Here is a 56,670-nt window from a genome sequence, read left to right as displayed (position 1 = left end):
ACGGCAGCAAGAAGGGCACGCCCACCATGGGCGGCATCTCCTTCATCCTGGCCACGATCATCGCCTACGTCGTGACCAAGCTGATCACCTCCAGCGACCCCACCTTCTCCGGTGTGCTGGTGCTGTTCCTGATGGCGGGCATGGGCCTGGTCGGGTTCCTCGACGACTACATCAAGATCGTCAAGCAGCGCTCGCTGGGCCTGCGGGCCAAGGCCAAGATGGCCGGCCAGCTGATCGTCGGCATCGCCTTCGCGGTGCTCTCGCTGCAATTCGCCGACCTGCGCGGACAGACCCCGGCCTCGGACCGGCTGTCCTTCACCCAGGACTTCGGCTGGCAGATCGGCCCGGTGATCTTCGTGATCTGGGCGCTGTTCATGATCCTGGCGATGTCCAACGGCGTGAACCTCACCGACGGCCTCGACGGCCTGGCCACCGGCGCCTCGGTGATGGTCTTCGGCGCGTACACCTTCATCGGCATCTGGCAGCACCAGGAGTCCTGCGCCAACCAGATCACCGCGGGGCCCGGCTGTTACGAGGTCCGCGACCCACTCGACCTCGCGGTCGTCGCCTCGGCCCTGATGGGTGCCTGCTTCGGCTTCCTGTGGTGGAACACCTCACCCGCCAAGATCTTCATGGGGGACACCGGCTCGCTGGCCCTGGGCGGCGCGCTCGCCGGTCTGGCCATCTGCTCCCGTACCGAGCTGCTGCTGGCCATCCTCGGCGGCCTCTTCGTCCTGATCACCATGTCCGTGGTCATCCAGGTCGGCTCGTTCCGGCTGACCGGTAAGCGGGTCTTCCGGATGGCGCCACTCCAGCACCACTTCGAGCTCAAGGGGTGGTCGGAAGTGCTGGTGGTGGTCAGATTCTGGATTATTCAGGGCATGTGCGTCATCGTCGGACTCGGCATCTTCTACGGCGGTTGGCAGGCAGCGAAGTGACCACCCACGGTCCGACCGGCGCTCCCGCGGGATTCGACGGTCAGCACATCACCGTGGCCGGCCTGGGCGTGAGCGGCATCAGTGCCGCCCGCGCGCTGGCCGGCCTCGGCGCCCACGTCACCGTCGTGGACGGCGGCGACGGGGACACCCAGCGGGCGGCGGCGCGGGAGCTGGAGGCGGCAGGTATGACCGTCCGCCTCGGTGACGGTGAGACCTTCCCCGAGGGCACCGACCTCGTCGTGACCTCGCCCGGCTGGAAGCCGGACAGCCCGCTGTTCACGGCGGCCGCCGCGGCCGGGGTGGACGTGGTCGGCGACGTGGAGATCGCCTGGCGGCTGCGCGAGACCGTCGCGGGGCAGCCGCCCGCCGCCTGGCTCGCGGTCACCGGCACCAACGGCAAGACCACCACCGTACGGATGCTGGCCTCGATCCTGGCCGCCGAGGGCCTGCACACCACGGCCGTCGGCAACATCGGCACCCCGATCATCGATGTCGTCCTCGGCCAGGGCAAGGACGGTGCGCGCCCCTACGACGTGCTCGCCGTGGAGCTCTCCAGCTACCAGCTGCACTGGGCGCCGTCGCTGCGCGCGCACTCCGCCGTGGTCCTCAACCTCGCCCCCGACCACCTCGACTGGCACGGCTCCATGGAGGCCTACGCCGCCGACAAGGGCCGGATCTACGAGGGCAACACCGTCGCCTGCGTGTACAACGCGGCCGACAAGGCGACCGAGGACCTGGTGCGCGAGGCCGATGTCGAGGAGGGCTGCCGGGCCATCGGCTTCACCCTCGGCACCCCCGGCCCCTCCCAACTCGGCGTCGTCGAGGGCCTCCTCGTCGACCGCGCCTTCGTGGAGAACCGGCAACAGCAGGCCCAGGAGCTCGCCGAGGTCTCCGACATCGCGCCCGGTTCCGGCACCCCCGCCCCGCACAACATCGCCAACGCCCTCGCGGCGGCGGCGCTGGCCCGTGCCTTCGGCGTCCGGCCCGCCGCGGTACGCGACGGACTGCGCGCCTTCCACCCGGAGGCACACCGCATCCAGCACGTCGCGGAGTTCGACGGCGTCACCTACATCGACGACTCCAAGGCCACCAACACCCACGCCACCGAGGCGTCGTTGGCGGCGTACGAGCACATCGTGTGGATCGCCGGCGGCCTCGCCAAGGGCGCGACCTTCGACGAGCTGGTGCAGAAGTCCGCGGCCCGGCTGCGCGGCGTGGTGCTGATCGGCGCCGATCGGGCGCTGATTCGCGAAGCCCTGGTGCGACACGCCCCCGATGTCCCGGTGGTCGACCTCGACCGGACAGACACTGGGGCGATGTCCGAGGCGGTCCGGGAAGCGACCCGTCTGGCCGAGCCGGGCGATACCGTCCTGCTGGCTCCGGCCTGTGCCTCGATGGACATGTTCGTCAATTACAACAAGCGGGGCGAGGCCTTCGCCGACGCGGTCGGCGAGCTGACCGCACGGGATCACTAGACCGTTTCTCCCCGCCGCCACCGGGACCGGTCGGCGCGCGCACCTGTGGAGGGGACGAGGATGACGGCCCGATCGCCGAAGGCGGCCCCTCCGCGTCCGCCGCGCCGGCCCGCCATGGTGCGGGGGCCGCGCGGCGGCCGCGTCCCCGGTGGCCCCCGGGGCTTCCTGGTCAGGGTGCGGCGTGCCTGGGACCGTCCGCTGACCGCGTACTACCTGATCCTCGGCGGCAGCCTGCTGATCACCGTGCTGGGCCTGGTGATGGTCTACTCGGCGTCCCAGATCAAGGCGCTGCAGTCCGGCCTGGCCCCGGCGTACTTCTTCCGCAAGCAGCTGCTCGCCGCGGTCCTCGGCGGCGGGTTGCTGCTGGCCGCGTCCCGGATGCCGGTGCGGCTGCACCGCGGGCTGGCCTATCCGCTGCTGGCCGGCTCGGTGTTCCTGATGTGCCTGGTGCAGATCCCCGGGATAGGGGTCGCGGTCAACGGCAACCAGAACTGGATCAACCTCGGCGGCCCGTTCCAGATGCAGCCGAGCGAGTTCGGCAAGCTCGCGCTGGTGCTGTGGGGCGCCGATCTGCTGGCCCGCAAACAGGACAAGAAGCTGCTGGTGCAGTGGAAGCACCTGCTGGTGCCGCTGATCCCGGTCGCCTTTCTGCTGCTCGGGCTGATCATGCTCGGCGGCGACATGGGCACCGCGATCATTCTCACGGCGATCCTCTTCGGGCTGCTGTGGCTGGCCGGTGCGCCGACCAGGCTGTTCGTGGGGGTGCTGGGTGCCGCCACGTTGATCGGGGCGTTGCTGATCAAGACCAGCGCCAACCGGATGTCCCGGCTGGCCTGCATCGGAGCGACCGATCCGGGGCCCGGGGACCAGTGCTGGCAGGCCGTGCACGGCATCTACGCCCTGGCGTCCGGCGGATTCTTCGGTTCCGGCCTCGGCGCGAGTATGGAAAAATGGGGAGAACTCCCTGAACCGCACACCGACTTCATCTTCGCCATCACCGGGGAGGAACTGGGTCTGGCGGGGACGCTGTCGGTGCTCGCCCTCTTCGCGGCTCTAGGCTATGCGGGTATCCGCGTGGCCGGACGCACGGAGGACCCCTTCGTACGGTACGCCGCGGGAGGTGTGACCACCTGGATCACGGCCCAGGCCGTGATCAACATCGGTGCGGTGCTCGGCCTGCTGCCGATCGCCGGTGTCCCGCTCCCGCTGTTCTCCTACGGAGGCTCCGCCCTGCTGCCGACGATGTTCGCCATCGGGCTGCTGATCGCCTTCGCGCGGGACGAGCCCGCTGCACGGGTGGCGTTGACGGCCCGGTCGAAGCGGAAGCCGGTCTTCGGCAGAAGACCGGCTGGGGTGAGATGGAAGACGATGAGACGGCGCGTCAAGAAGCGGCCGTCCGGAGAGCGGTGAATTTCGGTGCATGTCGTACTCGCCGGTGGGGGGACCGCCGGCCACATCGAGCCCGCGCTCGCCCTCGCGGACGCACTGCGGAGGCAGGACCCCACCGTGGGGATCACGGCACTCGGCACGGAGAAGGGCCTGGAGACCCGGCTCGTCCCGGAACGCGGCTATGAGCTGGGGCTGATCCCCGCGGTACCCCTCCCGCGCAAGCCCACGCCGGAACTGATCACCGTCCCCGGGCGGCTGCGCGGCACGATCAAGGCCGCCGAGCAGATCCTGGAGCGCACCAAGGCCGACTGCGTCGTCGGCTTCGGCGGCTATGTGGCGCTGCCCGGATACCTGGCCGCCAAGCGGCTCGGGGTGCCGATCATCGTCCACGAGGCGAACGCCCGGCCCGGTCTGGCCAACAAGATCGGCTCGCGGTACGCCAAGTTCGTCGCCGTCAGCACCCCCGACAGCAAGCTGCGCGGGGCCCGCTACGTCGGCATCCCGCTGCGCCGCACCATCGCGACCCTGGACCGTGCCGCGGTCCGCCCCGAGGCGCGGGCCGCCTTCGGCCTGGACCCCAACCTCCCGACGCTGCTGGTCTCCGGCGGTTCCCAGGGCGCCCGCCGGCTCAACGAGGTCATCCAGGCCACCGTGCCGGCCCTGCAGCGCGCCGGCATCCAGGTCCTGCACGCGGTCGGCCCGAAGAACGAACTGCCGCGTGCGGACAACATGCCCGGGATGCCCCCCTATGTCCCGGTACCGTACGTGGACCGGATGGATCTCGCGTACGCCGCGGCCGACATGATGCTCTGCCGCGCGGGCGCGATGACCGTCGCCGAGTTGTCCGCCGTCGGGCTCCCGGCCGCGTTCGTCCCGCTGCCCATCGGCAACGGCGAGCAGCGGCTCAACGCCCAGCCGCTGGTCAACGCCGGCGGAGGTCTGCTGGTCGACGACGCCCAGCTGACCTCGGACTGGGTGCAGAGCCAGGTGCTCCCGGTCCTGGCCGATCCGCACCGGCTGTACGAGATGTCGCGCGCGGCCTCCGAATTCGGCCGCCGGGACGCCGACGAGCTGTTGGTCGGCATGGTGTACGAGGCGATTGCGCAGCACAACAAGTAGCGCACGAGAGAAGGCAGGGGAGCGTGGCCGGACCGGCAACCGCCCGTCGGGGCGAGCAGAAGTCACCGTCCGGCCCGCCCTCCGCCGAGGCGCCCCCGGGGCGAAGATTCGGGTGGGTGCGCCTTCCCGTTCGCGCGCCGGGCCGCCGTAGTCTGATCATCATCCTGGTCGGCGTGCTGCTGCTCGGCGCGTTCGGCGCCTGGGTGCTCTTCGCCTCGAACTGGCTGCGGGTGGAACGCGTCAGGGTCACCGGCACCGAGGTACTGACGCCGCATGAGGTCGTCGCCGCGGCGCATGCCCCGATGAACGCCCCGCTGGCCTCCGTGGACACCGAGGCGCTGGCCCGCCGGCTGCGCGACCGGCTGCCGCGCATCAAGACCGTGGACGTCGAGCGGTCCTGGCCGAACACAATCGGTCTGAATGTGACCGAAAGAATGCCGGAACTGCTGATGCGAGCGGGCGGAAAGTTTGCCGAAGTGGACGCCGAGGGTGTCCGGTTCGCCACCGTGGAGGCGGCCCCCCAGGGTGTTCCGCTTCTGGAAATGAACGTATCCGACTCTCCGAGTCTGCATCAGTTCGGAACCGACCGTTTGCGACGCTCCGCTGTTGAGGTCGCCCAGGATCTGCCCACGGCGCTGCGCAAGGGCCTCCGGAAGGTCCGGGTCCGGTCCTACGACGCCATCACCCTCGAACTGGCGGGCGGCCGCACCGTCGCCTGGGGTAGCCACGAACAGGGCGCCGAAAAGGCAAAGGTGCTGGCCGCGCTGGTGAAAGCCGCGCGTGACGCGCGCCACTTCGATGTGTCGGTGCCCAGCGCCCCTGCCGTATCCGGGAGTTGACGTCCGTAGCCGCAGGCCAGCACCCTGGATGGCTACGACTATGGGTGATCACATAGGGTGAAAAGAAAAACGGGAGGTTCGGCGTGTTCGTTGAACGTGCGCGCCTTGTCGACTTAGTGTCTCGTTCCAAAGGGACTATGGAACCAAGGAACACAGGCACAGGTAACCCTAAACTTCAACGTTAGGGTTCGGGTCGGCACTACGAACCGTCCCATCGGCATCAGTCGGCGTCCACACGCAGTGCGGCGACGACACGTAACTCGAGGCGAGAGGCCTTCGACGTGGCAGCACCGCAGAACTACCTCGCAGTCATCAAGGTCGTCGGCATCGGCGGCGGTGGCGTGAACGCCATCAACCGGATGATCGAGGTCGGGCTCAAGGGCGTCGAGTTCATCGCGATCAACACCGATGCGCAGGCGCTGCTGATGAGCGACGCCGACGTCAAGCTCGACGTCGGCCGCGAAATGACGCGCGGGCTCGGCGCCGGCGCCAACCCGGATGTGGGTCGCAAGGCGGCCGAGGACCACCGCGAGGAGATCGAGGAGGTCCTCAAGGGGGCCGACATGGTCTTCGTGACCGCGGGAGAGGGCGGCGGCACCGGCACCGGCGGCGCACCCGTCGTCGCCAACATCGCGCGCTCGCTGGGCGCCCTGACGATCGGTGTGGTCACCCGCCCGTTCACCTTCGAGGGCCGCCGTCGCGCCAACCAGGCCGAGGACGGCATCGCCCAGCTGCGCGAAGAGGTCGACACCCTCATCGTGATCCCCAATGACCGGCTGCTGTCCATCTCGGACCGTCAGGTGAGCGTGCTCGACGCGTTCAAGTCGGCGGACCAGGTGCTGCTGTCGGGTGTGCAGGGCATCACCGATCTGATCACCACCCCGGGCCTGATCAACCTCGACTTCGCCGACGTCAAGTCCGTGATGTCGGAGGCCGGGTCCGCCCTCATGGGCATCGGCTCGGCGCGCGGCGACGACCGCGCGGTGGCCGCCGCGGAGATGGCGATCTCCTCGCCGCTCCTGGAGGCGTCCATCGACGGCGCCCGCGGCGTGCTGCTCTCCATCTCCGGCGGCTCCGACCTCGGTCTCTTCGAGATCAACGAGGCCGCGCAGCTGGTCAGCGAGGCGGCACACCCCGAAGCCAACATCATCTTCGGTGCGGTCATCGACGACGCGCTGGGTGACGAGGTCCGGGTCACGGTCATCGCCGCGGGCTTCGACGGCGGTCAGCCGCCGGCCCGCCGCGACGCACAGTCCGCCGCGTCCACCCCGAAGCGCGAGGAGCCCGCCCCGGCCCCGAGCCGTCCGGTCGCTCCGCCCGAGCCGCGGTCGTCGTCCTTCGGCGGACTGGGTTCGGTGCCCGTACGCGACGAGGAGCCGGCCCCGGCCGAGTCCTCCTCGCTGGGTGAGGTGTCCTCGCCTCCGGCGAGCGCCCCGCAGGTTCCCCCGGCCCGTCCGTACTCGGACTCCGCGGCCGAGGAACTCGACGTCCCCGACTTCCTGAAGTGACGTAAAGCAGCGAAGTGATAGGGAAACAGCATCACGAGAGCGGCGCGCACTTCGCCTTCACCGACCGGTGGGGCGGGGTGAGCGCCGCTCCGTATGAGCAGCTCAATCTGGGCGGCGCGGTCGGCGACGACCCGCAGGCCGTCCGCACCAACCGTGCCCGCGCCGCCGCGGAACTCGGCCTCGACCCGGCCGCGGTGGTCTGGATGAACCAGGTCCACGGCCGGGACGTCGCCGTGGTCGACGGACCGTGGCGAGACGAGGACGTCCCCGCTGTCGACGCGGTGGTGACGGATCGCCGGGGTCTTGCGCTCGCCGTTCTGACGGCCGACTGCACCCCGGTCCTGCTCGCCGACCCGGTCGCCGGGGTCGCGGGGGCCGCGCACGCCGGCCGGCCCGGGCTGGTCGCCGGGGTCGTCCCGGCGGTCGTCGAGGCGATGGTGCAACAGGGCGCGGAGCCGGCCCGGATCATCGCGTACACCGGACCCGCGATCTGCGGGCGGTGTTACGAGGTGCCCGAGGCGATGCGCGACGAGGTCGCCGCCGTGGTGCCCGAGTCCCGGGCGACGACCGGCTGGGGCACACCCGCGGTGGACGTCACCGCCGGCGTACGGGCCCAACTCGCCGCGGCGGGCGTGCCGTTGCGTGAGGATTCCCACATCTGCACCCGCGAGTCCGCGGACCACTTTTCTTACCGGCGCGACCGTACGACGGGGCGGCTCGCGAGCTATGTGTGGCTCGGGGCGCCCCCGGCCCGGGGCTGGGGGAGGCCGAGCCGTGACGGACGACCGTAGAACGCAGCTGGCACAGAACCTGGCGCAGGTGGAGGAACGTATCTCCGCTGCCTGCGCCAAGGCTGGCCGGCCGCGTGCCGACGTGACCCTGATCGTGGTCACCAAGACCTACCCCGCGAGCGATGTGCGGCTGCTCGCGGAGCTGGGGGTGCGGCAGGTCGCGGAGAACCGTGATCAGGAGGCCGCTCCCAAGGCCGCTGAATGCGGAGATTTGCCGCTTAATTGGCACTTCGTTGGTCAATTGCAGACGAACAAGGTGCGGTCCGTGGCCGGATATGCCGGAGTTGTTCAGTCGGTCGACCGGGCCAGGCTCGCCACCGCCCTCTCCAGGGAGGCGGTGCGCGCCGAGCGCGAACTGGGGTGCCTGATCCAGGTGGCGCTCGACGCGGAGTCGGGGGAGCGGGGGGACCGGGGCGGGGTGGCGCCGGACGGAGTCGAGGCACTTGCCGAGACGATCGCCGGGGCCCAAGGGCTGCGCCTGGACGGTGTGATGACCGTCGCACCGCTGGCCGGGCCGTATGCCGGCCGTGAACTCGCCGCTTTCGAACGGCTCATGGAAATCTCATCCGACCTGCGCGGGCTGCATCCTGCTGCCAACATGGTGTCAGCAGGCATGAGCGCGGACCTTGAGGATGCCGTGGCGGCCGGGGCGACACATGTGCGCGTCGGCACTGCGGTACTCGGAGTCCGACCACGGCTCCGGTAACGTCGCCAAGCAAGTCGGACCACAGCACAAAATATGGTCATTCCCGCACAAGCGGGCAGGCCACGTGGATCCAAGGCCCCTGCTGACGGAGCCGATCCACCACAGAGCGGAGGACGCAGAGAATGGCCGGCGCGATGCGCAAGATGGCGGTCTACCTCGGCCTCGTGGAGGACGATGGGTACGACGGCCGGGGGTTCGACCCCGACGACGAGTTCGAGCCCGAGCTTGACCCGGAACCCGATCGGGGGCGGCGTCAACAGCACCAGGCTCAGCCCGAAATCCCCCCGGAAAGGGAGGAACCCGTCCGTGCTGTGACACCTCCGGCGCAACGTGAACCGGCCCCGCTCACCGTGGAAAGCGGACGACCCGCGCGAATCGCCCCCGTGTCATCCATCACACCCGAACGTCCAAATCTGGAGAAGAACGCACCGGTGATCATGCCCAAGGTTGTGTCCGAGCGGGAGCCCTACCGCATCACCACACTCCACCCCCGGACCTACAACGAAGCCCGTACCATCGGGGAACACTTCCGTGAGGGCACTCCGGTGATCATGAATCTGACGGAGATGGATGACACCGATGCGAAGCGACTTGTCGACTTTGCGGCCGGTTTGGTGTTTGGTCTTCACGGCAGTATCGAGCGGGTGACGCAGAAGGTGTTCCTGTTGTCTCCTGCTAACGTCGATGTCACGGCGGAGGACAAGGCCCGTATCGCAGAGGGCGGGTTCTTCAACCAGAGCTGAGACGCAACACCGGGCACACCGGGGCCGTAAGGTCTGCACAGGAGCAAGGGGAGAGGGACAGCGCGAGATGAGTGTCTTTGGTCAGGTGATCTACATCGCGCTGTACTGCTTCCTGATCGTGTTGATCTTCCGGCTGGTGATGGACTATGTGTTCCAATTCGCCCGTTCATGGCAACCCGGCAAGGCGATGGTGGTCATTCTTGAGGCCGCCTACACTGTCACTGATCCGCCACTCAAGCTTCTGCGGCGGGTAATTCCGCCGCTGCGTCTCGGGGGCGTGGCGCTCGACCTGTCCTTCTTCGTATTGATGATCATCGTGTACATCCTGATCACCGTCGTGAGGTCGGTGTTGTTGGTGTGAACGATACGGTCTTGCCGATTGCCGACGACTACGTTGAGGTGAAGTAGAGATGCCGTTGACCCCCGAGGACGTGCGGAACAAGCAGTTCACGACCGTCCGCCTCCGAGAAGGCTATGACGAGGACGAGGTCGATGCCTTCCTCGATGAGGTCGAAGCCGAACTGACCCGGCTCCTGCGGGAGAACGAGGACCTCCGCGCCAAGCTTGCGGCTGCCACCCGCGCCGCCGCGCAGAACCAGCAGCAGCAGGGTCTGCGCAAGGGACCGGACCAGCAGCAGGAGCAGCAGCAGAGGCCCGGGGCCCCTGTGCCCGCCGCCATATCCGGTCCGCAGCCGGTGCCGCCGCAGCAGCAGGGGATGGGTGGACCTCCCCAACTGCCCGGTGGAGCACCGCAGCTGCCTCCTGGTCCCGGTGGCCACGGCCCGCAGGGCCCGCACGGCCCCGGTCCGATGGGTCCCGGCGGTCCCATGGGCGGCCCGATGGGCGGCCCCGGTGGACCCCAGCTGCCCGGCCCCGGCGGCCAGCAGGGCGGCCCGGGCGGTGACAGCGCGGCACGCGTGCTGTCGCTGGCACAGCAGACCGCCGACCAGGCGATCGCGGAGGCCCGTTCCGAGGCCAACAAGATCGTCGGCGAGGCGCGCAGCCGTGCCGAGGGCCTGGAGCGGGACGCCCGCGCCAAGGCCGACGCGCTGGAGCGGGACGCGCAGGAGAAGCACCGCGTGGCGATGGGCTCGCTGGAGTCGGCCCGCGCGACGCTGGAGCGCAAGGTCGAGGACCTGCGCGGCTTCGAGCGCGAGTACCGCACGCGGCTGAAGTCCTACCTGGAGAGCCAGCTGCGTCAGCTGGAGAACCAGGCCGACGACTCGCTGGCCCCGCCGCGGACCCCGGCGACCGCTTCGCTGCCGCCGTCCCCGTCGATGGCGTCGGCCGGTGCGGGTGCCATGGGCGGTAACCACACCATGGGTGGCGGTCAGTCCATGGGTGGTGGCAACCACTCCATGGCCGGTCAGTCCAGCGGTGGTCCGTCCTACGGCGGTCAGCAGCAGATGTCGCCGGCGATGACCCAGCCGATGGCTCCGGTGCGGCCGCAGAGCCCGCAGCCGATGCAGCAGACGCCGTCGCCGATGCGGGGCTTCCTCATCGACGAGGACGACAACTGACGCCCGCGTAGCGCGCACGGTCGGCAATCAGGGCCGGGCCCCGAAGGAAGAACATTCCTTCGGGGCCCGGCCCTTTTGTGTGGACTTGTCCGTGCGGCCGGGGGCGGGTGCGGGGACGGCGAAGCCCCCCGGCGCGAGCGGCGCCGGGGGGCTTCGTGCGGGCGGGCCCGGGGTTACGCCTTGCGGAGGCGGAAGGTGAGGGCCAGGGCCTCGTCGGTGAACTCGGGGCCGTAGGCACCGTCCACCTCGTCGGCGGTGTGCTGCTCGTTCACGAACTCCGTGGCGAGCACCTCGTCGGAGATCAGGCCGGTGTGGTCGGTCAGTGCCGTGCGCACCTCTTCGTCGGTGGACTGCCAGCGCAGCGCGATCCGGTCGGCGACGTCCAGACCGCTGTTCTTACGGGCCTCCTGGATCAGCCGGATCGCGTCCCGGGCCAGGCCCGCGCGGCGCAGCTCGGGAGTGATCTCCAGGTCGAGGGCGACCGTCGCCCCCGCGTCGGAGGCCACCGACCAGCCCTCGCGCGGGGTTTCGGTGATGATCACCTCGTCGGGGGCGAGGGAGACGGTCTCGCCGTCGACCTCGACGCTCGCCGTGCCCTCGCGCAGGGCGAGCGAGAGGGCCGCGGCGTCCGCGGCGGCGACGGCCTTGGCGACCGCCTGGACGCCCTTGCCGAACCGCTTGCCGAGGGCACGGAAGTTCGCCTTGGCGGTGGTGTCGACGAGGGAGCCCCCGACCTCGGAGAGGGAGGCCAGCGAGCTGACGTTGAGCTCCTCGGTGATCTGGGTGCGCAGGTCCTCGGGCAGGGCCGCGAAGCCGTGGGCCGCGACCAGCGCGCGGGACAGCGGCTGGCGGGTCTTGACGCCGGACTCGGCGCGGGTGGCACGGCCCAGTTCGACCAGCCGGCGAACCAGCAGCATCTGGGCGGACAGCGTCGGGTCGATGGCGGCCTTGTCGGCGACCGGCCAACTGGCGAGGTGGACCGAATCCGGGGCGTCCGGGGTCACCGGGACGACCAGGTCCTGCCAGACCCGCTCGGTCAGGAACGGGGTGAGGGGCGCCATGAGACGGGTGACGGTCTCGATGACCTCGTGGAGGGTGCGCAGCGCGGCCGCGTCGCCCTGCCAGAAGCGGCGGCGGGAGCGGCGGACGTACCAGTTGGAGAGGTCGTCGACGAAGGAGGAGAGCAGCTTGCCGGCCCGCTGGGTGTCGAAGCCCTCCAGGGACTCGGTGACCTGCTCGACCAGGGTGTTCAGCTCGCCGAGCAGCCAGCGGTCCAGCAGCGGGCGGTCGGCGGGCGCCGGGTCGGCGGCGGACGGCGCCCAGTTCGAGGTACGGGCGTACAGCGCCTGGAAGGCGACGGTGTTCCAGTACGTCAGCAGCGTCTTGCGGACGACTTCCTGGATGGTGCCGTGGCCCACCCGGCGGGCGGCCCACGGGGAGCCGCCGGCGGCCATGAACCAGCGGACCGCGTCGGCGCCGTGCTGGTCCATGAGCGGGATCGGCTGGAGGGTGTTGCCCAGGTGCTTGGACATCTTCCGGCCGTCCTCGGCCAGGATGTGGCCCAGGCAGACCACGTTCTCGTACGACGACTTGTCGAAGACGAGGGTGCCGACCGCCATCAGCGTGTAGAACCAGCCGCGGGTCTGGTCGATGGCCTCGGAGATGAACTGCGCCGGGTAGCGCTTCTCGAACAGCTCCTTGTTGCGGTACGGGTAGCCCCACTGCGCGAACGGCATCGAGCCCGAGTCGTACCAGGCGTCGATGACCTCCGGGACGCGGGTCGCGGTTCCCCGGCAGGTGGGGCAGGCGAAGGTGATCTCGTCGATGAACGGGCGGTGCGGGTCCAGGTCCGACTGGTCGGTGCCGGTCAGCTCGGTCAGCTCGGCCAGCGAGCCGACGCAGGTGAGGTGGTTCTCCGCGCAGCGCCAGATGGGCAGCGGGGTGCCCCAGTAGCGGTTGCGGGACAGCGCCCAGTCGATGTTGTTGTTCAGCCAGTCGCCGAAGCGGCCGTGCTTGACCGACTCCGGGAACCAGTTGGTGTGCTCGTTCTCCCGCAGCAGAGCGTCCTTGACGGCGGTCGTGCGGATGTACCACGAGGGCTGCGCGTAGTAGAGCAGTGCGGTGTGGCAGCGCCAGCAGTGCGGATAGCTGTGCTCGTAGGCGAGGTGCCGGAAGAGCAGACCGCGGGCGCCGAGGTCGGCGACCAGCGCCTCGTCGGCCTTCTTGAAGAACTGGCCGCCGATCAGGTCCAGCTGCTCCTCGAAGGTGCCGTCCGGGCGGACCGGATTGATCACCGGCAGGCCGTACGCCCGGCAGGTCTTGAGGTCGTCCTCACCGAAGGCCGGGGCCTGGTGGACGAGGCCGGTGCCGTCGTCGGTGGTGACGTACTCGGCGTTGACGACGATGTTGGCGCCCTCCAGCTCGACGAGGTCGAAGGGGCGCTCGTAGGACCACCGCTCCATCTCGCGGCCGGTGAACGACTCGCCGGTGGCGCTCCAGCCCTCGCCGAGCGCCTTCTCCAGCAGCGGCTCGGCGACGACCAGCTGCTCGCTGCCGTCGGTGGCCACGACATAGGTGACGTCGGGGTGGGCGGCGACGGCTGTGTTGGAGACCAGGGTCCAGGGGGTGGTCGTCCAGATGAGGAGCTTGGCCCGGCCGGCCAGCGGACCGGAGGTCAGCGGGAGGCGGACGAAGACCGAGGGGTCGACGACCGTCTCGTAGCCCTGCGCGAGCTCGTGGTCCGACAGGCCGGTGCCGCAGCGCGGGCACCAGGGGGCGACGCGGTGGTCCTGGACCAGCAGGCCCTTGGTGAAGATCTCCTTCAGCGACCACCACACCGACTCGATGTAGTCGGGGTCCATCGTGCGGTACGGGGCATCCAGGTCGGTCCAGTAGCCCATACGGGTCGTGAGCTCGGCGAAGGCGTCGGTGTGGCGGGTCACCGACTCGCGGCACTTGGCGTTGAACTCGGCGATGCCGTACGCCTCGATGTCCTTCTTGCCGCTGAAGCCCAGCTCCTTCTCCACGGCCAGCTCGACCGGGAGGCCGTGGCAGTCCCAGCCGGCCTTGCGGTCGACGTGGTAGCCCTGCATCGTGCGGAACCGGGGGAAGACGTCCTTGAAGACGCGGGCCTCGATGTGGTGCGCGCCGGGCATGCCGTTGGCGGTCGGGGGGCCCTCGTAGAAGACCCACTCGGGCCGCCCCTCGGACTGCTGGAGGGTACGGGCGAAGACCTTCTGCTCCCGCCAGAACTCGAGCACGGCGTGCTCAAGGGCGGGGAGGTCTACCTGGGCGGGTACCTGGCGGTACTGGGGCTGCGGACTCATCGGGGGCTTCCTCCGGCGGACACCTGCTGCGTTCTCCGTCCGGAGGGACGAGAGCCTGGGCTCCCGCGGTACCACCCTCCTTGGCGGTGCCGTCGCACCGCCCCCTCATTGGGGTCGCGCTGCCGGTTCTACTCGCCCTGGATCTGCGGCCCGTGGGCGGAGCCCACAGTTCAGAGCTTTCTTCCGGCGGCTCCGGGGTGATCTTCACGTCGTGCACGCCCCCGGGCTTCCACCGTCCCCGGGTCGCTGCTGGCTGCGTACGGCGCTACTCGTCCCGTCAATGCCTCTCGCTGGTCCCCCGAACTCTCGACTCCGCTCGAGCAGGGGGCACCCCCACAGTGTACGGGGCCGCGCCGACCGCGGCCGACCGGTTTTCCGACGGCGTGCGGGCGGGGCCGGGCACCGGCGCAGCACGGGGGCGTGCCGGCTCCGCGCCGTGACCCGAATGGCGAGCAGTCGGGTGCCGGCCCGCCCGGCGGATTACCGGGCGGACGGCGGGGCACAACCGAGACAGACCGGACGTCCGGGCCGGTGGGCAGGCCTGAGGGGCGGTGCGTCCCGTTGCCGCGTGACGCGTGGCGATTTATCGTTCCCGTCACGATTCGCGAACAATGTCACATATGTGAAGGGGTCGCGGCCATGGTGGCGAAAAAGACCGCCGCGGAGAAGAGCACGACGCCTGCCGACGAGGCCGTCGCGAAGCAGCCTGCAGCGAAGAAGACCGCGCCGAAGAAGGCCGCGGCCAAGAAGACGACGGCGAAGAAGACGGCGGCGAAGAAGACGGCGAAGACGGCGGACGGCGCGGCCCGCCCGGCGAAGACCACGGCCAAGAGGGCCGCGCCGGCGAAGACGACCACGAAGAAGACCGCCGCGAAGAAGACGGCGACGACGCCGGCGAAGAAGGCAGCGGCCAAGAAGGCCGCGAAGAAGACCGCGAAAAAGGCTCCGGCCAAGACGGCCGCGGTGCCCGCTAAGAAGACGGGAGCCAAAACGGTGGTGGCGAAGAAGACTGCGGCCGCAACGGCCGGGAGAGCCGGCAAGAACTCCGCGGCACCGACGGTCAAGGTGGCCGCGGCGCCCGGCGAGCTCGCCGTACGGCCCGGTGAGAAGCCCTGGACGCCGGCCGAGGTCGCCGCGGCCCGGACCGAGCTGATGGACGAGTCGGCGCGGCTGCGGCTGGAGATCGTCTCGGCCGAGAACGCCATCGCCGGGCTGATGCGTGACGGCGACGGCGCGGGCGACGACGAGGCCGACACCGGCACCAAGAACATCACCCGCGAACACGAGCTGGCGCTCGCCTCCAACGCCCGCGAGATGCTGCACCAGACCGAACGGGCCCTCGGCCGGCTGGACGCGGGCACCTACGGGCTGTGCGAGAACTGCGGCAACGCCATCGGCAAGGCACGGATGCAGGCCTTCCCGCGCGCGACGCTGTGCGTGGAGTGCAAGCAGAAGCAGGAGCGCCGCTGAGGCGGCCGGAGGTCGTCGCGGGACGGCACCCGGAGCGCCCGCGTCCGTGGAGGCGTGCCGTACTCTCGTGGTTCAGCCGGGCGGGGCCCGGCCGTGGACACGACGGGCTGAGGGACTCACACGTGGCAGAGGCGGAACGCATCACCGGCACGCCGGAACCCGAGCCGGGTACCGGAGCGGATCCCACGACGGGGGCCGAAGGGGACCGGCCGGCGCAGTCCGGGCCGGACGCCGGCCGCGGCAGGCGGCGGATCCTCGCCCTGCTGCTGGTCGCGCTGCTGGTCTACCTGCTCGACCTGAGCAGCAAGCTCCTCGTCGTCGCGAAGCTGGAGCACCACGCGCCGATCGAGGTCATCGGGACGCTGTTGCAGTTCACGGTGATCCGTAACCGCGGGGCCGCCTTCGGGATGGGCGAGGCCCTGACGATCTTCCTCACCTTCATCGCGGCCGCCGTGATCGTGGTGATCGCCCGGATCGCCCGCAAGCTCTACAGCCTGCCCTGGGCGATCGCGCTCGGGCTGCTGCTCGGCGGCGCCTTCGGCAACCTCACCGACCGGATCTTCCGCACGCCGGGGGTCTTCGAGGGCGCGGTCGTCGACTTCATCGCCCCCGCGCACTTCGCGGTCTTCAACCTCGCCGACTCCGCGATCGTCTGCGGCGGCATCCTGATCGTGATCCTCTCCTTCCGGGGCCTCGACCCCGACGGGACCGTCCACAACGACTGACGGGCACGGCGGCGGGCGGTGTCCCGCGGGCCGGCCGCCCCGACCGCCGGCCAGGGCACCATGGCGTAACTGCCATACTCGTGGGGTGAGCACCATTCCCGAGATCCGCACCCTGCCCGTACCGGACGGCCTGGAGGGCGAGCGCGTCGACGCCGCGCTGGCCCGGATGTTCGGCTTCTCCCGTACGAAGGCGGCCGAACTCGCGGCCACCGGGAAGGTCCGGGTCGACGGCTCCGAGGTGATCAAGTCGGAGCGGGTGCACGGCGGAGCCTGGCTGGAGGTCGAGATGCCGCAGGCCGCGCCGCCCGTCGAGATCGTCGCCGAGCCCGTCGAGGGCATGGAGATCGTGCATGACGACGACGACATCGTCGTGATCGTCAAGCCGGTCGGAGTGGCCGCGCACCCCAGTCCCGGCTGGACCGGCACGACCGTCATCGGCGGACTGGCCGCGGCCGGCTACCGCATCTCGACCTCCGGTGCCGCCGAGCGCCAGGGCATCGTGCACCGTCTCGACGTCGGCACCTCGGGCCTGATGGTGGTCGCCAAGTCCGAGCGCGCCTACACCCTGCTCAAGCAGCAGTTCCGCGAGCGTACGGTCGACAAGCGCTACCACGCCCTGGTCCAGGGCCACCCGGACCCGATGAGCGGCACCATCGACGCCCCCATCGGCCGGCATCCGCAGCACGACTACAAGTGGGCGGTCACCGCCGAGGGCAAGCCGTCGGTCACGCACTACGACCTGATCGAGGCGTTCCGCGCGGCCAGCCTGCTCGACATCAAGCTGGAGACCGGCCGCACCCACCAGATCCGGGTGCACATGGCCGCCCACCGTCACCCCTGTGTCGGTGACCTGACCTATGGCGCGGACCCGACCCTCGCCCAGCGGCTGAGCGTCGGCCGGCAGTGGCTGCACGCGGTCCGGCTGAGCTTCGAGCACCCCTCCGACGGCCGCTGGGTGGAGTTCGAGAGCACGTACCCGGACGATCTGCAGCGCGCGCTGGACACCGTGCGGGACGAGAGCAGCTGACGCCGCCGGGGCGCGCGGCGGCACACTGACACACGGCGGCGAACTGCCCCACCACGGGCACCGTACGGCGGGTCCTGGTCAGGGCCATGGCAGGCTGGGGCGAAAGTGATCGAATCCGACCACCCCGGAGCGTAGCCACCGTGGACCAGCTGGCTCTGATGTTCGTCCTTCTGCTCGGAGCCGTGGTCATGGTTCCGGTCGGCGACCGGCTGGGGCTCCCGTCACCGGTACTGATGACGCTGGCCGGTGCCGTGCTGGCGCTGCTGCCGTTCGTGCCCAACGTCGAGGTGCCGCCCGAATTCATCCTGCCGGTGGTGCTGCCGCCGCTGCTCTACGCGGCCGTGCAGCGCACCTCCTGGCGGCAGTTCACCGCCAACCTCCGGCCGATCTTCCTGCTGGCCGTGGCGCTGGTCTTCGCCACCACCGCCGCGGTCGCCGCCGTCGCCCAGGCGGTGGTGCCCGGTCTGCCGGTGGCCGCCGCGGTGGTGCTCGGTGCGCTGGTCGCACCGCCCGACCCGGTCGCCGCGACCGCCGTCGCCGGCAAGCTGGGGCTGCCCCGCCGGATGGTCTCCATCCTGGAGGGCGAGGGGCTGTTCAACGACGTCACCGCCATCGTGCTCTACCACGTCGCGCTCGCCGCCGCGGTCAGCGGCACCTTCTCGGTGCCCGCCGCGCTCGGCTCGCTGGTGCTGTCCGCGGTGGTCGCCATAGCGGTCGGGCTGGCGCTCGGCTGGCTCACCAACAAGCTGATGGGGCTGCTCGGTGACCCGACGCTGCAGATCGGGCTGACGCTGCTGGTGCCGTTCGTCTCCTACGTGCTGGCCGAGGAGTTCCGGGGATCGGGCGTGCTGGCGGTGCTGACCTGCGCGCTCTTCCTCGCCGAGCACGCGGTCGACGCGGACGACGTGCGGGGCCGGCTGGCGGGCTACACCTTCTGGGAGGTCGTCGACACCCTCGTCACCGGTGTCGCCTTCGGGCTGATCGGCCTGGAGCTGCACAACATCTTCGGGGCCGCCTCGCACCGCTGGGGCCAGCTGCTCGGCGCCGGCGCCGCCGTCGTCGGGGTGGTCGTCGGCGTCCGGCTGCTGTGGCTGCTGCCCGCCGCCTGGCTGGCCAAGCGGATGCACAAGCGCCGCGACTACGACGAGGACATCCCGATGAGCTGGCGGGAGACGCTCATCATGTGGTGGGCGGGGATGCGCGGGGTGGCCTCGGTGGCGCTGGCACTGGCCATTCCGTACGCCATCGACGGCGGCAACGAGTTCCCGGCCCGCGACGACATCCTCTTCATCGCCTTCGCGGTGGTGCTCTCCACCCTGATCATCCAGGGCCTCACGCTGCCCTGGCTGGTGCGCCGGCTGCGGGTGCGGGCCGACACCGACGCGGTCGACGCGCTGGAGCGGGAGCTGGCGCTGCGGGTGATCAAGGCGTCCAAGCGCCGGCTGAAGGAGATCCTGGAGGTCGAGGAGCTGTCCGACGAGATCAGCGAGCAGCTGGCCCGCCGGGCGCACGACATCGGCGCCCGGATCGCGCCGGAGATCGTCGACGACGAGCGGCGCGAGCTCTTCGAGAAGCGCATCGCCCGGATGAAGAAGGTGCAGCGCATCCAGGGCGAGATGCTCTCCGCCGCCCGGCACGAGGTGCTGGCGGCCCGCAGCGAACCGGGCGCGGACCCGGAGGTCGTCGACCGGGTACTGCGCCATCTGGACGTGCGCAGCCTGCGGGGTTTGCCCTGACGCCGTCGCGGGACGGCCGGCACCCGACGGCTGTACGGGGCCGGCCCGCGCTTCAGCCCTGCGGCGGCTCGCCGGCGGCGTCCGCGCCGGCCTGGTCACCTCGGCGGGCCTGGGGCAGCTCCGGCTGCGCCGGTGCGGTCGTGATCCGCGGCAGCGCGTAGGAGTGCTCGGCCTGCAGCCACTCCAGCAGCCGCTCGCGGACCACACAGCGCACCGTCCATATGGTATCCGCGTCCCGGGCGGTGACCAGGGCCCGGACCACGATCGTGGACGGTGTGGTGTCGGTCACCACCAGGCTCCAGGACCGGCCGTCCCACTCCGGGCACTCCTGGAGGATCTCCAGCAGCCGCTGCCGCATCTTCTCCACCGGCGCGCTGTGGTCGAGGTGGAGCAGGACCGTGCCGGTCATCTGCGCACCGCCGCGCGACCAGTTCTCGAACGGCTTGCCGGTGAAGTACGACACCGGCATCGTGATCCGGCGCTCGTCCCAGGTCCGGACGGTCAGGAAGGTCAGGGTGATCTCCTCGACGGTGCCCCACTCGCCGTCCACGACGACCGTGTCGCCTATCCGCACCATGTCGCCGAAGGCGATCTGCAGCCCGGCGAAGAGATTGCCGAGGGTGGACTGGGCGGCGATACCGGCGACGATGCCCACCAGCCCGGCGGACGCCAGCATGGACGTGCCCACCGCCCGCATCGCCGGGAACGTCAGCAGCATCGAGGCGGCCGCGACGACTATCACCACGGCCGTGACCACCCGCTGGATCAGCGTCACCTGGGTCCGCACCCGGCGCACCCGCGCCGCGTCCCGGGCGCCGGCCGCGTAGCGCGAGTACGACGACTCGACGATGGCCGCCGCGGCCCGGACCACCAGCCAGGCGGTGGCCGCTATCAGCACCAGGGTCAGTGCCTGGCCGATGCCCTGCTCATGGACGTCGATGAGCTTGACCGCGGTCGCGTCGTACGAGCCGAGCAACAGCGCAGCGCACAGCGCCACTTGCAGCGGTATCCGGCAGCGCCGCAGCAGTCCCCACAGGGGGGTCTCGGGGTGTGCGGCATCGATCCGGCGCAGGGCCCGGTCGGCGAGCCAGACCAGGATGAGCGTGAGCAGGACCGAGCCGCCGATGACGACGACCGGACGCAGTACGTCCTCCAGTGGCACGGGGCTCCTCCTCCGTGGGGTGCGGGGTGCTGTGGTGTGCTGGTACCCGGTGACTGCGACGGTAACTGGCACGATGGTCACAGATCGGTCCAACCCAGGGAAGTGATGTCAGTGCCGGCCTCCGCCGAGTCCCCGACCAGCGGGCTTTCGACGATTGTGCTCTTTCATTCGGTGTGCGGGCTACGCCCCGCGGTGCACGCCGCGGCCGACCGGCTGCGCGCCGCGGGACACGAGGTGATCGTCCCCGATCTGTTCGACGGCCGGACCGCGGAGTCGGTCCCGGACGGCATTCTGATCAAGGACGAGATCGGCAAGGAGGAGCTGCTCAAGCGGGCCATCACGGCCGTGGCACCGTACTCCGACCGCGGTCTGGTCTACGCCGGCTTCTCCTTCGGCGGCTCGGTCGCCCAGACCCTCGCGCTGGGGGACGAGAAGACCCGCGGTCTCCTGCTGCTCCACGGCACCTCGGACATCGCGGAGGACGCCGTCGCCGACGATCTGCCGGTGCAGCTGCACGTCGCCGACCCCGACCCGTACGAGCCGCACGACTGGCTGAATGCCTGGTACCTGCAGATGCGCCGGGCCGGCGCGGACGTAGAGGTGTACCGCTACGCCGGCGCCGGCCATCTGTTCACCGATCCCGACCTGCCCGACTACGACGCGGAGGCGGCTGAGCGCACCTGGAAGGTGGCGGAGGGCTTCCTCGGCGGGCTGTGAGCCGGGCCGGTGTGCCGGTGGGCGGGGCGCGTCTCAAGCCACCGGCTGGTCCGTCCGCTCCACCTGCTGGGTGCCGGAGCGGGTGCGGTACGAGCGCAGCAGCGTGCTGGTGGCCTGGGGATCGGTCTTGTCGGAGATGCCGAAGTAGTCCATCTGCGTCCGCTCGGCGGTGACGTCCAGGACCCCGTAGCCGTGCGAGTCCATGTCGAGCCACTTCACATGACGGTTCGCGGCCCGGATGGCGGCGACCCCGGCCAGGGAGAGCGTGTGCGGCGCGACGTGCAGGACGTCGTCCAGGTTGTCGGAGGTCACGGACGTGACCACGAACTCCGTCGCCACCGGTCTGGTCGCCGGGTACGTCGCTGCCTCGATCGGCACGTCGTTGGCCCAGGCCATGTGGATGTCGCCGGTCAGGAAGACGGTGTTGTCGATCCCGCGGTCGCTGAGGTGGGTCAGCAGCTCGTGCCGGTCGTCGGTGTAGCCGTCCCACTGGTCGGTGTTGATCGCCAGGCCCTCCTTGGGCACCCCGAGTATCTCGGCGAGCGGGCCGAGCAGCTTCGCGGGTATGGCCCCGAACGCGACCTGCGAGATCATCACCGAGGTGCCGACCAGCCGCCAGGCGCTGTCCGAGCGCGCCAGCCCCTGCTTGAGCCAGTCCAGTTGGGCCCGCCCGGTGATCGTCCGGCTGGGGTCGTCGACCGCGCCGCTGCCCGGCTTGGCCTGCTGGTCGCGGAACGAGCGCAGATCCAGCAGATGCAGATCGGCGAGGGTGCCGAAGCGCAGCCTGCGGTAGGTGGTGCCGGCGATCGAGGGCCGCACCGGCATCCACTCGAAGTACGCCTGCTTCGCCGCGGCCATCCGCGTGGACCAGTCGCCCTCGGCGCCCGGGGTGTGGTTCACCGCGCCGCCCTTCCAGGCGTTGTCGGCGAATTCGTGGTCGTCCCAGATGGCGATGACCGGGTGCGTGGCGTGCATGGCCAGCGCGTCCGGGTCGGTCTTGTGCACGCCGTGCCGGATGCGGTAGTCGGCGAGGGTGAGCAGTTCGTGGGCGGGGGAGTGCGGGCGGACGACGTACTTGAACTCCGGGTATTCGCCGGACTTGTACTCGTAGAGGTAGTCGCCGAGGTGCAGCACCGCGTCCAGGTCGGTGCGGGCGGCCAGGTGGCGGTAGGGGGAGAAGTAGCCGGACTCCCAGTTGGCGCAGGAGACCACGCCGAAGCGGACGTTGCCCGCCGAGGTGCCCTCGGCGGGGGCGGTGCGGGTGCGGCCGACGGGGGAGTGCCCTCCGCCGGCGGTGAAGCGGTAGTAGTAGTGGGTGGCCGGGCGCAGGCCGCGGACGTCCGCCTTGACGGTGTGGTCGATGGCCGCCGAGGTGGTGAGGCTCCCCCGGGCGACGACGGTCCCGAAGTCCTGGTCGCTCGCCACCTCCCAGCTCACCTTGGTGGCCGGCCCCCGGCCGGAGCCGGGGGTGGCCTCCGCGGTCGGCGTGAGGCGGGTCCACAGCAGGATGCCGTCGGGGAGCGGGTCCCCGGAGGCGACGCCGTGCTGGAAGAACCCGCCCTGGCCCGGGGCCTCTTGGGCGTGGGCCGTGGCGGCGCCGGCGAACGGCAGGAGGGCTGCGGTGGCGGCTACGGCCGTAACGGCTGTGCGGCGCGAGATCTGGTCATGATCGGTCACGGCCGCTCACCTTACTGGCCGGTAAGCCGCGCCGGGAGGGCGATTTCCGGGATTCCTGGAATTCGCCCGCCCGTTGTCCGAAAGCCGTTCAGCGGCCGCCCGTGGGATCCTTTTCGCCCTCGCGGATACCCTTCGCGCCGCCTTCTCCCGTGCTGCCGCCCTTGCCCGCACCGCCGCCCGCGGTGCCCTTCGCCGGGCCGAACTCCCGGTCGATCATCTTGTTGAAGTTGGCCTGGGCGAGCTGGTTGTACTGCGCCTGCGTCATCTGCCGCTGCGGGATCTGGTCCATCACCAGCTTCTTGTCGCCGTGCATGAAGGTGGGCGTGCCCTTGACGCCCTTGCGGCCGAACAGCGCGGTCATCTCCATCGCCCAGCGGTCGTAGGTGCCCTTGGTGACGGCCGTCTCGAACGCCTTGTTGTGCCGCAGCTCGGGTACGTCGGCGGCGACCTTGAGCAGCTCGGAGTCCTTGGCGTAGAGGTCCTCGCGCTCATCGGGGTGGTACTTGACGGAGTACAGCGCCGACTTGTACTTCAAGAAGGCCTCCGGGCTGACGTTCAGCGCCGCGCCGAGCGCGCTCAGCGCGTTCTTCGAGCCCTGGCCGCCGCCCTGGGCGTCGTCGATGAAGGTGTACATCGTGTAGCGGGCCCGGAAGCGGCCGTCCTCGATGTCCTTGATCAGGGCCTTGCCGCTGCTCTGCTCGAAGGCCGCGCACGCCGGACAGCGGACGTCCTCGAAGATCTCCAGGGTCTGCTTGGCGTTCTTGTCGCCTATCAGGATCTCGGTGCCGTTCTTGCCCTGGGTGTGGGCGGGCGTGACGAGCTTGGCCTCCTTGGCGGCCTCCCAGCCCGTCGGCTCGTTGGCCTTCAGCACGGCGTAGCCGACGCCGCCGGCCACTGCCAGCACGCCGACCACCACGCCGACCGCGGTGAGTTGGCGGCGCAGCCGCTCCTTCTTCTTCTGGCGCTCGCGCTCGGCCCGGATGCGTTCACGGGCCGCGGCCTTGCCGGCCTGGCTGTTGCGGTTGCTCATGGGGGGTCCCCTCAAGGGTGTGAAGAACTCGTGCGTACCTGTATGGACGTGTCAGGCGGCGGCCCGGAAGGGCGGGCCGCGGCGCCGTACGCAGTGTCCGAGGAGGGGGAGCGGGTAGGCCGGCGGCAGCGGATGCGGCGGGCGGATCCGCCGCCGGAGCGGGGCGCCGGCCGCGGTGGCCACCGCGGCCGCGGTCAGCAGCGGACGGAACGCGCCGGCCGCGGCGGCGCGCAGCAGCGCGTCCAGGGCGGCATCGCCGCGGTGCAGCCAGGCGGCGGCGAGCAGACCGGCCGTGACGTGGACGGCGAGCAGCAGCCAGGGCGCGGCCGCGGGGACGGCCGGCGGCAGCGCCGCGCCCGGAGGGGAGGCGACCCGCGCCAGGGGGGTGCCCAACTCGCCGCCCCGGCACAGCAGATCGACGCCGACCGAGTGCAGCGGGCCGGTGACCGGGCCGCCGGCCCGGCCGTAACACGTGTGCTGGCCGGCGGTGAAGACGGTGTCGGCGGCCAGCTCCAGCGGCACCAGCAGGGCGGCGAACGCGCCGTAGCCACGCTCCCGGCCGGCCGACAGATAAGACGCGGCGAAGACGGCGGCGGCGATCGCGAGGACCGGCACGGGCGGCAACGGGGCGCGGGAGAGCAGCACATGGGAGGCCGCGGACAGGGTGACGCACAGCGCCGTGAACAGCGCCGCCCGCACCGCCCTGAGTTGATTCCCCGGCACGGCCGCCGGCCGGGCCCCGGGGTGCACTCCCGTCGCCTGCATGGGCGGGAGTCTGCCATGTGCACGGCCAAGGACCGGGTCAAGATTTGGCATCGGCCGGCGTGCGGGGCGCACGCCGGCCGGGGGTGGGAAGCGGCCCGGCTCAGCGCCGGGCCGTCGCCTGCGTCAGCGCTTCAGCGCCTTGTCGACCATGGAGTTGAAGGCGGCCACGCTGGACGGTGCCACCTTGCCCTGCGGGCTGTCCGTGCCCAGCACCGTGTCATTGAGCTTGATCGTCGGGGTGCTGGTGACGTCCTTGTCCGAGTTGAAGGCCTTGGACATCTCCATCGCCCAGCGGTTGTACGTGCCGGACGTGACGTTCTTCCGGAAGGCGGCGTTGCCCTTCAGGGCCGGAATGGTGTCGGCGACCTTGAGCAGGTAGGTGTCGTCGGCGAACTTGTCCGGACCGGTCTCGTCCGGGTGGTACTGCTTCGAGTACAGCGCGAACTTGTACTTCAGGAAGGCGTCCGGGCTGACGTTCAGGGCCGCGCCCAGTGCGCTCAGCGCGTTCTTGGAGCCGGTGCCCCTGAGGTTGGCGTCGAGGAACGTGCCCAGGTGGTAGGAGGCCTTGTACTTGCCGTCCTTGATGTCCTTCTCGACGGTTTCCCCGACCTTCTGCTCGAAGTTGGCGCAGCCGGGGCAGCGCGGGTCCTCGAAGAGGTTCAGGGTGTTCTTGGCGTCGGGCTTGCCGATGACGACCGTGGTGCCGTTGGCGCCGCTGCTGTTGGCGGGCTTGACCAGCTTGGCCTTCTCCGCCTTACCCCACTCGTCGCCGCTCGCGACGCTGCTGCCGGAGTCGCCGCCCATGGTGGCGAACGCCACGCCGATGCCGCCGGCTATCGCCAGCACGCCGACGATCGCCCCGCCGACGACCAGCTGCCGGCGGACCTTCTCCTTCTTCGCCTGCCGTGCACGCTCGGCGCGCAGCCGCTCGCGGGCTGCCTGCTTGTTGGCCTGGTTGTTGCGGTTGCTCATGACTGTTCCTGCTCCGTGGAATCCGTGGGACGGGGGTGCATGCGGTCGGCGGCGTGCCCGTACCTCACGGGGACGCCGGCCGCGCGGGCGCGGGGCTCACGCGGCGAGCGCGCAGGGCGGCCCACGTCGTACCACGCAGTGCACCAGCAGGGGGTCGGCGCGGGGGAGGTGCCCGGACCGGACGGGGGCGGGCACCGGGCGGCGCGGGGCGGCGGTGGCGCCGACCACCGCGACGGCGATCAGCAGCGGGCGGAAGGCGAAGCCGGCCACCGCGCCCAGCAACTGGTGCAGCGCGGCCTCGCCGCGGCGCAGCCAGCCGGCCGCCAGCAGCCCGACGAGCAGATGCGCCACGAGCAGGACGCACCAGGTCGCCACGGGCGAGGGGCTCTGGCCGGGCGAGGCCGCCAGGGGCGTGCCGACCGGAACGCCGCCGCACAGCAGATCCAGCGAGCGCAGCGGGCCGGCGACCGGGCCGCCGGCCTCCCCGTAACAGGCGTGCTGGCCGAGGCTGAAGACCAGGTCGGCGGCGAGTTCCAAGGGGACCAGCAGGGCCGCGATCCGCCAGTAGCCGCGCTCCGGGCCGGCCAGTACGTAGGCGATCACGAACACGGCGACGCACAGCGCGGCGACGGTCGCCGGCGGCAGCGGCATCCGGGACAGCAGCACATGGGAGGCCGCGGACAGCGTGACGCACAGCGCCGTGAAGAGCGCCGCGCGCAGTGCCCGCAGGTGTGCCGCCGAGGTGTCCATTGCAGCCGAGTGTGCCATGGGCCGGGATAAGCGGCGGCTAAGGGGGTCCTTAGCCGTACGCACCCGGAAATACGGTGCGTACGGCACATCTCACCCGTGCCTGCGGTCGTCTCGCGTGGCTAGAGGCCGGGGATCCGGCCGTTGCGGAAGAGGTCCACGAAGATCTGGTGGTCGGCGCGGGCGCGGGCGCCGTAGGAGTGCGCGAAGTCCACCAGCAGCGCCGCGAAGCCCTCCTCGTCGGCCGCGATGGCCGCGTCGATCGCCCGCTCCGTCGAGAACGGCACCAGCGAGTGGCCGCTCTCGTCGTCCGCGGCGGCGTGCATGGTCGCGGTGGCCCGCCCCAGGTCGGCCACCACCGCCGCGATCTCCTCCGGGTCATCGATGTCCGACCAGTCCAGGTCGACCGCGTACGGCGAGATCTCGGCGACCAGCTGGCCGGCGCCGTCCAGCTCGGTCCAGCCCAGCCACGGGTCGGCGTGGTCCTGCAGGGCGCGCTGCGAGATGACCGTGCGGTGGCCCTCGTGCTGGAAGTAGCCGCGGACAGCGGGGTCGGTGAGGTGCCGGGAGACCGCCGGGGTCTGCGCCTGCTTCATGTAGATCACGACGTCGTTCTCCAGGGCGTCGCTGTTGCCCTCCAGGAGGATGTTGTACGACGGCAGCCCGGCCGAACCGATGCCGATGCCGCGCCGGCCCACCACGTCCTTGACGCGGTAGGAGTCCGGGCGGCCCAGGCTCGACTCGGGCAGCGTCTCCAGATAGCCGTCGAAGGCGGCGAGCACCTTGTAGCGGGTGGCCGCGTCCAGCTCGACGCTGCCGCCGCCCGGCGCGAAGCGGCGCTCGAAGTCGCGGATCTCCGTCATCGAGTCCAGCAGGCCGAACCGCGTCATCCCGCGGGCGTCGCGCAGCGCGTCCAGCAGCGGGCCCTCGGCGGTCTCCAGCATGAAGGGCGGCAGCTCGTCCCGGTCGGCACCGGTCCCCCCGGAGGCCAGGGCGTGGATGCGCTCCCGGTAGGCGGCGGCGTAGGTGCGCACCAGGTCGGTGATCTGCTTGTCGCTGAGCGCCTTGGCGTAGCCGATCAGTGCGACCGAGGCGGCGAACCGCTTGAGGTCCCAGGTGAACGGGCCGACATAGGCCTCGTCGAAGTCGTTGACGTTGAAGATCAGCCGGCCCGTGGCGTCCATGTAGGTGCCGAAGTTCTCGGCGTGCAGATCGCCGTGGATCCACACCCGGCTGGTCCGCTCGTCCAGATACGGGCCGCTGTCCTTGCCGTCACCCTGGGCGGCACCGGCCTCCAGGTCCCGGTAGAACAGACACGCCGTCCCCCGGTAGAAGGCGAAGGCGGACGCGGCCATCTTCCGGAATTTCACGCGGAAGGCCGCGGGGTCGGCGGCGAGCAGTTCCCCGAAGGCGGTGTCGAAAACGGCGAGGATCTCCTCGCCGCGCTGCTCGGCGTCCTGCGCCGGGGCGTGCTGGGACGGCATCGCTGGGTGCCTCCTGAGGTGCGGAAAATGGTTCGGAGCGCCGTGACGTACCGGGTCGCGGTCTGCCACTGACAACGGGTGAGGCTACTCGCGCGTGCCCGGCGATTGTCAGTCAGGAGTCGTAGACTTCGAGACCATCCACCGGCCCCCGGCTCGCGCCGGGAGTGCCCCGCCGACCGCTCTCCGGAGGTCCCCCGCTGTGGCTGCCGCGTCCCAGGCCCCGTTCACGCACCTGCACGTCCACACCCAGTACTCCCTGCTGGACGGTGCGGCGCGGCTGTCGGACATGTTCAAGGCGGCCAACGAGATGGGCATGACGCACATCGCGATGTCCGACCACGGCAATCTGCACGGCGCGTACGACTTCTTCCACTCCGCGCAGAAGGCCGGCGTGACGCCGATCATCGGCATCGAGGCGTACGTCGCCCCCGAGTCGCGGCGCAACAAGCGCAAGATCCAGTGGGGCCAGCCGCACCAGAAGCGCGATGACGTCTCCGGTTCCGGTGGTTATACGCACAAGACCATCTGGGCGGCGGACAAGACCGGTCTGCACAACCTCTTCCGGCTGTCCTCGGACGCGTACGCCGAGGGCTGGCTGCAGAAGTGGCCGCGGATGGACAAGGAGACCATCTCCCAGTGGTCCGAGGGCCTGATCGCCTCCACCGGCTGCCCCTCCGGTGAGCTCCAGACCCGGCTGCGCCTGGGCCAGTACGAGGAGGCGCGCAAGGCCGCCGGGGAGTATCAGGACATCTTCGGCAAGGACCGGTATTTCCTGGAGCTGATGGACCACGGCATCGAGATCGAGCGCCGGGTCCGCGACGACCTGCTGAAGATCGGCAAGGAGCTCGGCATCCCGCCGCTGGTCACCAACGACTCGCACTACACCTATGCGCACGAGTCCACCGCGCACGACGCGCTGCTGTGCATCCAGACCGGCAAGAACCTCTCCGATCCGGACCGCTTCCGCTTCGACGGCACGGGCTACTACCTCAAGTCCACGGAGGAGATGTACGCCATCGACTCCTCGGACGCCTGGCAGCAGGGCTGCGCCAACACCCGCCTGGTCGCCGACCAGATCGACATCACCGGGATGTTCGAGAAGCGCGACCTGATGCCGAAGTTCGACATCCCGGAGGGCTTCACCGAGGTCACCTGGTTCCAGGAGGAGGTCCGGGTCGGCATGAAGCGCCGCTTCCCGGGCGGCGTCCCCGAGGACCGCCAGAAGCAGGCCGAGTACGAGATGGACGTCATCATCCAGATGGGGTTCCCCGGCTACTTCCTCGTGGTCGCCGACTTCATCATGTGGGCCAAGAACAACGGCATCGCGGTCGGCCCCGGCCGTGGCTCCGCGGCCGGTTCGATCGTGGCGTACGCCATGGGCATCACCGACCTCGACCCGATCGAGCACGGGCTGATCTTCGAGCGGTTCCTCAACCCCGAGCGTGTCTCCATGCCCGATGTCGACATCGACTTCGACGAGCGCAGGCGCGTCGAAGTGATCCGGTATGTGACGGAGAAGTACGGCGCCGACAAGGTCGCCATGATCGGCACCTACGGCAAGATCAAGGCCAAGAACGCCATCAAGGACTCCGCGCGCGTCCTGGGCTACCCCTACGCGATGGGCGACCGCCTCACCAAAGCCATGCCCGCCGACGTCCTCGGCAAGGGCATCGACCTCAGCGGCATCACCGACCCCAAACACCCGCGCTACAGCGAGGCGGGCGAGATCCGGGGGATGTACGAGAGCGAGCCGGACGTCAAGAAGGTCATCGACACCGCCAAGGGCGTCGAGGGCCTGGTCCGGCAGATGGGTGTGCACGCGGCCGGCGTGATCATGTCCAGCGAGCCGATCGTCGACCACGCCCCGCTCTGGACGCGGCACACCGACGGCGTGACCATCACGCAGTGGGACTACCCCCAGTGCGAGTCGCTCGGCCTGCTCAAGATGGACTTCCTGGGCCTGCGCAACCTCACCATCATGGACGACGCCGTCAAGATGGTGCAGAAGAACAAGGGCGTCGACCTGGAGCTGCTCTCCGTTCCGCTGGACGACCCCAAGACCTACGAGATGCTCTGCCGCGGTGACACCCTCGGCGTCTTCCAGTTCGACGGCGGCCCGATGCGCTCGCTGCTGCGGCTGATGAAGCCCGACAACTTCGAGGACATTTCCGCCGTCTCGGCCCTGTACCGCCCCGGCCCGATGGGCATGGACTCGCACACCAACTACGCGCTGCGCAAGAACGGCCTCCAGGAGATCACCCCGATCCACCCGGAGCTGGAGGAGCCCCTCAAGGAGGTCCTGGGCCTCACCTACGGCCTGATCGTCTATCAGGAGCAGGTGCAGAAGGCCGCCCAGATCATCGCCGGGTACTCCCTCGGTGAGGCCGACATCCTCCGCCGCGTCATGGGCAAGAAGAAGCCCGAGGAACTCGCGAAGAACTTCGTGCTCTTCCAGGAGGGCGCGCGGAAGAACGGCTTCTCCGACCAGGCCATCCAGGCGCTGTGGGACGTCCTGGTCCCGTTCGCCGGCTACGCCTTCAACAAGGCGCACTCCTCCGCGTACGGCCTGGTCACCTACTGGACCGCCTACCTCAAGGCCAACTACCCGGCCGAGTACATGTCCGCGCTGCTGACGTCCGTGCGCGACGACAAGGACAAGTCGGCGGTCTACCTCAACGAGTGCCGGCGCATGGGCATCAAGGTGCTGCCGCCGAACGTCAACGAGTCGGAGGCGAACTTCGCCGCCCAGGGCGACGACGTGATCCTCTTCGGCCTCACCGCGGTCCGCAACGTCGGCCAGAACGTCGTCGACTCGATCATCCGCTGCCGCAAGGCCAAGGGGAAGTACTCCTCCTTCCCCGACTACCTCGACAAGGTCGACGCGGTCGTCTGCAACAAGCGCACCACCGAGTCCCTCATCAAGGCCGGCGGCTTCGACGAGCTGGGCCACACCCGCAAGGGCCTGATGGCGCACTACGAGCCGATGATCGACAACGTCGTCCAGGTCAAGCGCAAGGAGGCCGAGGGGCAGTTCGACCTCTTCGGCGGCATGGCCGGCGAGGGCGGCGACACCTCCGAGGGCCCCGGCTTCGGTCTGGACATCGAGTTCTCGGACGTCGAATGGGACAAGACCTACCTCCTCGCCCAGGAGCGCGAGATGCTCGGTCTCTACGTCTCCGACCATCCGCTCTTCGGCCTGGAACACGTGCTGTCCGACAAGGCGGACGCCGCCATCGCCCAGCTGACCGGCGGCGACTATTCGGACGGCTCGATCGTCACCATCGGCGGCATCATCTCCGGTCTCCAGCGCAAGATGACCAAGCAGGGCAACGCCTGGGCGATCGCCACCGTCGAGGACCTGGCCGGCTCCATCGACTGCATGTTCTTCCCGGCGACCTACCAACTGGTGTCGACCCAACTCGTCGAGGACACCGTGGTCTTCGTCAAGGGCCGCCTCGACAAGCGGGAGGACATCCCGCGGCTGGTCGCGATGGAGATGATGGTCCCCGACCTCTCCGAGGCCGGCACCAACGCCCCCGTGACGATCACCATTCCGACGGTCAAGGTCACCCCGCCGATGGTCGAGAAGCTCGGTGAGGTGCTCAGCAGCCACCGCGGCTCCACCGAGGTGCGGATCAAGCTGCTCGGGGCGCGCAAGACGACGGTGCTCCGGCTGGACCGGCACCGGGTCACGCCCGACCCCTCACTGTTCGGCGATCTGAAGGTGCTGCTCGGTCCGTCCTGCCTGGCGGGCTGACCGGCCGACGCTGACCGGCACACCGGTTCAGGGCCTGCCCGGCGGATCCTCGCCGGGCCCCCTACCCCGAGGGGCGCGCCCGAAGTGGGCGCGCCCCTCAACTCCCGTGCGGAGGAGGTCAGTTGTGACCGAAGCGCCGCTGGTGCTTACGTGCAACATCTGCCGGGCTGCCCTGAGCCTGGGACCGCGCCTGGGTCTGCGCCTCCACGCTCGCGCGCTGGGCCTCCTGCTGACCGCGCTCGGCCGCGGATGCCGTCTTCTGCTGCCGGCTGCGGTCCTGCTTCTTGTCCTTGGCCATGACCTTGCCTCCTGAGGGGGAATTCGGGATCTGGGCCGGAACCAGACTTACACGCCGGACAGATGCCTGCATTTCGGGCAATTACCGTGCGTAATACGGCCGATCACGCGCTGTGCACGAATTCCCGGCCGAATCCGCCACGCCGATGATCGAGTTCGGGCTGATAACGCCCGTACGGTCGGGCAGACTCGAAGGAAAGCCGAAGAAACTCGTGCCATGGGCCGAGCCGGGGGGCGACCGGACTTTCAGCACCTCAGGGAAGAGGGTGGAACGTGGATCGCTGCGTCGTCCTGGTGGACGCCGGGTATTTGCTCGGTGCCGCCGCGAGCCTGCTCGCCGGAGAGCCCGCACGGTCCCGGATCACCGTTGACCACGCCGCCCTCATCCAGGGCCTGCGCCAGCGTGCCGAAGCGGATACCGAACGCCCGCTGCTGCGGATCTACTGGTTCGACGGCGCCCCCGACCGCGTCCCGCAGCCCGAGCACCGCCGACTGCGGGTGATGCCCCGGGTCACCGTCCGGCTGGGCGCCCTGACCCGCAGCGACGGGCGCTGGGCACAGAAGGGCGTGGACGCCGCCATGCACGCCGAGCTGACCGAACTCGCCCGTAACCGCGCCTGCTCCGACATCGTGCTGGTCACCGGCGACGGTGATCTGCTGCCCGGCCTGATGTCGGCGAAGGAGCACGGCGTCGCCGTCCACCTGTGGGCCGTCCAGGCCGCCGACGGCGACTACAACCAGTCCGAGGACCTGGTCGCCGAGGCCGATGAGCGGCGGGTGCTGGACCGCACCTGGATCACCCGCGCGGTGCGCGCCAAGGAACTCGGCGGCCCCTGCGCCCCGCCGCCCGTGCCCCGCCCCGAGATCGCCGCGATCCTCTCCGCCCCGCTGCCCGAGTCCGCGGCCGCCGCGGCCGCGGCCGGCCCGGAATCCGCCGAGCACACCCATGAGCGCGGCGGCGCCAACGGGGTCGCCCGCCCGCGGGCCGGCGCCGAGAGCGCCGCGGCTGCCGACGGCGAGCCCGGCGCCGCCGGTACCAAGGTCGTGCCCACCCCCAAGGACTTGGCCGGGCTCGGCCGGGCGCACGCCGCCGGCCAGGGACCGGCCGCGGCCCCGAGCACCGACCGGCCCGGTGCCGCGGCCGGCGCCACCCTGCGCTGGTCGTCCGACAAGGGCTGGGTCGAGCGCGGCGGCCCGGTCGGCGAACCGGAGGCGACCGCGGGCCTGCCCACGCTCGCCCAGCTCACCAGCGCCGAGCAGCGCTGGGCCGACCGTGAGGAGGACATCACCGCCGTCAGCGGCGACCCCTTCGAGGTCGGCCAGGTCTTCGCCCGTCGCTGGACCGACCGGCTCTCCGACACCGCACATCTGACGCAACTGTCGACGGAGTACCCGCGCATCCCGCACCGCATCGACGGTGAACTGCTGCGCTACGCCGCCCGTTTCGGACTCCTCGCCCACAAGGACGACCAGATCGACGAGCACGACCGCTATGCCATCCGGGCCGGTTTCTGGCGCGAGGTCGATCTGCGCACGGCCGCCGAGCACGCCCCGGCGGCGGACTGACCCCCCGGGCCCGGCTCGCCCGCCGGTGCCCCGCGGGCCGGAGGCGGTCCGGGGACGCGTACCCTCATAGCTCGTGAGGACGGGCGCAAAACAGGTGGAGCGCGGTGTACCGGTGTGCGCCGTGCGGGACCTGGTCAAGACGTACCCCGCGACGCGCGGGCGCCGCGGGGCGGCACAGGCGCCCGCCGTACGGGCCAACGACGGCATCACCCTGGACGTGCGCCGCGGCGAGATCTTCGGGCTGCTCGGCCCCAACGGTGCCGGCAAGTCCACCCTGGTGCGCCAGCTGACCGGACTGCTGCGCCCGGACTCCGGCAGCATCGCCGTCCTCGGCCACGACCTGGTGCGTCACCCGGAGCGGGCCGCCCGCCTGCTGGGCTACCTGGGCCAGGAGTCCACGGCGCTGGACGAGATGACCGTCGCGCTGGCGGTGGAGACCACCGGACGGCTGCGCGGCCTCGGCGCCCGCGAGGCGCGTGCCGAGCGGGACGCGGTGATCGGCGAGCTGGGCCTCGCCGACCTCACGGGACGGGCGCTGAAGCAGTTGTCCGGCGGGCAGCGGCGGCTGGCCTGCCTCGCCACCGCGCTGATCGGCGAGCGGCCGCTGCTGGTGCTGGACGAGCCGACCACCGGGATGGACCCGGTCGCCCGGCGCGCCGTCTGGGCCGCGATCGACCGGCGGCGCGCCGAGCGCGGCGTCACGGTGCTGCTGGTGACCCACAACGTCCTGGAGGCCGAGAGCGTGCTCGACCGGGTCGCGGTGATCGACCGGGGCCGGGTGATCGCCTGCGACACGCCCGGCGGACTGAAGGAGATGGTGAGCGAGGAGGTCCGGCTGGAGCTGGTGTGGCGCGACCGGCCGCCGCTCGACGTGCCCGAGGTCGCCGCCCTCGCCGCCGCCGCGCACACCTCCGGCCGCCGCTGGACCCTGCGGCTGCCCGCCGACCGGGCCCGCACCGCCGTCGCCGCCGTCACCTCGGGTCCCGCCTTCGCCGCCCTCGACGACTTCACCCTCGCCACGCCGAGCCTGGAGGATGTGTACCTTGCCCTCGGCGGCCGCGCGGAGGGGCTGGTCAAGGCGTGAACGGCGCGGGGTGCGGCGCACGTATCGAAGACCGCGGACGGCGCGCGGACAGCAGCCGGCAGAACGAGGAAGGCTCGGTGACAGCGTGAGTGTGGTTCCCGTGCAGGCGGTGGCCGGTACGGCCGTCGGCGCCGGGGTGTGGACCGGGGACGGTGCCGCCCCGCTGGCGCCCCGCGCCCGCTTCGGGCCCGCGCTCGGCGCCGTCTACCGCGCCCAGCTCTCCCGGGCTCGGGTGGCACGGATCCCGCTGCTGTTCGTGGCCACCTTCCAGTCCGTCGGGATCATGGTCCTGCTGCGCGGAGTGGTGGACAGCGGGGACCCGGCGCGGTCGGTGGTGTCCGGCTCCAGCGTGCTGGTCGTCGCCTTCGTCGCGCTCAACCTCCTCGCCCAGTACTTCGGCCAGCTGCGGGCCGGCGGCGGGCTCGACCACTATGCGACGCTGCCGGTGCCGCCGGCCGCCGTGGTGCTCGGCGCCGCCGCCGCGTACGCCTCCTTCACCGTGCCGGGCACGATCGTCACCGCGGTCACCGGCTGCGTGCTCTTCCAGCTGCCGATGGCCCATCTGTGGGTGCTGGCCGCCGTGATCCCGCTCGCCGGGGCGGCGCTGGCCGGCCTCGGCGCGGCCCTCGGCCTGCTCGCCCCGCGCCCCGAACTCGCCACGCTCTGCGGCCAGTTGGGGATGTCGGCGGCGCTGCTGCTGGGGGTGCTGCCGGCCGCGCGGATGCCCGAGGTGCTCGGCTGGGCCCGCGATCTGCTGCCGTCGACCTATGGCGTGGAGGCGCTGTCGCGCAGCTTCGACCCGCATCCCGACTGGCTCGTGGTCGGCGCCGACCTGGGTGTCTGCGCGGCCGTCGGGGTGCTCTCGCTGGCCGTCGCCACCTGGGCCTACCGGCGGGCGGCCACCCGATGACCGCCTCCGACCCCGGCAACGGGCGTCCTGCCGCCGGTCCCCCCGGCCCCACCTGGCACGATGACGGGGTGACCGCACCGCTGACGCCCCGCGACAACCAACCGCCCGACGAGCCGCAGCACCCCCAGGCCGCGCCCGCCCCCGGCCACGGAGCCACCGCCGAGCACCCCGACCGCACCGGCCTCGGCGGCCCCGAGCTGGCGCGTGAGCTGCGCGAGGGCGCGCTGATCGTGCTCGTGGTCGCGGTGAGCGGAGTGCTGCTCGGGGTGCTGTGGAACTGGCTCGCCCCGCACATCCCGCTGATCGCGGACACCCGCAACGTCTACCTGAAGAACACCGAGGGTGAGGAGGCGATCGGCGCGGACGGCACCTTCGTCCTGCTGTCCCTCGGCTTCGGGGTGCTCAGCGCCGCCGGGGTCTTCCTGCTGCGCCGGCGCGGCGGGATCCCGCTGGTCGTGGCACTGGTCGTGGGCGGGCTGCTGGGTGCGGCGCTGGGCTGGGTGACGGGGATGTGGCTCGGCCCCACCCCGGACGTGGCCGCGCACGCCAAGCAGGTCGGCCCCGGAGTCACCTTCTCGGGCCCGCTGCGGCTCCAGGCCAAGGGCGCGCTGCTGGCCTGGCCGATCGCCTCGATGCTCACCCAGCTGGCGCTGACCGGGCTCTTCGGCCCGCGGGACCCGGAGCCGGAGCCGGACTGGTCCGGTCACCACGACCACCCGGAAGAGCCGCCCGCGCCGGACGCGCCCGCCGCGTCCTGACGCCGCCGGACACCGACGCACCAGCAGGGGCGGCCGCCCTCGCGGCTGCCCCCGCCCGCGCTCCGGGACGCCCGGACCGGACCCCTAGCTCCGTGCGATCGGCGCGACCCGGGCGTCCGTGAGCGCCACCAGGTCCTCCGGCGCCAGCTCGACCTCCAGGCCGCGCCGCCCCGCCGAGACACACACGGTCGGCCGGCCCTGGGCGGAGGCGTCCACGACCGTGGGCAGCCGCTTGCGCTGCCCCAGCGGTGAGATTCCGCCCAGGACGTACCCCGTACTGCGCTCGGCAGCCGCCGGATCGGCCATCGCGGCCCGCTTGCCGCCCACCGCGGTCGCCAGCGCCTTCAGGTCCAGGGACCCCGACACCGGCACCACGGCGACCGTCAGCGCACCGTCGACCTCCGCGAGCAGCGTCTTGAAGACCTGCTCGGGCGCGACCCCGAGGGCCTCGGCAGCCTCCTCGCCGTACGAGGCGGCGGCCGGGTCGTGCGCGTAGGCATGCACCGTGAAGGGCACGCCGGACGCGGTGAGCGCCACCGTCGCGGGCGTACCGCCCCCGGGCTGTCCGCCCTTCTTCTGCTTCGTCTTCTTCGGCACCGCGAAAACGCCTCACTCGCCAGGGCCCGGCCCCCCGCGGGTCCCGGGCCACGGAACGTCAGTTGGGGTGGGTGGGCTGCCGGGTCAGGTCCACGGCCGGCAGCGACGGGAGCTTGCCGAGCAGCGCCGATTCCTGGCGCAGCAGCGTCAGCTCCTGTGCCAGCCGGGCCGCGGCGTCCGGCGCCTCCAGCAGCTGCTGCTTGGCGGGGACGTCCAGCACGGCGGCCGCGGCCACCAGATACGACAGCACGGACGGGTCGGCCGGCAGGTCCTGGCCGCTCGACAGGGTCCGCTCGTTCGCCCAGGCCAGCCGCTTCTGATAGGTGCGGAAGGCCCGGACGACGCCGGAGGCCAGCGCACCCGCGCCGTCCCCCTCGTCGTCCGGCAGCTCCTCCACCTCACCGGTCAGATACGGCCCCGAGGCCTCCACCGACAGCAGCCGGAAGCGGGTGGTGCCGGTGGCGAGCACCTCGTAGCCGGTGTCGTCGGCGGAGGACTTCTCCCGGATGGTGGCCGCGTCCGCGATGCAGCCGACCGTGTGGAACGCCCGCATCGGGTCGTCACCGAAGCCCGCCGCGGGGCCCTCCGCGGTCGGCAGCGTGGCGTCCGGCATGCCCTGGGCGGTGGGCGCGACCTCCCGGCCGTCCCGGATCGTGATCACCGCGAACCGGCGGTCGTCCTCGGGCACCGCGCTCAGATCGCGCATCATCGCCCGGTAGCGCGCCTCGAAGACGTTGAGCGGGAGGACGAGTCCCGGGAACAGCACCGAGTTCAGCGGGAAGAGGGGGAGGCGCACGGAGGTCACAGCCCGTAAGCCTAGAGCCTGTAGCGGTCCGGGCCATCACCCGTACCGGCTATTGCCGCCGCAGCAGCCGCGAGGCGCCGGCCGCGACCGTGGTGGCGAGCACCCAGCCCGCCAGGATCAGCACCGCGGCCACCCACTGCGAGGTGCCGCCCGGCTTCCAGGCGGCGCCCTGATTGAGGTCTATCACCGGAAGCAGCAGGTCCAGGGAGTAGAGATACGGATTCCAGGGCGGCGCCTCACCCGCCTTCAGGGGCGGCGGAGGGGACGAGGAGAAGTAGAGCGTGCCGATCGCCCACAGCACGGCCATCCACACCGCGGCCCGCCCCGGCCGGTAGCCGTAGGCCACCGTCCAGTCCTGCAGGATCCCCCAGAGCTTCGCGGCCAGCGGCAGCGTCTCGCGGCGGCGCCGCTGCTTGGCCAGCAGCACCTCCCGGGCGTCGGCGTCCTCGCCGGTGCTGCGCAGCGAGGCGGCCAGCATTTCGTACGGCTCGGGCGCGTACTCGGGGGTCGCCGCGGCCACCCACTGCAGCCGCAGCGCCAGCGGGAAATGCCCGCGCGGGATCAGCGTCTCGTAGGCGAAGCCGGCCATCCACAGCCCGCCCAGCCCCGGCCAGCTCGCCGATTTGTCGATGAGGTTGACCACCCGGGCACCGGAGAGGATCACCCGCCCGCGCTGCGGGCGCTCACCGAGGAACCGCAGCTCGGGCGTCTGGATCCGGCGCAGCGAGAGCTCCTGGTCGGACTCCATGATGAAGCGGGCGTTCTCGAAGTCGACCGCGTCGCCGAAGCGCCCGTCGTCCAGCCGCATCCCGCCCTCGCACTCGAAGCGCTGCACCCGGGTGCCGCGCGAGGGGGTCTGGCCGATGCCGTACGGGGGAGTGGCGCCGCTGGAGAACGGGGAGCTCGCCAGGCCCGCGGCGGTCAGATAGAGGGTGCGCTCGACGGTCAGCTGCGGGGCGTTCAGCGCCCGGCGGCCGAACGGGTTGCACAGCCGGCTGCCGCGCAGGCTCAGCGAGACGCCGACGGTGGCGCCGCGCAGCGACAGCTCGCCGTAGGACTCCATCATCTCGGCCTGCAGGTCCTGTGCCACGGTCAGCCCGTCCGCCATGAGCGACCGGCCCTGGCGGTCCTTGTGGACGATGGTCTGATTGAGCATCAGGTCGGTGCCTATCTGCGCGTCCGTGAGCCGGATGCCGGACTGCACCACACAGCGCGGCAGATGGAGATCGCCCTCGGTGTGCAGCCGGGCCGCCTCCAGCCGGGGTATCGCGCAGTTCACCAGCCGCAGCGTGGTGAAGTGGCTCTCCGGCAGCACCACCTCGGCCTCGAAGCGGCAGTCCCGCAGCTCCACGAATGGCTTGATCGTGCCGCCCGCAACGTCGAGAGTGTCCGTGATGTACGCGCCGGTCAGCTGTAAGGCGGCCACCCGTCCCGGCTGCGGGGGCGGCCCGTCGAGCAGCAGCAGCGCCACGACCCGGGCGCGCACCCGGCGCTCGGGGCCCCACAGGTGCTGCCCGTGTGGATCGTCGCGGGCCGGATCGCCGATGTGCAGGTCGCAGGTGCTGCCGTTGCGGAAGGCCTGCCACATGCTCCATTCCGCGGAGGTCAGTTGCAGGTCGGCGGGCGCGTCGCCGTCCCCGGGCTCGGTCACTGTGGATCCCCCTTGCTGTCCCGTGGTGTGTCGCAACCTGTTCGGACGCACCCTCGTGCACTGGTCGTGTGGCGTCCCACAGGCGTCCCCGTACGCCGTCAGCTGGCCCTTGCCCGCCCCGTGTCTGCTTGAACACGCGTGGTCAGGGCCAACTCCGGTCAACTTCGAACGGCCGGGTCACGGTGCGTCCGCGGCGCACGCCGCTGTGTATCACTGAGTGATACGGCCGCTCGGGCCCAGGAGCAGGTCTGAGACACTGGGAGGGTGATCTCCCGAATCGACCTGCGCGGTGACGCCCTCCCCGAGGGCGGCGCCCTGCGCGATCTGCTGCCCCGTGCCGAGTTCGACGTGGAAGCCGCCCTGGAGAAGGTGCGGCCCCTCTGCGAGGACGTACGCCATCGCGGCACCGCGGCGCTGATCGATTGTGCGCGGCGGTTCGACGGCGTCGAGATCACCCGCGTCCGGGTGCCCGCCGAGGCCCTGCGCGAGGCCCTCGACGGGCTGGACCCTGCCGTGCGGGCCGCTCTGGAGGAGTCCATCCGGCGTGCCCGGATCGTCCACCGCGAACAGCGCCGCACCGATGTCACGACCAAGGTCGTCCCCGGCGGCACGGTCACCGAACGCTGGGTGCCCGTCGAGCGGGTGGGGCTCTACGTCCCCGGCGGCCTGGCGGTCTACCCGTCCTCCGTCGTCATGAACGTCGTCCCGGCGCAGGAGGCCGGGGTCACCGGCATCGCCGTCACCTCCCCGCCGCAGAAGGAGTTCGGCGGCCGGCCGCACCCGACCATCCTCGCCGCCTGTGCCCTGCTCGGCGTCGACGAGGTCTACGCCGCCGGCGGCGCCCAGGCCATCGCGATGTTCGCGTACGGCACCGAGGAGTGCCTGCCGGTCAACCTCGTCACGGGCCCCGGCAACATCTACGTCGCCTCCGCCAAGCGCCTGCTCAAGGGCCGCATCGGCATCGACGCCGAGGCCGGTCCCACCGAGATCGCGGTCCTCGCGGACGCCACCGCCGACCCCGAGCACGTCGCCGCCGACCTGATCAGCCAGGCCGAGCACGACACCCTGGCCGCGGCCGTGCTGGTCACCGACTCCGCCGAGCTCGCCGACGCCGTCGACGAGGCCCTCAAGCGACAGGTCGCCGCCACCAAGCACATCGAGCGGATCACCGAGGCGCTGGGCGGCCGGCAGTCCGCGACCGTCCTCGTCGACGGCATCGACGAGGGCCTCACGGTCGTGGACGCGTACGGCGCCGAACACCTGGAGATCCAGACCGCCGACGCCTCCGCAGTCGCCGCCCGGGTCCGCAACGCCGGCGCGATCTTCGTCGGCCCCTGGGCCCCGGTCTCGCTCGGCGACTACTGCGCCGGCTCCAACCACGTCCTGCCCACCGGCGGCTGCGCCTGCCACTCCTCCGGCCTGTCCGTGCAGTCCTTCCTGCGCGGCATCCATGTCGTGGACTACTCGCGCGACGCGCTGGCCGAGGTCGCCCACCATGTGGTGACCCTCGCCGAGGCCGAGGACCTACCGGCCCACGGCGCCGCGCTGAAGGCCAGGTTCGACTGGAAGGTCCCGCAGAGCAAGTGAGCAGGCACGTGACCCGTATCGACGATCTCCCCATCCGGGACGAGCTGCGCGGCCAGTCCCCCTACGGCGCGCCGCAGCTGGACGTCCCGGTGCGCCTGAACACCAACGAGAACCCCTACCCGCTGCCCGAACCGCTGGTCCGGCGGATCGCCGAGCGGGTGACCGAGGCCGCCCGGCAGCTCAACCGCTACCCCGACCGGGACGCGGTCGAGCTGCGCGAGGCGCTGGCCCGCTACCTCACCGGCACCGGCGGCCACCCGGTCACCCGGGAGCAGATCTGGGCCGCCAACGGCTCCAACGAGGTCATCCAGCAGCTGCTGCAGACCTTCGGCGGCCCCGGCCGCACGGCCCTCGGCTTCGAGCCGTCGTACTCCATGCACGGGCTGATCTCCCGCGGCACGGGCACCGGCTGGATCTCCGGCCCGCGGCGCGCCGACTTCACCATCGACGTCGAGGCGGCGCGGGCGGCCATCGCCGAGCAGCGGCCCGACGTGGTCTTCATCTGCTCGCCGAACAACCCCACCGGCACCGCCGTCGAGGCGGAGACGGTGCTGGCGCTGTACGACGCCGCGCAGGCGGCGCGGGCCGACGGCGCCGGGGCCCTGGTGGTGGTCGACGAGGCCTACGGCGAGTTCAGCCACCGCCCCTCGCTGCTGCCGCTGATCGAGGGCCGGCCGAATCTGGTGGTCTCGCGGACCATGTCCAAGGCGTTCGGCGCCGCCGGACTGCGGCTGGGCTATCTGGCCGCCGACCCCGCCGTGGTCGACGCGGTCCAGCTCGTGCGGCTGCCCTACCACCTCTCGTCCGTCACCCAGGCCACCGCGCTCGCCGCGCTGGAGCACACCGACACCCTGCTGAAGTACGTCGAGCAGCTCAAGGCCGAGCGGGACCGCCTGGTCACCGAGCTGCGGGCGGCCGGCTGCCAGGTCGTCGACTCCGACGCCAACTTCGTGCAGTTCGGCCTGTTCGACGACGCGCACGCCACCTGGCAGGCGATCCTCGACCACGGCGTGCTGGTCCGTGACAACGGCGTACCGGGCTGGCTGCGGGTCACCGCCGGCACCCCGGCCGAGAACGACGCGTTCCTCGACGCGGTTCGTGCAGTACTGAAGGAGAGCAAGCGATGACCCGCGTAGGACGCGTGGAGCGCACCACGAAGGAAACGTCCGTGCTCGTCGAGATCGATCTCGACGGCCGGGGCGAGGTGGAGGTGTCGACCGGGGTCGGCTTCTACGACCACATGCTCGACCAGCTCGGCCGGCACGGCCTGTTCGACCTCAAGGTCAAGACCGACGGCGATCTGCACATCGACACCCACCACACCATCGAGGACACCGCCCTCGCGCTGGGTGCCGCCTTCAAGCAGGCGCTCGGCGACAAGTCCGGCATCTACCGCTTCGGCAACTGCACGGTCCCGCTGGACGAGTCGCTGGCCCAGGTGACCGTCGACCTCTCCGGCCGCCCGTATCTGGTGCACACCGAGCCGGAGAACATGGCGCCGATGATCGGCAGCTACGACACGACCATGACCCGGCACATCTTCGAGTCGTTCGTCGCCCAGGCCCAGATAGCGCTGCACATCCACGTGCCGTACGGCCGCAACGCCCACCACATCGTGGAGTGCCAGTTCAAGGCGCTGGCCCGGGCGCTGCGCTACGCCAGCGAGCGGGACCCGCGGGCGGCCGGCATCATCCCGTCCACGAAGGGCGCGCTGTGAACGGCCTGTCGACCGTCTTCATCCTGCTCGGCCTCTTCCTCCTCGGCGGCGTCTACTCCTTCTGGAAGCAGCAGCTGCCCAAGAGCCTGATCGTGCTGTTGTCCGTCGGCTCGGCGCTGTGCCTGGCCGCCGGTGTACTCCGGTTGGAGGTGTGGAATTGACCGCCTCGGCACCCCGTAAGAAGGTCGTCGTCTTCGACTACGGCTTCGGCAACGTCCGCTCCGCCGAGCGCGCCCTGGCGCACGTCGGCGCCGAGGTGGAGATCACCCGGGACTTCGACCGGGCGATGAACGCCGAGGGGCTGCTGGTCCCCGGCGTCGGCGCGTTCGCCGCCTGCATGGCCGGGCTGAAGGAGGCCCGCGGCGACTGGCTCGTCGGCCGCCGGCTGTCCGGCGGGCGCCCCGTGATGGGCATCTGCGTCGGCATGCAGATCCTCTTCGGCCGCGGCATCGAGCACGGCATCGAGACCGAGGGCCTGGACGAGTGGCCCGGCACGGTCGGCCCGCTCAAGGCCGAGGTCGTCCCGCACATGGGCTGGAACACCGTCGAGGCCGCCGACGGCTCGCAGCTCTTCGCCGGGCTGCCCGCCGACGCCCGCTACTACTTCGTGCACTCCTACGCGGTGCACGACTGGGAGCTGGAGGTCGGCAACCCCCACCTCGCCGCACCGAAGGTCACCTGGGCCACCCACGGTGAGCGGTTCGTGGCCGCGGTCGAGAACGGCCCGCTGTGGGCCACCCAGTTCCACCCCGAGAAGTCCGGCGACGCCGGCGCCCAGCTCCTGACCAACTGGATCAACACCCTGTGAGCCCCTTGATGCCGAAGCTCGAACTCCTCCCCGCCGTCGACGTCCGCGACGGCCAGGCCGTCCGCCTCGTCCACGGCGAGTCCGGCTCCGAGACCTCCTACGGCGACCCGCTGGAGGCGGCCCTCGCCTGGCAGCGGGCCGGCGCCGAATGGCTGCACCTCGTCGACCTCGACGCGGCCTTCGGCACCGGCGACAACCGGGCGCAGATCGCCCAGGTCGCCCGGTCCATGGACATCAAGGTCGAGCTGTCCGGCGGTATCCGCGACGACGACTCGCTGGCCGCCGCCCTGGCCACCGGCTGCACCCGCGTCAACATCGGCACGGCCGCCCTGGAGAACCCCGCCTGGGTCGCCAAGATCATCGCCGAGTACGGCGACCAGATCGCGGTCGGCCTGGACGTGCGCGGGACGACGCTGCGCGGCCGCGGCTGGACCCGCGACGGCGGCGACCTCTACGAGACGCTGGCCCGCCTCGACGCCGAGGGCTGCGCCCGTTACGTCGTCACCGACATCAACAAGGACGGCACCCTCCAGGGCCCCAACCTGGAGCTGCTGCGGAACGTCTGCGCGGCCACCGACCGCCCCGTCGTCGCCTCCGGCGGCGTCTCCTCCCTCGACGACCTGCGGGCGCTGGCCACGCTGGTACCCGAAGGTGTGGAGGGCGCGATCGTCGGCAAGGCGCTCTATGCGAAGGCGTTCACCCTCGAAGAGGCGCTGGCAGCAGTGTCGTAACGGCGAACGAAAGGCCGCGTGATGACCATCGAGCGCGTACGGACCGACAACCCCTGGGAAGACAAGATCGGCTTCGCGCGCGCCGTGGCGGCCGGCGACCGGGTCCTGGTCGCCGGCACGATGCCACTGGTCGACGGCGTGCTCCAGGGGGAGGGCGACCCCTACGTCCAGACCCGGACCGCCCTCACCAACGCGCTGGCCGCGCTCACGCCCTTCGGCCTGGGCGCCGACGCGGTACTGCGGACCCGGCTGTACCTCACCCACCTCCGCGACGTGGACGCGGCCGGCCGCGCCCACCGGGAGCTGTTCGAGGCCACACCGCCGGTCGCGACCCTGGTCGTGGTCTCCGGCTTCGTCGACTCCCGCGTCCTGGTCGAAGTAGAACTCGAAGCATTCCGCGAACCGGCAGAAAGGCCCTCCCACCCATGACCCTGGCGGTCCGAGTCATCCCTTGCCTGGACGTCGACAACGGCCGGGTCGTCAAGGGCGTCAACTTCCAGAACCTGCGGGACGCGGGCGACCCGGTCGAGATGGCGAAGATCTACGGCGAGGAGGGGGCCGACGAGCTGACCTTCCTCGACATCACCGCCTCCTCCGGCAACCGCGAGACCACCTATGACGTGGTCCGCCGCACCGCCGAGCAGGTGTTCATCCCGCTCACCGTCGGCGGCGGCGTGCGCACCCCCGACGACGTGGACAAGCTGCTGCGGGCCGGCGCCGACAAGGTCGGCGTCAACACCGCCGCCATCGCCCGGCCCGACGTGATCCGCGAGATCGCCGAGCGCTTCGGCAGCCAGGTCCTGGTGCTGTCGGTCGACGCCCGCCGCACCGACGCCGGCACCCCCTCCGGGTTCGAGGTCACCACCCACGGCGGCCGCCGCGGCACCGGCATCGACGCCGTCGAATGGGCCCACCGCGCCGCAGCCCTCGGCGCCGGCGAGATCCTGCTGAACTCCATGGACGCCGACGGCACCAAGGACGGCTACGACGTCGAGATGATCGAGGCGGTCCGCCGGCACGTCACCGTCCCGGTGATCGCCTCCGGCGGCGCCGGCCGGCTGGACGACTTCGCCCCGGCCGTCGCGGCCGGCGCCGACGCGGTGCTCGCCGCCTCCGTCTTCCACTTCGGCGACCTGCGCATCGGCCAGGTCAAGGACGCCCTCCGGAGCGCGGGGCACCCGGTGCGCTGACCCGCAGGCCGCCGCCCCGAAGGCTGCTGACATGAAGATCATCGACGCGTAGGCTCCGCCCATGAGCCGTGTCAACGATGTAGGTGGCCAGACCGGGTTCGGGGCGCTGGAGATCGAGGCGGACGAGCCGCCGTTCCACGCCGACTGGGAGGCGCGGGTGTTCGCGCTCAACTCCACGCTGGTACGGAACGGGGTGTACCGGCTCGACGAGTTCCGGGACGCGGTCGAGCGGATGGCCCCGCAGCAGTACCTGGCGGCGTCGTACTACGAGCGGTGGCTGCTCGCGATCGAGACGCTGCTGGCCGAGCGGGGGCTGCTCGATGCGGGCTGAATTCCGGACGGGGGAGCGGGTGCGGGTGCGCGCCGGCGATCCCGCGGGGCACACCCGGGCGCCGCGCTATGTGCGTGGCCAGGTGGGCCGGATCGTCGAGTGCCAGGGCAGCTGGGAGCTCGCGGACGAGGTGGCGGCAGGGGTGGCCGAGCCCCGCGTGGAGCCCGTCTACACCGTGGCCTTCACCGCGCGCGACCTGTGGGGCGAGGGCGGCCATGAGGTCACGGTCGACCTCTGGGAGTCGTACATCGAGCGGGTACGGGAGGACGGGACATGAGCGGCGAGCACACGAGTGCGCCGGTGGCGGCGCGGGTGCGGCGGCTGGAGGAGCGGCTGATCGAGGCCGGGGTGGTCGCCCAGGAGCAACTGGACGCGTCCCTCGCCGCGATGCTGAAGGGGGCCTCGCCGGTCAACGGGGCGCGGATCGCGGCCCGTGCCTGGACCGACGCAGGCTTCCGGGAGCGGCTGCTGACCGACGCGAACGCGGCGCTGCCCGAGGTGGGGCTGTCGATGGCGGGCGGCATCCAGGAACAGCGGCTCAAGGTCGTCGAGAACACCGCCACCACCCACCACGTCCTGGTGTGCACGCTGTGCTCCTGCTACCCGGTCGGGCTGCTGGGGCCGTCGCCGTCCTGGTACAAGAGCGAGGCCTACCGCTCGCGGGTGGTACGCGAACCGCGGGCCGTGCTGGCCGAGTTCGGGCTGGTGCTGCCGGACGACACCGCGATCACCGTGTGGGACTCCAGCGCGGAGAGCCGCTACATGGTCCTGCCCCGGCGGCCCGACGGCACCGCGGCGTACAGCGAGCCGGAGCTGGCCGCGCTCGTCACCCGCGAGGGGCTCATCGGGACCGCCGCGGTCTGACGACCGCCGCGGTCCGACTCAGCGCCCGGTGCGCGCCGCCCGGACGAACTCGCGGTTCATCGTGGTGATGCTGAACAGCTCGATGGCCTTGGGACAGGCGGTGGCGCACTCGCCGGTGAGGGTGCAGCCGCCGAAGCCCTCCTCGTCCATCTGCGCCACCATGTCCAGCACCCGCGACGCCCGTTCGGGAGCGCCCTGCGGCAGCACATTGAGATGGTTGACCTTCGCCGAGGTGAAGAGCATCGCCGCACCGTTCGGGCAGGCGGCCACACATGCGCCGCAGCCGATGCACTCGGCGTGCTCGAAGGCGGCGTCGGCGGCCGGCTTGGGGACGGGCGTGGCATGGGCCTCGGGGGCGGCGCCGGTGGGGGCGGTGATGTAGCCGCCGGCCTGGATGATCCGGTCGAAGGCGGAGCGGTCGACGACCAGGTCCTTGACGACGGGGAAGGCGGCGGCCCGCCAGGGCTCGATGTCGATCGTGTCGCCGTCCGCGAAGGACCGCATGTGCAGCTGGCAGGTGGTGGTCCGCTCCGGCCCGTGCGCCTCGCCGTTGATGACCAGGCTGCAGGCGCCGCAGATGCCCTCGCGGCAGTCGTGGTCGAAGGCGACCGGGTCGTCGCCGGCGAGGAGGAGCTCCTCGTTGAGGGTGTCGAGCATCTCCAGGAACGACATGTCCTTCGCGATGCCGTCCACCTCGTACGTGGACATCGTGCCGTCGGCGTCGGCGTTCTTCTGGCGCCAGACGCGCAGGGTGAGCCTCATGCGTAGCTCCGCTGGGTGGGGTGGACGTACTCGAAGACCAGGTCTTCCTTGTGGAGGACGGGGGCGCTGCCGGTGGCGGTGAACTCCCAGGCGGCGGCGTAGGAGAATTCCGCGTCCCGGCGCTCGGCCTCGCCGTCCGGGGTCTGCGACTCCGCGCGGAAGTGGCCGCCGCAGGACTCGGCGCGGTGCAGTGCGTCGAGGCACATCAGCTCAGCGAGCTCCAGGTAGTCGACGAGGCGGTGGGCCCTCTCCAGGGACTGGTTGAACTCCTCGCCGGTCCCCGGCACCTTGATGCGCCGCCAGAACTCCTCGCGGAGCCGCGGAATCCGGTCGAGGGCCGTCCGCAGCCCCTCGGCGGTGCGGGCCATCCCGCAGTACTCCCACAGCAGTGCGCCGAGTTCCCGGTGGAAGGAGTCGGGCGTACGGTCGCCGTTGACGGCCAGCAGCCGGGCCAGCCGCGCCGTGGTCTCCTCGACGGCCGCCGCGGCCGCCGGGTGGCCGGCGTCCATCGGGTCGGCGAGCGGGGCGCGGGCCAGATAGTCGTTGATCGTCGAGGGGAGGACGAAGTAGCCGTCGGCCAGGCCCTGCATCAGGGCGGAGGCGCCGAGGCGGTTGGCGCCGTGGTCGGAGAAGTTGGCCTCGCCGATCGCGAACAGGCCGGGGACGGTGGTCTGGAGGTCGTAGTCGACCCACAGCCCGCCCATCGTGTAGTGCACTGCGGGGTAGATCCGCATCGGTACCTCGTACGGGTCCTCCGCGGTGATCCGCGCGTACATGTCGAAGAGGTTGCCGTACTTCTCCTCGATCCGGGCCCGGCCCATGCGCGCGAGGGCGTCCGCGAAGTCCAGGTACACGCCCTGGCCGCCGGGGCCCACACCGCGGCCCTCGTCGCAGACCTGCTTGGCGGCGCGGGAGGCGATGTCGCGGGGGACGAGGTTGCCGAACGACGGGTAGCTGCGCTCCAGGTAGTAGTCGCGCTCCTCTTCGGGGATCCGGCCGGGCGGGCGTGTGTCGCCCGTGGCCTTCGGCACCCAGATACGGCCGTCGTTGCGCAGCGACTCGCTCATCAGCGTCAGCTTCGACTGATGGTCGCCGGTGCGCGGGATGCAGGTCGGGTGGATCTGGGTGAAGCAGGGGTTGGCGAAGTACGCACCGCGGCGGTGCGCCCGCCAGATGGCGGTCGCGTTCGAGTGCATGGCGTTGGTCGACAGATGGAAGACGTTGCCGTAGCCGCCGGACGCCAGCACCACGGCATCGGCGAAGTAGCTGGAGATCTCGCCGGTGACCAGGTCCCGGGCGACGATGCCGCGGGCCCGCCCGTCGGCGACGACGAGATCCAGCATCTCGGTGCGCGTGTGCAGTTCGACGTTCCCCGCCGCGATCTGCCGGGACAGGGCCTGATAGGCGCCGAGCAGCAGCTGCTGGCCCGTCTGCCCGCGGGCGTAGAACGTCCGGGAGACCTGGACGCCGCCGAAGGAGCGGGTATCGAGCAGCCCGCCGTACTCCCGCGCGAACGGCACGCCCTGGGCGACGCACTGGTCGATGATCTCGACGGAGATCTGCGCGAGCCGGTGCACATTCGACTCCCGGGCGCGGAAGTCGCCGCCCTTGACGGTGTCGTAGAACAGCCGGTGGACCGAGTCGCCGTCGTTGCGGTAGTCCTTCGCCGCGTTGATACCGCCCTGCGCGGCGATCGAGTGGGCCCGGCGCGGCGAGTCCTGATAGCAGAACTGGACGACGTGGTAGCCCTGTTCGGCGAGGGTGGCGCCTGCGGAGCCGCCCGCGAGGCCGGTGCCGACCACGATGACGGTGTGCTTGCGGCGGTTGGCGGGGTTGACCAGCTTCGCCTCGAAGCGGCGGGTGTCCCAGCGCCCGGCGACCGGCCCGGCCGGTGCCTTGGCGTCGGCGACCGGCGCACCGGTCGGGTAGTCCGCGTAAGAAGCCATGGTCAGCTCACCACTCCGGTCATGACGGCAAGGGGTACGGCGACGAAGCCCACGGTCAGCACCAGCGCGAGGACGTTGGCGGTGGTCTTCAGGACGCGGTCGCGGCGGCGGCTGCCGACGCCGAGGGTCTGTGCGGCGCTCCAGAACCCGTGCCGGACGTGCAGCCCGAGCGCCAGCATCGCGACGAGGTAGATCACGTTGCCGTACCAGGTGGAGAAGGTGTCCACGACGTTCTGGTACGGGTGGCCGGGCTGGAAGCCGTCGGGGTGCACGGTGCCGGTCGTCAGATCGAGCAGGTGCCAGACGAGGAACAGCCCGAGGATGATCCCGCCCCAGCGCATGGTGCGGGTCGCATAGCTCGCGCGCGGCTTCTTGTGCCGATAGGCGTCGGGCCGCGCCCTGATGCCGCGGCGGCTGAGCTGGTACGCGGAGACGGCGTGCGCCACGACGGCGGCCACCAGGACGACGCGGACGAGCCAGAGCGTCCACTCCTGGTGCATGAAGGGCGCGCCGACCGTCCGCAGCCAGTGCGCATAGTGGTTGAACTCGCCCGGCCCGAAGAAGATCTTCAGGTTCCCGAGCATGTGGACGACCAGGTAGAGCAGCATGATCAGGCCGCTGACGGCCATCACCGTCTTCTTGCCGACGGTCGAGTGCCACAGCGTCTGCGGCAGGGGCGGCCGTCGGTCCGTCCGTATGTCCAGTGCCATGGGTCCCGACGGTAAGGACGGCCCCGCTCATCAGTCCAAGACATGGTACGGCTCATCTCCATAGGCGATTCCTATCGAGAGCCCCTACCTTTGCTCTCATGCAGCTGCAGCAGCTCCGCTACTTCACCGCCGTGGCCGACACCCGCCACTTCACCCGCGCCGCCGAGCGCGAACATGTCGCCCAGCCCTCCCTCTCCCAGCAAATCCGCTCCCTGGAGCGGGAGTTGGGTGCCGAGCTCTTCCACCGCGCCCGCGGCCACATCTCCCTCACCGATGCCGGGGAGACCCTGCTGCCGCTCGCCCGGCGCATCCTCGCCGACGCCGAGACCGCCCGCCGCGAGGTCCAGGAGGTGGCCCGGCTGCGCCGCGGCCGGCTCCGCCTCGGCGCCCCGCCCAGCCTCTGCGCGAGCCTCGTCCCCGATGTCCTGCGGGCCTTCCACGCGACCTATCCCGGCGTGGAGCTGCTCGTGACCGAGGACGGCTCCCAGGACCTGGTTCGGGCGCTGGCCGACGGCGCCCTGGACCTGGCCCTGATCATCACCCCGCTCCCGGTCCAGGCCCCCGCCCTGGCCACCTCCGACCTGCTGCGCGAGGAACTCGTCGTGGTCTCCGCCCCCGACCGCCCGGCCCCCATCGGCCGGCGCACCCGCATCCGGGTGGCGGATCTGCAGGACCGACCGCTGGCCATGTTCCGCCGCGGCTACGACCTGCGGGAATTCACCACCGCGGCCTGCCGGGCGGCCGGCTTCGAACCGTCCTTCACCGTCGAGGGCGGCGAGATGGACGCCGTCCTCGGCTTCGTCCGGGCCGGACTGGGCATCGCCGTGGTCCCCAGCATGGTCGCCGAACGCTCCGGTCTGCGGATCACCCCGTTCTCCACCCCCGGTATGCACCGCGTGGTCTCGGTCGCCCACCGCGGGGACGTCTCCCCGCCGCGCGCGGCCCGGGAACTGGAGCGCATCCTGCGTGCGCACCTGGCGGCGGACGGGGCCTGACGCGGCGTCGGCCCGGCAGCCGGGTGACCGGCCCGGTCATCCGCGATCGCCGGGCGCGGCCCCGTGGCAGGGCTCCGGGGCCGGTCGTAGGCTGGCCGCATGTCGACCCATGCGAAGCGTGAACGGCTCCTTCTCGCCGACCTGTTGGAGAGCGCCGGCCCCGAGGCGCCGACGCTGTGTGAGAACTGGAGCGCGCGGGACCTGGCCGCGCACGTGGTGGTGCGCGAACGGCGCGCCGACGCGGCCGCCGGGGTCCTCGTCAAGCCGCTGGCCGCACGGCTCCAGCGGGTGCAGGCGGAGTTCGCCGCCAAGCCGTACGAGGAGCTGATCCAGCTGATCAGGACCGGGCCGCCGAGGATGTCGCCGTTCGCACTCAAGCAGCTCGACGAGGTGTCCAACACCGTGGAGTTCTACGTGCACACCGAGGACGTGCGGCGGGCGCAGCCGGACTGGTCCGCGCGGGAGCTCGACCCCGTCTTCGCGGACGCCCTGTGGTCCCGGCTGGAGCGGATGGCCCGGGTGCTGGGCCGCAAGTCGCCGGTGGGCCTGGTGCTGCGGCGGCCGGACGGGCGGACGGCGGTCGCCCATCGCGGCACCCCGGTGGTCACGGTCGTCGGTGAGCCGGGCGAGCTGACCATGTTCGCCTTCGGCCGGCAGGAGGCGGCCGACGTGGCGCTGGACGGCGACAAGGAGGCGATCGACCGGCTGCTGGCGGCACAGCTGGGGGTCTGACCGCCCCCGTTCCGCTCCGGCCGGCCAGGCGGAGGGACACCTACCGCCGGAACACCACGACCACGAGGGTCACCGCCACCGCCACCGCCGCCGCGCACACCGCCCCCAGCACCCGCGCGGCCACCCGCGCGGCACGGTCCGGGTCCGGCGGCGGTGGCGGCACGGGCGGCTCCTGAGGATGCATGTGTGCAGGATGCCGCACGGCACAATGGACGCATGACCCGCAGCCGCACCACCGCCCCCGGCCAGGCCCCCGCTGCCGCCTCCGCCCTCGACCCGGCCATCGCCGCCCGCCTCAAGCGCGGCGCCGACGGCCTGGTCCCCGCCATCGCCCAGCAGTACGACACCGGCGAGGTGCTGATGCTCGGCTGGATGGACGACGAGGCGCTGCACCGCACCCTGACCACCGGCCGCTGCACGTACTGGTCCCGCAGCCGGCAGGAGTACTGGGTCAAGGGCGACACCTCCGGCCACGTCCAGCACGTGAAGTCGGTGGCGCTGGACTGCGACGCCGACACCGTCCTGATCAAGGTCGATCAGGTCGGCGCCGCCTGCCACACCGGCGACCGCACCTGCTTCGACGCCGACGTCCTGGCTGCCGAGGCCGGGCCCGACCAGTAGGCTCCGCTGCCATGACCACGGGAACCACCGGCACCGCCACTCCGGACCTCGACACCTTCCGCACCCTCGCCAAGGACCGTCGGGTCATCCCCGTCACCCGGCGCCTGCTCGCGGACGGCGACACACCGGTCGGGCTCTACCGCAAACTCGCCGCGGAACGCCCCGGCACCTTCCTCCTGGAATCCGCCGAGAACGGCCGTACGTGGTCGCGCTACTCCTTCATCGGCGTCCGCAGCGCCGCCACCCTCACCACCCGCGACGGGCAGGCGCACTGGCTCGGCACCCCGCCCGTCGGCGTCCCTACCGGCGGCGACCCGCTCCAGGCGCTGCGCGCCACCGTCGAGGCGCTGCACACCCCCCGCGACCTCATCGAGGGCGCGGGACTGCCGCCGTTCACCGGCGGCATGGTCGGCTACCTCGGCTACGACATCGTGCGCCGCCTGGAGAAGATCGGCGAGCAGACCCGCGACGACCTCCGGCTGCCCGAGCTGACCATGCTGCTCACCTCCGACCTCGCCGTCCTCGACCACTGGAACGGCACGGTCCTGCTGATCGCCAACGCGATCAACCACAACGACCTCGACACCGGTGTCGACGAGGCCTATGCGGACGCCGTGGCCCGACTGGACGCCATGGCCTACGACCTCGCCCGGCCCGCGCCCGCCAGCGCCGCCGCGATGCCGCCGTCCGCGGTCCCGCCGTTCACCGCCGAGTGGGGCGGACCGGCCTTCCAGGACGCCGTCGAGGACATCAAGGAGCGCATCCGGGCCGGCGAGGCCTTCCAGGTCGTGCCCTCCCAGCGCTTCGAGACGCCGTGCACGGCGAGCGCGCTGGACGTCTACCGGGTGCTGCGGGCCACCAACCCCAGCCCGTACATGTACCTCTTCCGCTTCGAGGGCGGTGAGGGCGCCGAGGAGGGCGCCTTCGACGTGGTGGGCTCCAGTCCGGAGGCGCTGGTCAAGGTCGAGGGCGGCCGGGCCACGGTCCACCCCATCGCCGGCACCCGCCCGCGTGGCGCCACGGTCCAGGACGACCAGGCCCTGGCCGAGGAGCTGCTGGCCGACCCCAAGGAGCGCGCCGAGCATCTGATGCTCGTCGACCTGGGCCGCAACGACCTGGGCCGGGTCTGCGAGCCGGGCAGCGTCGAGGTCGTCGACTTCATGTCCATCGAGCGCTACAGCCATGTGATGCACATCGTCTCCACGGTCACCGGGCAGGTGGCCGAGGGCCACAGCGCCTTCGACGTGCTCACCGCCTGCTTCCCCGCCGGCACCCTCTCCGGGGCGCCCAAGCCGCGCGCCCTGCAGATCATCGAGGAGCTGGAGCCGACCCGGCGCGGGCTGTACGGCGGCTGCGTGGGCTACCTCGACTTCGCCGGCGACTCCGACACCGCCATCGCGATCCGCACGGCCCTGCTCCGGGACGGCACCGCCTACGTCCAGGCGGGCGCCGGGGTGGTCGCCGACTCCGACCCGGTGGCCGAGGACACCGAGTGCCGCAACAAGGCTGCAGCGGTGCTGCGCGCCGTGAACACGGCCAATCACCTGGGGAAGTAGACCGCCGAGGGGGGCCACCGGGCGGGACCACCAACGGCTCCTGCCCCGGTCCACCCCGCTGCGGGGTGCCCGGAGTGCCCAACAAGGCCGCCGCGGTGCTGCGCGCCGTGCACACCGCCAACCACCTGGGAAAGTGACCGGCCGCACGCCCCGCACCCACCCCGCGCACCGGACCCCGCCGGCCGGTGCGCGATAGTGGTGCGCGTGAGTGCCGTACCCCAGACCCGTACCGACGTCCCGTCCGCGGGCGAGCCGGCCGCCGCGCCGGCCACCCGCGCCCGCGGCGCCACGCGCAGTCTCGCCCTCGCCCTGCTGGCCGGCGCGGCCGGCGCGGGCCTGGCGCTGCTGGCCTCCGGCCGCATCTGGGCCCGGGGCTCCGCGGAGCTCGCCCAGGGCGCGCTGCCGCGCAGCGTGACCGGCGCCGATGTGACCGGGGTGCCCGGCGCGCTGGCCGTCGTCGGCCTGGCCGCGCTGGTCGCGGTCTTCGCCGTGCGCCGGGTCGGCCGGATCGCGGTCGCCGCGCTGCTCACACTCAGCGGCGCGGGCATCGCCGTCGCCGCCGTGCTGGGCAACTCCGACACCTCCGCGCTGCGGGAGAAGGCCGCCACCGCGGTCGGCCTGACCGGCGCCGGTGTGCATCACGTCACGCACACCGGCTGGCCGTGGGTGGCCGCGGCCGGCGGCGGCCTGCTGCTGGTCGCCGGGCTGCTGGCGCTGGTGTACGGACGCCACTGGCCTGCGATGTCGGGCCGGTACGAGCGCACGCCCGGCGGCGCCCGCGGCCCGCGCCGGGCCCCGGCCCCGCCGGATCTGGACCGTCCGGAGGAGATCTGGAAGTCCCTGGACCGCGGTGAGGACCCCACCCGGTAAAGGTGCTCCGCGCGGCATCGGTGACAATGGGCGACGAGGATCACCGCGCCCCGACCCCCGGCGCGACAGAGCAACGAGGAGCATTCATGTCGAGCAGTGGCCACGGACACACCCCCGCCGCCTGGACGGGCGTCATCATCTCGTTCATCGGCTTCTGCGTCTCCGGAGCCTTCATCGTGCTGGGGAACGTGCCCGGCTTCTGGGCCGGCATCGTGCTGATCGGCCTCGGTGCCGTGGCCGGCGGTCTGATGCGTGCGGCCGGCATGGGCCAGGAGCCCCGCCGCGCCAAGCCCGTTTCCCCGGCGCAGGCCCAGCCGCAGGAGGGCTGAGCTCCCGCTCCCGTGGCGCCGCCCGGCGCCACCCCGCAGTTCCCCTCGAAGGCGCCGCTTCCCGGCCCGTACGCACCCGTGGTGCCGTACCCGCCGTCCGTGCCCGCTCCGTACGGCGGCCGAGAAGCTGCGCCTTCGCGCACACCGCCGCACAATCGGCACGTGAGCGATCCCGTGGTGCACCCGTCCCCCCGGCGGAGCGCGCTGCCCCGCCGTCTCGCGGCACCCCTGGGCGCACTGACCGCCGCCCTCGCGGCCTTCGCCTACGTCGGGGCCGTCGATCCCCACGAGCCCGGCCACTATCCGGTGTGCCCGCTGCTGCATCTGACCGGCCTGTACTGCCCGGCCTGCGGCGGGCTGCGCAGCGCCCATGACGTCGTCCACGGAGATCTCCCCGCGGCCCTGGGCGCCAACGCCCTCGCGGTGGCCGGGTACGCCGCCTGTGCGGTCTTCTGGACGGTCTGGCTCAGCCGTGCGGTGCGGGGCCGCCCGACGGCGGGCCCCCGGCCGCGGGCCGTCCACTGGTGGGCGCTGGCCGGGCTGCTGCTGGTCTTCACCGTCGTCCGCAACCTCCCCGCCGGCAGCGCGCTGGCCCCGTGACCGCGGCCGGCGCGCTGCCGTAGGGGAGGCCGCACAACCTCCCCGTCACCGGCAAATGTCCAGGTCGTGGGACTGCGGTCCACCGGATGCGAGACCTGCATGCCATGGCGGATACCATCGAAGGACCGGGTGGGACGGCTCGTCCCCACGGGTGACTGTCCACCTCCCCCGCTCAAGAAGGAGGCCGCTCGCGTGAGTGTGCTCGACGAGATCATCGACGGGGTCCGCGCCGACCTCGCGGAGCGGCAGGCCCGCGTCACTCTCGACGAGCTCAAGGAGCGGGCCCGCAAGGCGCGCCCCGCCAAGGACGGCGTCGCGGCCCTCAAGGGCGAGAGCGTGACGGTGATCTGCGAGGTCAAGCGCTCCAGCCCCTCCAAGGGTGCGCTCGCCGCGATCGCCGACCCGGCCGGCCTGGCCGCCGACTACGAGGCGGGCGGCGCGGCGGTCATCTCCGTCCTCACCGAGCAGCGCAAGTTCGGCGGTTCGCTGGCCGATCTGGAGGCCGTCCGCGCCAAGGTCGACATCCCCGTCCTGCGCAAGGACTTCATCGTCACCGCCTACCAGTTGTGGGAGGCCCGGGCCTACGGCGCGGACCTCGCGCTGCTGATCGTCTCCGCGCTGGAGCAGGAGGCGCTGGTCTCGCTGATCGAGCGGGCCGAGTCGATCGGGCTCACGCCGCTGGTGGAGGTGCACGACGAGGACGAGGTCGTCCGCGCGGTGGACGCCGGCGCCAAGATCATCGGCGTCAACGCCCGCAACCTCAAGACCCTGGAGGTCGACCGTGGCAACTTCGCCCGGGTCGCCCCCGAGATCCCCGACCACATCGTCAAGATCGCCGAGTCCGGTGTCCGCGGACCGCACGACCTGATCGCCTACGCCAACGACGGCGCGGACGCGGTGCTGGTCGGCGAGTCGCTGGTCACCGGCAAGGACCCCCGGACCTCGGTCGCCGACCTGGTCGCCGCGGGCTCCCACCCGGCGATCCGGCACGGCCGCTCCTGAGCGCCCGCCCCCAGGACAGGACACCCAC

The 56,670-nt window shown here is 71.5% G+C and carries 56 protein-coding genes (1 of these 56 only partly in view); 40 read left to right on the top strand and 16 right to left on the bottom strand.

What is annotated here, in order from left to right; genetic code table 11:
* The 11 genes from mraY to EST92_RS09290 all read left to right on the top strand — a co-directional run.
* Positions 1–938, top strand: partial view of a phospho-N-acetylmuramoyl-pentapeptide-transferase gene (gene mraY / locus EST92_RS09340; RefSeq protein WP_129248037.1) — the 3' portion only. 127 nt of this gene lie to the left of the window's left edge; the window shows 938 of its 1,065 coding nt (coding positions 128–1,065); the start codon falls outside the window, past its left edge; the stop codon is at positions 936–938.
* Positions 935–2,413 carry a UDP-N-acetylmuramoyl-L-alanine--D-glutamate ligase gene (gene murD / locus EST92_RS09335; protein WP_129280476.1) on the top strand — a complete coding sequence of 493 codons (1,479 nt, stop codon included), beginning with the start codon at positions 935–937 and terminating at the stop codon, positions 2,411–2,413. The genes mraY and murD overlap by 4 nt, the downstream gene beginning before the upstream one ends.
* A 114-nt stretch (positions 2,414–2,527) precedes the next feature.
* Positions 2,528–3,823, top strand: coding sequence for a putative lipid II flippase FtsW (gene ftsW, locus EST92_RS09330; RefSeq protein WP_254068686.1), 1,296 nt, complete (start codon positions 2,528–2,530; stop codon positions 3,821–3,823).
* A gap of 6 nt (positions 3,824–3,829) precedes the next feature.
* Positions 3,830–4,921, top strand: coding sequence for an undecaprenyldiphospho-muramoylpentapeptide beta-N-acetylglucosaminyltransferase (gene murG, locus EST92_RS09325; RefSeq protein ID WP_129280467.1), 1,092 nt, complete (start codon positions 3,830–3,832; stop codon positions 4,919–4,921).
* 176 nt (positions 4,922–5,097) lie between these two features.
* The gene (locus EST92_RS09320) at positions 5,098–5,760 is read left to right on the top strand and encodes an FtsQ-type POTRA domain-containing protein (RefSeq protein ID WP_275540858.1); all 663 of its coding nucleotides are present in this window, start codon (positions 5,098–5,100) and stop codon (positions 5,758–5,760) included.
* A 281-nt stretch (positions 5,761–6,041) separates the two neighbouring features.
* Positions 6,042–7,268 (top strand): cell division protein FtsZ, encoded by a 1,227-nt coding sequence (ftsZ, locus tag EST92_RS09315; protein WP_129280465.1) that lies wholly within the window; start codon positions 6,042–6,044, stop codon positions 7,266–7,268.
* 14 nt (positions 7,269–7,282) lie between these two features.
* Positions 7,283–8,059 carry a peptidoglycan editing factor PgeF gene (gene pgeF, locus EST92_RS09310; protein WP_129280464.1) on the top strand — a complete coding sequence of 259 codons (777 nt, stop codon included), beginning with the start codon at positions 7,283–7,285 and terminating at the stop codon, positions 8,057–8,059.
* Positions 8,043–8,765, top strand: a complete 723-nt coding sequence (locus EST92_RS09305; protein ID WP_254068675.1) for a YggS family pyridoxal phosphate-dependent enzyme — start codon at positions 8,043–8,045, stop codon at positions 8,763–8,765. The genes pgeF and EST92_RS09305 overlap by 17 nt, the downstream gene beginning before the upstream one ends.
* 122 nt (positions 8,766–8,887) lie before the next feature.
* Positions 8,888–9,508, top strand: coding sequence for a cell division protein SepF (gene sepF, locus EST92_RS09300; RefSeq protein WP_006606158.1), 621 nt, complete (start codon positions 8,888–8,890; stop codon positions 9,506–9,508).
* 67 nt (positions 9,509–9,575) lie between these two features.
* A complete protein-coding gene (locus tag EST92_RS09295) occupies positions 9,576–9,869 on the top strand; it encodes a YggT family protein (RefSeq protein WP_042162056.1) in 294 nt (97 codons plus the stop codon).
* A 49-nt stretch (positions 9,870–9,918) separates the two neighbouring features.
* Positions 9,919–11,028: a DivIVA domain-containing protein gene (locus tag EST92_RS09290; RefSeq protein ID WP_129248002.1), complete on the top strand. Its 1,110-nt coding sequence runs from the start codon at positions 9,919–9,921 to the stop codon at positions 11,026–11,028.
* Positions 11,029–11,201: 173 nt separating this feature from the next.
* Here EST92_RS09290 and ileS read toward each other — a convergent pair whose 3' ends face one another.
* The gene (ileS, locus tag EST92_RS09285) at positions 11,202–14,354 is read right to left on the bottom strand and encodes an isoleucine--tRNA ligase (RefSeq protein WP_129280463.1); all 3,153 of its coding nucleotides are present in this window, start codon (positions 14,352–14,354) and stop codon (positions 11,202–11,204) included.
* Positions 14,355–14,993: 639 nt separating this feature from the next.
* On the opposite strand from ileS, the gene EST92_RS09275 reads away from it, so the two are divergent.
* From EST92_RS09275 to EST92_RS09260, 4 genes are all read left to right on the top strand, one after another.
* Positions 14,994–15,824 carry a TraR/DksA C4-type zinc finger protein gene (locus EST92_RS09275; RefSeq protein ID WP_129280462.1) on the top strand — a complete coding sequence of 277 codons (831 nt, stop codon included), beginning with the start codon at positions 14,994–14,996 and terminating at the stop codon, positions 15,822–15,824.
* Between the two features lie 122 nt (positions 15,825–15,946).
* On the top strand, positions 15,947–16,549 hold the full coding sequence (lspA, locus tag EST92_RS09270; protein ID WP_129280461.1) for a signal peptidase II: 603 nt from the start codon (positions 15,947–15,949) through the stop codon (positions 16,547–16,549).
* A gap of 85 nt (positions 16,550–16,634) precedes the next feature.
* A complete protein-coding gene (locus EST92_RS09265; protein WP_129280460.1) occupies positions 16,635–17,576 on the top strand; it encodes an RluA family pseudouridine synthase in 942 nt (313 codons plus the stop codon).
* Positions 17,577–17,716: 140 nt separating this feature from the next.
* The gene (locus tag EST92_RS09260) at positions 17,717–19,312 is read left to right on the top strand and encodes a Na+/H+ antiporter (protein WP_129280459.1); all 1,596 of its coding nucleotides are present in this window, start codon (positions 17,717–17,719) and stop codon (positions 19,310–19,312) included.
* A gap of 52 nt (positions 19,313–19,364) precedes the next feature.
* On the opposite strand, the gene EST92_RS09255 is transcribed toward EST92_RS09260, so the two are convergent.
* Positions 19,365–20,468 (bottom strand): mechanosensitive ion channel domain-containing protein, encoded by a 1,104-nt coding sequence (locus tag EST92_RS09255; protein ID WP_129280475.1) that lies wholly within the window; start codon positions 20,466–20,468, stop codon positions 19,365–19,367.
* 111 nt (positions 20,469–20,579) lie between these two features.
* Between EST92_RS09255 and EST92_RS09250 the strand changes: the two genes are divergently transcribed.
* Complete coding sequence (locus EST92_RS09250; protein ID WP_174243966.1) at positions 20,580–21,191, top strand: dienelactone hydrolase family protein; 612 nt, start codon at positions 20,580–20,582, stop codon at positions 21,189–21,191.
* Between the two features lie 33 nt (positions 21,192–21,224).
* Here the strand turns inward: EST92_RS09250 and EST92_RS09245 are convergent, their stop codons facing one another.
* The 6 genes from EST92_RS09245 to EST92_RS09220 form a co-directional block, all read right to left on the bottom strand.
* On the bottom strand, positions 21,225–22,868 hold the full coding sequence (locus tag EST92_RS09245) for an alkaline phosphatase D family protein (RefSeq protein WP_129280458.1): 1,644 nt from the start codon (positions 22,866–22,868) through the stop codon (positions 21,225–21,227).
* Positions 22,869–22,956: 88 nt separating this feature from the next.
* Entirely contained in the window at positions 22,957–23,898 is a 942-nt protein-coding gene (locus tag EST92_RS09240) for a thioredoxin domain-containing protein (RefSeq protein ID WP_129280457.1), read from the bottom strand.
* 51 nt (positions 23,899–23,949) lie between these two features.
* A complete protein-coding gene (locus EST92_RS09235) occupies positions 23,950–24,663 on the bottom strand; it encodes a hypothetical protein (RefSeq protein WP_129280456.1) in 714 nt (237 codons plus the stop codon).
* Between the two features lie 123 nt (positions 24,664–24,786).
* Positions 24,787–25,635 carry a thioredoxin domain-containing protein gene (locus tag EST92_RS09230; protein ID WP_129280455.1) on the bottom strand — a complete coding sequence of 283 codons (849 nt, stop codon included), beginning with the start codon at positions 25,633–25,635 and terminating at the stop codon, positions 24,787–24,789.
* A 96-nt stretch (positions 25,636–25,731) separates the two neighbouring features.
* Complete coding sequence (locus EST92_RS09225) at positions 25,732–26,385, bottom strand: hypothetical protein (protein WP_129280454.1); 654 nt, start codon at positions 26,383–26,385, stop codon at positions 25,732–25,734.
* A 119-nt stretch (positions 26,386–26,504) separates the two neighbouring features.
* Positions 26,505–27,866, bottom strand: coding sequence for a DUF2252 domain-containing protein (locus tag EST92_RS09220; RefSeq protein WP_129280453.1), 1,362 nt, complete (start codon positions 27,864–27,866; stop codon positions 26,505–26,507).
* Positions 27,867–28,065: 199 nt separating this feature from the next.
* On the opposite strand from EST92_RS09220, the gene dnaE reads away from it, so the two are divergent.
* A complete protein-coding gene (gene dnaE, locus EST92_RS09215) occupies positions 28,066–31,623 on the top strand; it encodes a DNA polymerase III subunit alpha (protein WP_129280452.1) in 3,558 nt (1,185 codons plus the stop codon).
* A 118-nt stretch (positions 31,624–31,741) separates the two neighbouring features.
* Here the strand turns inward: dnaE and EST92_RS09210 are convergent, their stop codons facing one another.
* A complete protein-coding gene (locus EST92_RS09210) occupies positions 31,742–31,921 on the bottom strand; it encodes a hypothetical protein (protein ID WP_129280451.1) in 180 nt (59 codons plus the stop codon).
* Positions 31,922–32,193: 272 nt separating this feature from the next.
* On the opposite strand from EST92_RS09210, the gene EST92_RS09205 reads away from it, so the two are divergent.
* The 4 genes from EST92_RS09205 to EST92_RS09190 all read left to right on the top strand — a co-directional run bounded on the left by EST92_RS09205 (position 32,194) and on the right by EST92_RS09190 (position 36,238).
* The gene (locus EST92_RS09205) at positions 32,194–33,486 is read left to right on the top strand and encodes an NYN domain-containing protein (RefSeq protein ID WP_129280450.1); all 1,293 of its coding nucleotides are present in this window, start codon (positions 32,194–32,196) and stop codon (positions 33,484–33,486) included.
* Positions 33,487–33,580: 94 nt separating this feature from the next.
* Entirely contained in the window at positions 33,581–34,570 is a 990-nt protein-coding gene (locus tag EST92_RS09200) for an ABC transporter ATP-binding protein (protein ID WP_129280473.1), read from the top strand.
* A 109-nt stretch (positions 34,571–34,679) separates the two neighbouring features.
* Positions 34,680–35,480, top strand: coding sequence for an ABC transporter permease (locus EST92_RS09195; protein ID WP_254068679.1), 801 nt, complete (start codon positions 34,680–34,682; stop codon positions 35,478–35,480).
* 68 nt (positions 35,481–35,548) lie between these two features.
* On the top strand, positions 35,549–36,238 hold the full coding sequence (locus EST92_RS09190) for an ABC transporter permease (RefSeq protein ID WP_129280449.1): 690 nt from the start codon (positions 35,549–35,551) through the stop codon (positions 36,236–36,238).
* Between the two features lie 84 nt (positions 36,239–36,322).
* On the opposite strand, the gene ybaK is transcribed toward EST92_RS09190, so the two are convergent.
* From ybaK to EST92_RS09175, 3 genes are read right to left on the bottom strand one after another with little or no spacing between them, the layout of a single operon-like run.
* Positions 36,323–36,835 carry a Cys-tRNA(Pro) deacylase gene (gene ybaK / locus EST92_RS09185; RefSeq protein ID WP_129280448.1) on the bottom strand — a complete coding sequence of 171 codons (513 nt, stop codon included), beginning with the start codon at positions 36,833–36,835 and terminating at the stop codon, positions 36,323–36,325.
* Positions 36,836–36,893: 58 nt separating this feature from the next.
* Positions 36,894–37,640 (bottom strand): LON peptidase substrate-binding domain-containing protein, encoded by a 747-nt coding sequence (locus EST92_RS09180; RefSeq protein ID WP_129248020.1) that lies wholly within the window; start codon positions 37,638–37,640, stop codon positions 36,894–36,896.
* Positions 37,641–37,689: 49 nt separating this feature from the next.
* Entirely contained in the window at positions 37,690–39,291 is a 1,602-nt protein-coding gene (locus tag EST92_RS09175; RefSeq protein WP_129280447.1) for an oxidoreductase, read from the bottom strand.
* 264 nt (positions 39,292–39,555) lie between these two features.
* Here EST92_RS09175 and hisD point away from each other — a divergent pair, with 264 nt between their 5' ends.
* The 11 genes from hisD to EST92_RS09125 all read left to right on the top strand — a co-directional run bounded on the left by hisD (position 39,556) and on the right by EST92_RS09125 (position 46,519).
* A complete protein-coding gene (hisD, locus tag EST92_RS09170) occupies positions 39,556–40,878 on the top strand; it encodes a histidinol dehydrogenase (RefSeq protein WP_129280446.1) in 1,323 nt (440 codons plus the stop codon).
* 8 nt (positions 40,879–40,886) lie between these two features.
* The gene (locus EST92_RS09165; RefSeq protein ID WP_129280471.1) at positions 40,887–42,005 is read left to right on the top strand and encodes a histidinol-phosphate transaminase; all 1,119 of its coding nucleotides are present in this window, start codon (positions 40,887–40,889) and stop codon (positions 42,003–42,005) included.
* Positions 42,002–42,595, top strand: a complete 594-nt coding sequence (gene hisB, locus EST92_RS09160; RefSeq protein ID WP_030085936.1) for an imidazoleglycerol-phosphate dehydratase HisB — start codon at positions 42,002–42,004, stop codon at positions 42,593–42,595. Before EST92_RS09165 ends, hisB begins: the two co-directional genes overlap by 4 nt.
* Positions 42,592–42,756 (top strand): hypothetical protein, encoded by a 165-nt coding sequence (locus tag EST92_RS31565; RefSeq protein ID WP_167511540.1) that lies wholly within the window; start codon positions 42,592–42,594, stop codon positions 42,754–42,756. The genes hisB and EST92_RS31565 overlap by 4 nt, the downstream gene beginning before the upstream one ends.
* On the top strand, positions 42,747–43,403 hold the full coding sequence (gene hisH, locus EST92_RS09155) for an imidazole glycerol phosphate synthase subunit HisH (protein WP_129248023.1): 657 nt from the start codon (positions 42,747–42,749) through the stop codon (positions 43,401–43,403). Before EST92_RS31565 ends, hisH begins: the two co-directional genes overlap by 10 nt.
* Before the next feature lie 8 nt (positions 43,404–43,411).
* Positions 43,412–44,134, top strand: coding sequence for a bifunctional 1-(5-phosphoribosyl)-5-((5-phosphoribosylamino)methylideneamino)imidazole-4-carboxamide isomerase/phosphoribosylanthranilate isomerase PriA (priA, locus tag EST92_RS09150; protein ID WP_129280445.1), 723 nt, complete (start codon positions 43,412–43,414; stop codon positions 44,132–44,134).
* Between the two features lie 21 nt (positions 44,135–44,155).
* Complete coding sequence (locus EST92_RS09145) at positions 44,156–44,563, top strand: Rid family hydrolase (protein WP_129280444.1); 408 nt, start codon at positions 44,156–44,158, stop codon at positions 44,561–44,563.
* The gene (gene hisF / locus EST92_RS09140; RefSeq protein ID WP_129280443.1) at positions 44,560–45,324 is read left to right on the top strand and encodes an imidazole glycerol phosphate synthase subunit HisF; all 765 of its coding nucleotides are present in this window, start codon (positions 44,560–44,562) and stop codon (positions 45,322–45,324) included. The genes EST92_RS09145 and hisF overlap by 4 nt, the downstream gene beginning before the upstream one ends.
* A 61-nt stretch (positions 45,325–45,385) precedes the next feature.
* Positions 45,386–45,655, top strand: coding sequence for an SH3-like domain-containing protein (locus EST92_RS32690; RefSeq protein ID WP_129280442.1), 270 nt, complete (start codon positions 45,386–45,388; stop codon positions 45,653–45,655).
* Positions 45,645–45,932 carry an SH3-like domain-containing protein gene (locus EST92_RS32685; RefSeq protein WP_129280441.1) on the top strand — a complete coding sequence of 96 codons (288 nt, stop codon included), beginning with the start codon at positions 45,645–45,647 and terminating at the stop codon, positions 45,930–45,932. Before EST92_RS32690 ends, EST92_RS32685 begins: the two co-directional genes overlap by 11 nt.
* Entirely contained in the window at positions 45,929–46,519 is a 591-nt protein-coding gene (locus tag EST92_RS09125; protein WP_129280440.1) for a nitrile hydratase subunit alpha, read from the top strand. The genes EST92_RS32685 and EST92_RS09125 overlap by 4 nt, the downstream gene beginning before the upstream one ends.
* An 18-nt stretch (positions 46,520–46,537) precedes the next feature.
* Here the strand turns inward: EST92_RS09125 and EST92_RS09120 are convergent, their stop codons facing one another.
* Genes EST92_RS09120 through EST92_RS09110 form a run of 3 tightly spaced genes read right to left on the bottom strand, consistent with a single transcriptional unit; the run spans position 46,538 to position 49,937 of the window.
* Positions 46,538–47,281: a succinate dehydrogenase/fumarate reductase iron-sulfur subunit gene (locus tag EST92_RS09120; RefSeq protein ID WP_129280439.1), complete on the bottom strand. Its 744-nt coding sequence runs from the start codon at positions 47,279–47,281 to the stop codon at positions 46,538–46,540.
* A complete protein-coding gene (locus EST92_RS09115) occupies positions 47,278–49,227 on the bottom strand; it encodes a fumarate reductase/succinate dehydrogenase flavoprotein subunit (protein WP_129280438.1) in 1,950 nt (649 codons plus the stop codon). The genes EST92_RS09120 and EST92_RS09115 overlap by 4 nt, the downstream gene beginning before the upstream one ends.
* 2 nt (positions 49,228–49,229) lie before the next feature.
* A complete protein-coding gene (locus EST92_RS09110) occupies positions 49,230–49,937 on the bottom strand; it encodes a succinate dehydrogenase (protein ID WP_129280437.1) in 708 nt (235 codons plus the stop codon).
* Positions 49,938–50,035: 98 nt separating this feature from the next.
* On the opposite strand from EST92_RS09110, the gene EST92_RS09105 reads away from it, so the two are divergent.
* Both EST92_RS09105 and EST92_RS09100 read left to right on the top strand, forming a co-directional pair.
* Complete coding sequence (locus EST92_RS09105) at positions 50,036–50,932, top strand: LysR substrate-binding domain-containing protein (protein ID WP_129280436.1); 897 nt, start codon at positions 50,036–50,038, stop codon at positions 50,930–50,932.
* Positions 50,933–51,031: 99 nt separating this feature from the next.
* On the top strand, positions 51,032–51,664 hold the full coding sequence (locus EST92_RS09100) for a TIGR03085 family metal-binding protein (protein WP_129280435.1): 633 nt from the start codon (positions 51,032–51,034) through the stop codon (positions 51,662–51,664).
* Between the two features lie 40 nt (positions 51,665–51,704).
* On the opposite strand, the gene EST92_RS31095 is transcribed toward EST92_RS09100, so the two are convergent.
* Complete coding sequence (locus EST92_RS31095) at positions 51,705–51,848, bottom strand: hypothetical protein (protein ID WP_154073964.1); 144 nt, start codon at positions 51,846–51,848, stop codon at positions 51,705–51,707.
* A 32-nt stretch (positions 51,849–51,880) separates the two neighbouring features.
* Between EST92_RS31095 and hisI the strand changes: the two genes are divergently transcribed.
* From hisI to trpC, 6 genes are all read left to right on the top strand, one after another.
* Complete coding sequence (hisI, locus tag EST92_RS09095) at positions 51,881–52,285, top strand: phosphoribosyl-AMP cyclohydrolase (protein WP_129248030.1); 405 nt, start codon at positions 51,881–51,883, stop codon at positions 52,283–52,285.
* 11 nt (positions 52,286–52,296) lie between these two features.
* Complete coding sequence (locus EST92_RS09090) at positions 52,297–53,841, top strand: anthranilate synthase component I (protein WP_129280434.1); 1,545 nt, start codon at positions 52,297–52,299, stop codon at positions 53,839–53,841.
* A 204-nt stretch (positions 53,842–54,045) separates the two neighbouring features.
* A complete protein-coding gene (locus EST92_RS09085) occupies positions 54,046–54,711 on the top strand; it encodes a TIGR02234 family membrane protein (RefSeq protein ID WP_129280433.1) in 666 nt (221 codons plus the stop codon).
* Between the two features lie 86 nt (positions 54,712–54,797).
* Positions 54,798–55,040, top strand: a complete 243-nt coding sequence (locus tag EST92_RS09080; protein ID WP_129280432.1) for an HGxxPAAW family protein — start codon at positions 54,798–54,800, stop codon at positions 55,038–55,040.
* Between the two features lie 162 nt (positions 55,041–55,202).
* The gene (locus EST92_RS09075) at positions 55,203–55,640 is read left to right on the top strand and encodes a DUF2752 domain-containing protein (protein WP_129280431.1); all 438 of its coding nucleotides are present in this window, start codon (positions 55,203–55,205) and stop codon (positions 55,638–55,640) included.
* 192 nt (positions 55,641–55,832) lie between these two features.
* Positions 55,833–56,642: an indole-3-glycerol phosphate synthase TrpC gene (gene trpC / locus EST92_RS09070; RefSeq protein WP_129280430.1), complete on the top strand. Its 810-nt coding sequence runs from the start codon at positions 55,833–55,835 to the stop codon at positions 56,640–56,642.
* Positions 56,643–56,670 lie beyond the last annotated feature (28 nt).

Source organism: Streptomyces sp. TM32 (assembly GCF_004122755.1).
GTDB classification, from domain to species: domain Bacteria; phylum Actinomycetota; class Actinomycetes; order Streptomycetales; family Streptomycetaceae; genus Streptomyces; species Streptomyces sioyaensis.
Note: the sequence above shows the minus strand (reverse complement) of the source record. Positions and strands in the feature narration are given on the sequence as shown.

Coding starts and splice junctions, on each gene's coding strand:
- ftsW (WP_254068686.1), top strand. CDS start 2,528: ATGGTGCGGGGGCCGCGCGGCGGCCGCGTCCCCGGTGGCCCCCGGGGC.
- sepF (WP_006606158.1), top strand. CDS start 8,888: ATGGCCGGCGCGATGCGCAAGATGGCGGTCTACCTCGGCCTCGTGGAG.
- EST92_RS09295 (WP_042162056.1), top strand. CDS start 9,576: ATGAGTGTCTTTGGTCAGGTGATCTACATCGCGCTGTACTGCTTCCTG.
- EST92_RS09290 (WP_129248002.1), top strand. CDS start 9,919: ATGCCGTTGACCCCCGAGGACGTGCGGAACAAGCAGTTCACGACCGTC.
- ileS (WP_129280463.1), bottom strand. CDS start 14,354: ATGAGTCCGCAGCCCCAGTACCGCCAGGTACCCGCCCAGGTAGACCTC.
- EST92_RS09275 (WP_129280462.1), top strand. CDS start 14,994: ATGGTGGCGAAAAAGACCGCCGCGGAGAAGAGCACGACGCCTGCCGAC.
- EST92_RS09250 (WP_174243966.1), top strand. CDS start 20,580: ATGTCAGTGCCGGCCTCCGCCGAGTCCCCGACCAGCGGGCTTTCGACG.
- EST92_RS09240 (WP_129280457.1), bottom strand. CDS start 23,898: ATGAGCAACCGCAACAGCCAGGCCGGCAAGGCCGCGGCCCGTGAACGC.
- EST92_RS09235 (WP_129280456.1), bottom strand. CDS start 24,663: ATGCAGGCGACGGGAGTGCACCCCGGGGCCCGGCCGGCGGCCGTGCCG.
- EST92_RS09230 (WP_129280455.1), bottom strand. CDS start 25,635: ATGAGCAACCGCAACAACCAGGCCAACAAGCAGGCAGCCCGCGAGCGG.
- EST92_RS09225 (WP_129280454.1), bottom strand. CDS start 26,385: ATGGACACCTCGGCGGCACACCTGCGGGCACTGCGCGCGGCGCTCTTC.
- EST92_RS09220 (WP_129280453.1), bottom strand. CDS start 27,866: ATGCCGTCCCAGCACGCCCCGGCGCAGGACGCCGAGCAGCGCGGCGAG.
- EST92_RS09210 (WP_129280451.1), bottom strand. CDS start 31,921: ATGGCCAAGGACAAGAAGCAGGACCGCAGCCGGCAGCAGAAGACGGCA.
- hisB (WP_030085936.1), top strand. CDS start 42,002: ATGACCCGCGTAGGACGCGTGGAGCGCACCACGAAGGAAACGTCCGTG.
- priA (WP_129280445.1), top strand. CDS start 43,412: ATGCCGAAGCTCGAACTCCTCCCCGCCGTCGACGTCCGCGACGGCCAG.
- EST92_RS09145 (WP_129280444.1), top strand. CDS start 44,156: ATGACCATCGAGCGCGTACGGACCGACAACCCCTGGGAAGACAAGATC.
- hisF (WP_129280443.1), top strand. CDS start 44,560: ATGACCCTGGCGGTCCGAGTCATCCCTTGCCTGGACGTCGACAACGGC.
- EST92_RS32690 (WP_129280442.1), top strand. CDS start 45,386: ATGAGCCGTGTCAACGATGTAGGTGGCCAGACCGGGTTCGGGGCGCTG.
- EST92_RS32685 (WP_129280441.1), top strand. CDS start 45,645: ATGCGGGCTGAATTCCGGACGGGGGAGCGGGTGCGGGTGCGCGCCGGC.
- EST92_RS09125 (WP_129280440.1), top strand. CDS start 45,929: ATGAGCGGCGAGCACACGAGTGCGCCGGTGGCGGCGCGGGTGCGGCGG.
- EST92_RS09120 (WP_129280439.1), bottom strand. CDS start 47,281: ATGAGGCTCACCCTGCGCGTCTGGCGCCAGAAGAACGCCGACGCCGAC.
- EST92_RS09115 (WP_129280438.1), bottom strand. CDS start 49,227: ATGGCTTCTTACGCGGACTACCCGACCGGTGCGCCGGTCGCCGACGCC.
- EST92_RS09110 (WP_129280437.1), bottom strand. CDS start 49,937: ATGGCACTGGACATACGGACGGACCGACGGCCGCCCCTGCCGCAGACG.
- EST92_RS09105 (WP_129280436.1), top strand. CDS start 50,036: ATGCAGCTGCAGCAGCTCCGCTACTTCACCGCCGTGGCCGACACCCGC.
- EST92_RS09100 (WP_129280435.1), top strand. CDS start 51,032: ATGTCGACCCATGCGAAGCGTGAACGGCTCCTTCTCGCCGACCTGTTG.
- EST92_RS31095 (WP_154073964.1), bottom strand. CDS start 51,848: ATGCATCCTCAGGAGCCGCCCGTGCCGCCACCGCCGCCGGACCCGGAC.
- hisI (WP_129248030.1), top strand. CDS start 51,881: ATGACCCGCAGCCGCACCACCGCCCCCGGCCAGGCCCCCGCTGCCGCC.
- EST92_RS09090 (WP_129280434.1), top strand. CDS start 52,297: ATGACCACGGGAACCACCGGCACCGCCACTCCGGACCTCGACACCTTC.
- EST92_RS09080 (WP_129280432.1), top strand. CDS start 54,798: ATGTCGAGCAGTGGCCACGGACACACCCCCGCCGCCTGGACGGGCGTC.